The sequence below is a fragment of the Streptomyces sp. AN091965 genome (assembly GCF_022698285.1).
GTDB lineage: Bacteria > Actinomycetota > Actinomycetes > Streptomycetales > Streptomycetaceae > Streptomyces.
In genome coordinates, this window is the sequence record NZ_JALDMY010000003.1 from 1 (window position 1) to 50,510 (window position 50,510).

Below are 50,510 nucleotides of genomic sequence, written 5' to 3' on the forward strand. Positions count from 1 at the left end.
CCAGCCAGCAACCACCCACACCCACCAGCCCGCCAGATCCCCCCACACCCGCCCAACAGCCCCCGCCCACCAGCCCACAAGGCCCCGGCCCCTGCGAAGCCGCCTCGCGGACACCGCCACCAACCCCGGACACAGAGAGCAGCGGCCCGAGACGAACTGCCGCCACCACCGGACGGATTCCACCGCACGCCCCCTCCCGCCAACACAGGAGACAAAGCAAACACCGACCGCAGACAGCGAGAGCACACACCGGCCGCAGCAACCCAGCACACCCAACGCCCCCGAGCGGCCAGGGCCAACGACCGGCCGAGCACCGGGGACAGCAGCAGTACGCCGGCTTGCGGGCACCGCCCCGGGCAGCCGCACGCCCCCCACGGCGAGAGGGCACCCAGCCCCGCCTCACGCACGGGCCAACAGCACAGCCAGCACCACAGCGTGGGCCACCACAAGCCCCTCCCGAGGGCCGCGAATTCCCGGACAGGCCCCACCCGCCAGCCCGGCCCCCGGCCTGGCCCGAAGACACCTCCAGTCCCCCCAGGCCACCCCTATGTCCAGCCCGCAGCCGGACCCGGCAACAACATCCCCCACGCTCCGCGCCCGCCCACCCGGCTTTCGGGTACAGCATCAGCAGCAGTGCCGGGATCGCCGCCCGCCCGCACCACACCACAGACCTGCGGGCGGCACACCGGCGTCCGCCGCCGGTCAGCCCCCCCACGGCGCTCTGCCTTGCCGGTCAGGCCGTTCAACGCGCTCTACCTCGTCATCGGCCGCACCGGGACACGAGGACCTTCTGGGCAGGGGCCGCAGACGGGCGACCCGGCTGCACGCCCCCCAAGGCATTCGCTGTCATACCGGTGTTGACCGCTTGTTGAGCGGCGGACGGTCTACTGCGTGCACCCATCCACATTTCCGAGACCCGGGAGGACTCTCATGATCAAGCACGTGGCAACAGGCGTGGCAGCGGCCGCCCTGTGCGCCCTGGGCGCCAGCACAGCCCTCGCCGACACCGGCACCCACCACACCGCGCGCCCGGCCGCTCCCCTCCCCGCACCCCCGGCAGTCGCGTCCGCACACGGCCTTGCCACCGACTCCGCCCTCACCCTCCACGCGGGTGAAAACCGCCTGGACACCCACCGCGTGACCGCCTCCAGCTGGCTCGACAAGCCCCGCCCCGGCGAGATGTAACCCACCCCTCACGCACATGCCCCGCCGGACCCATCCCCTCGGCGGGGCACGCGCCCCCCCCTGCCGGCCGACAACACATCCCCCGCGCGGACAGCAGAACCACGCCCGCCAGCGAACCGCAGGGCCACAGCGCCAGGGCGGGCCGCAGCGCAGTACCCAAGAGGCACGCACCGCTTACGGACCCCCGCCTGCACCAGCAGCTGGCCCCGGCACCCCAGCCCGACCGGCACCGGCACCGGCACCGAAGGACCCGCCGGTACCGACAAGTTCAGCCCCCGCCCCCGGCATCCGTCATGACCTGCCTACGCGTCCCGCAACCCCGCTCGCCACGCCCCGCCCTCCGCGCGATCCCGGCACAGGAGCGTGCGCGGGCCCACAGCCCGCCCGCGCACATCACACCCGGGCCGCCCGCGGCCGGGCCAAAGGAAGAACGGCCAGCCCGCAGCAGACCGGCGAAGGCACGCATGACACGACAGCACACTCCCGCCCACCACACCCACACCCACACCCACGGCGCACACCGTCGGCGCACACCTCGGCAGGGCAGGCACCGGACACCCGGCCCCGTCCGCGCTCACCCCGCTCCTGCCTGCCCGCCGGCCAGGAACGGCCGCAACAGCGCGAGCAGAGCACGGGGGCGGTGCAACGGGATGATGTGGCCGCAGTCCTCGATGAGGTGCCCGCTCAGATCGTCGGTGACGGGGCGGAGTTGGTGTTCCAGCGCCCTGCCGACCGGCCGGGCGCCGATCGCCATGGTGGGCACCCTCAGGCGGGTTGCGGCCAGAGCCTGCTCGATCTGCACCGCGCTCTGCGGCAGCGCCCGATAGTAGCAGAACGCGCGGCTCAGCGCCTGACGGCCGGTATAGGCGCGCACGAACGCATCCCGCACCGCAGGACGCACCCCCTCACCAAGCGTGCCGGTATGCAGGAACCAGCCCACATAGGCAGCCTCCCGGCCCTCCAGCACAGTCTCGGCCAGGCCAGAGGCAGCACAGTGGAAACCGAACCACCACGGCGGCCCCCCGGCCAGGAAGTCCCCCGCCCCGGGCAGCGTGCCCAGCACAGACTCCATGACCACCAGACGCCGGACAAGCCCGGGACGGCGCAGCGCCAGAAGGACAGCCGGCGCGACCCCCGCATCGATACCCACCACCGCCGCGGACGGCACACCCAGCGCGGCAAGAAGCCCCGCGGCGTCCTCGGCCAGGGTCCCCGCATCGAACCCCGAGGAGACCGGGCTGCTCGCACCCAGGCCGCGCAGGTCCGGCGCGATGACACGGTACCGGCCCGACAGGCCGGCCATGACCTCCCGCCACACCTCCCAGGTATGCGGAAAGCCATGCAGCAGCAGCACCGCCGGACCGGATCCGGACAGAGCCACGTTCAGTTCGACACCGTTGACGGAAACACGCCGCAGCTCAGGCATGGAGACACTCCAGAACAAGGTGAACAAGGGTGACCAGGTCACGCTAGGGAACTATCCTGGGCCGCCCAAGACGGCACTTCCCCTACAGGTGGTGAGCCCCAGGTGACCACACCAAGACCCAGCGGACCCGGCCCGCGGCCCGGCGAACGGGGAGATGTGCTGGACCCGCTGTGCCCCACCCGCCAGCTGCTCGACCGCATCGGCACCAAGTGGACATCGATGACCGTCAAAGTACTGGCCCAACAGGCACCCGGTGAGCTGCGCTTCGCCGAACTGCGCCGCCGCATCCCCGGCATCTCCCAGAAGATGCTGTCCCACACCCTGCACAGCCTGGTCCGCGACGGCCTGGCCGCACGCCGCGTAGAACCCACCGTGCCGCCCGCCGTCCACTACCAGCTCACCGCACTCGGCCTGTCCCTCGAAAAACCACTCTCCGCCCTGCGGACCTGGGCCGAAACCCACATGCCACAGATCGACCACAACAACCATCTCGCCGACAACCCACCCCCCGGCTAAAACACCCACCCCACACCCCACACCACCACCCGCTGACCACCACCCATTGACCGCTGCTCCACGAACGCCCCACCCCGCAGCGGACCGCTGACCCGCCCCACCGCACACCTCGATGCCGTCCCGCAACCGGGGAGATGATTGGCGCGCCGGCCGGGCACGGTCGGGGTGATCACAGCGGAAGATCCGAAATGGACCGAGCCGTCCTTCCGGGCCGACCAAGCCACCGTTCACCAAGCCGACGGCGCTGGCATGGCACCGAGGCGGCGACGTCCAGCACGGCCACCCCTGGCAACGGCCGCCGGAGACCCGGGCGTTGCTGGCGGCGACATACCGGCGCACGGACCTGACGTCGCGGCAGGCGGCGCCGATATCCCGGGGACTTGATAAGTCTGCAGGACCGCACCCTCGATCACCTGGCGCCCCCGCCGACCATCACTGCGGCCCGCCAACCGCGCAAGGACACCGCCTCCATCGCTGACGACACCCTCACACCCGCCCACGACCGCAGCACCCCCGCCCCCGGCAAGAACTACCGGTACCCGACGAACCCGCAGGTCATCACCGCCGCCAACAGCCGCCCGGCCGCGGTGATCGGCCGTCCGCCGCCCGGCAGCCGCAACGACTGCCGGGCATTCACACAGCCCGGCGCCAATCAGGCCTGCCACAGACCACCAACCAGCGCCGACGGCAGCCACCAAGACACCGGCCCACCCATCACGCACCGCAAACGGCAAGACCAGACACACCTGGAGCCCACACAACCTCGCCCTCACCGGATAACCCACACCCCATACGGAACAACCTCTAAAGGCTGTTGCAGAAGGCTGTGAACTGGGGTTTTCTCCTGTATGGGTGGGGTGCTGCGGGCTGAGTTGCTGTGGGTGGAGACGTTCACCGGGCTGCGGTTTGGTACGTTCCAGCGGCTGCTGAAGGTGGTGCGCGAGCGGGACGGCAACGGCACCATGAGGGGGCGGCCGTGGTGTCTGCCGCTGGCCGAGCGGGTGCTGCTGGTGGCGGTGTACTACCGCACGAACCTGACCATGCGGCAGCTGGCGCCGCTGTTCGGGGTCTCGCCGGCCACCGTGTGCCGGGTGATCCAGAAACTGGGGCCGCTGCTGACGCTGGAGCCTGTGACGCCTCCGGCCGACGCCATGGAGCGGTTGTGGATCGTGGATGGCACCTTGGTCCCGGTCCGGGACCGCACCGTTGCCGCCTCCTCACGCAACTACCGTTTCTCGGCGAACGAGCAGGTCATCATCGATGCCGACACACGCCTGGTGGCGGCCACCGCCCGGCCGGCCCCGGGCAACAAGGCCGACGCCCACGTCTGGCGGGAACTCCGGCCTGGCCCAGCACTGCGAAGGCGTCACCGTGCTGGGGGACGGCGCGCACTTCAACACCGGCCTGGTAGTACCGCACCGCAAACCAGCGGCGGGCCCTGCTGCCCGGCGAGCAAGCGGACAACGCAGAGCACCGACGCGTGCGGGCCCGGGTGGAGCACACCCTCGCCGCGCTGAAGAACTACAAGATCCTGCGCGACTGCCAGCAGCGCGGCGATGGCCTCCACCACGCTGTCCGCGCCGTCGCCCACATGCACAACCTCGCCTTGGCATCAGAAGCAGCCTTGAACCAGGCCCTGACCTGCCCAAACACGGCCTTCTGCAACAGCCTTTAGAGCCGGTGGCGCATTCAGCAAGGACAGCCACAAGCAGCAGCACGCGCCAACGACAGCTACAAACAGCAGCACGCCGTCAAGTGCGGGGGCCAGCCACCTCAAACGCCACCGGGCTGCAGCCACGCGGTATGACACACCCGCCACCCGCGACGAGACGGCCCTACTAGCCGCCGCCCTCAACCAGTGGCCACGACCGGCACTTTCACCCCAGACCCCAGACCCCGGCACCCCGCCAGGCAGCCAGCCCCGCACCCGCCCGCGCACCACCCGCGGCACCCCCCAGCCGGACACCGACAGCCGACCCGAGACACAGGACGAAGGACGGAAAGCGGAGGACGGAGGGCGGGGACGGAGGACGGCGGCGGGGGCAAGGGCGGGAAGCAGCCAACCGCCCCCGGGACGGATGACGACCTTCCACTTTCAGCCACCCAATGCCCTCCACGCCCCGCCCCACAGCCCCAACTCGCTGCCCCGGGCGAACAGTTCCGGTCAACTCCACCACCACCCCCACCCCCGCCGCACCCCGCCCCGGCACTCACCGCGCCCCTGGGTGCACCCGCCCGACAAGCCCCCCTTTCCCCGCCACCCCGCACTCCGGCCCCCCGCCACGGCACCCCGTGCCACGGACAGGAACCAGACACCCCTCGACAACAAAAAGAACACTCGTTATGTTGCTGAACGGCGAGACAGCGCCAACCGAGCACAAGTGCAAGCGGTCACTCGCAACCACTCAACGGGGGCTCACCATGCCTGTCACCCAGCACCTCACCCACACACCCGCACAACCCACCAACACCCCCGCACAACCCACCCTCGCACCCCACCACGTGCACAAACACAACCCCGCCGAAGTCCTCCTCACCGGCTACGACACCCTGCGCCCCGACACCTACACCGTCACCGCCCAATGGCCGACACACCACCCCTTCTACACCCCCACACCCCACCTCAACGACCCCCTCCTCTTCATCGAAACCATCCGCCAATGCTTCCCCCTCCTCGCCCACAACGCCTACCACCTCCCCCACGGCCACCACCTCATCTGGCAATACCTCACCGCCGACATCAACCCCCACGCCATGCACCACACCCCCCACCACCCCACCCACCTCACCCTCTACATCACCTGCTCCGACATCCGCCGCCGCCAAAACGGCCACCTCACCGCCCTCACCCTCCACGCCATCGCCCTACGCAACGGCACCCACCTCGGCACCGCCCAAACCCGCTTCTCCGCCCACTCCCCCACCATCTACCAGCGCATCCGCGGCAACCACCCCCAAACACCCACCACACCCCCACCCCCCACCCACCCCACCCACGTAGGCCGCCACCACCCCCACGACGTCGTCCTCTCCCCCACCCCCCACCCCCACCACTGGACCCTCCGCAACGACACCACCCACCCCACCCTCTTCGACCACCCCGTCGACCACACCCCCGGCATGCTCCTCCTCGAAGCCGCCCGCCAAGCCACCCACGCCACCCACCACCACAACAACCACAACCACAACCACAACACCGCACTGAACACCGGCACCAGCCCGCGACCAACCACAGCCACGGCCACGGGAACAGCCACAGCCACCCTCACCCGCACCCCGACCCGCACCCCCCGCCTCACCACCCCACCCCCCTACCCCACCCACATCCACGCCACCTTCCTCCAGTTCCTCGAATACACCACCCCCACCCACATCACCACCACCACACAACCCGGACCTGACACCGGACCAAGCGCAACCACCACCGGAACCACCACCCACATCACCGCCACCCAGAACAACCAAACCGCCTTCACCAGCACCATCACCACCACACCCCACCCCTAACCCACCACACCCCAGACAGACAGCAGGTACGGCCTCGGACACAACCAGCCCCCGCGACGGTCCTAGGCACAACCGTCCAAGTGCCCAACCGTCCGGCAAGGGCATCAGGAGTTCCGCTGCGCACGGCAGTGAGGATCTCGCGGGCACGGGGCCCAGGCAGCTGTTACCGCCTTCAGGGGCATTCCGTCATGCCCGTGTTGATCGGTTGTTGATTGGTAGCCGGTTAACTACACGGGATGTCCCTTTCGGGGTAGCCCTTATACAACAGAGGATCAGTAACATCACCGTGAGTACAGCCGACCTCTCCTCTGCCGTTTGCCTTCCGCCCGTCGCTCGTGTCGTGCGCGAGGGCACCGCGCTCGCGCTGCGGGAGTTCGTCTCGTCCGATGCCTATGCGTTGGCAGAGATCCTTGGCGACCCTCATGTCATGCGCCACACCTCGACCGGCGCGATGTCGTACGAGGCCACCGTCGACCTGATGGGTGTGGCCGAGGCGGACCAAGCGGATCCCGGTCGAACCCGGCACCGGCTCGCGATCGTCCAGCGTGAGGGCGGCGCCCTCGTCGGCACGGTGACCGTGGAACGCGAGCAGTACTCAAGTGTCTACTGCCACTCGATCATCCTGCGGCCCCACCTGGCGGACCTCTCGGCGGGTTACGAGACGAGCCAGCTCGTTGCGAGCCTCGCCTTCGATGTACTCGGCGTCCACCGGCTGTGGTTCATGACAGCGGTCGACAACCTCGCCGCCCAGCGGCTCTTCCTCGCCTCCGGGAGCACACGGGATGGGAAGGTCCGGGAGCTCTACTTCCGTGACGGACGCTGGTGGGACTGCTACATGTTCACCATCCTCGAACACGAGTGGCGGGCCCGGGCGCACCTGACTCTGCGCGAGGCCCTCACTCTCCTTCGGCGAAAGGAACAGGAGCCGCAGACCTTCGAGCCTGCCCTGGGCTGACCTGGCGGCCGATCACCGGCCTCTGCCCGAGCGACGTGAGGACGGACACGACGGACGCATTCACCGTCGGCGTCGGCACCGACGCCGACGCCGACGCCGACCGAGCGATGCTGCACTCACTACACACCGCTCGCCCCACACCCTGGCTGACCACTGGGTGGCAGGCCAGCCGCCTGTGACCAGGTTCCTGGCGTTCAGGCTCGCAGGCTGTCGGCCAGGTGGTCGCCGAGCTGCGGCAGCCATTCAGCCCGTGCGTTGCCGAGCAAGTGGTCGCCGTGCGGGACCGACAGGTAGGTGCCGCGCGGTGCAAGGCGGGCCAGGGGCTCGCCGTTGGTCACGCCGGGGATGACGTCCTGACCGCCGTCGACGACCAGGAGCGGTACCGCGATGCGGGGCGCCAGTGGGGTGAGGTCCACGTGGCGTACGAACGCGTGGGCGGCGTCGGCCCCTCCGGCGCGCTGAGCCATGAGGTCGCGTACGGGCGGGGGGAGTTCCTGCCAGTCGAGGCGGAAAGGGCCGCTGACGGTGGCGACGGCCGCCACGCGCGGCTCCAGTGCCGCGGTCCGGGCGGCGAAGTAGCCGCCCAGGCTGAGACCGACGAGACCGATGCGGGTGACGCCGAGGGCGTCGACGACTCGGCCCACGACCCGCTCGTAGTCCGGCACGAACGTCGTCGTGGCCGCGAGTACGCCCTGGCCGGGGCCGTCCATCGCGAACACCGCGAGCCCCCTGGCCAGCAGCGCAAACACCAGGTCCAGGAACTCCTCCTTGGCGGAGTCCAGGCCGGGGACGACGACCACGGTGCCGGGCGCGTCGGCGGGGCCGCGCAGCCAGCCGGTGAAGCCCTCACCGCTCACCCGCCGTGCGCTGGGCTCCAGCAGCGTGAGTGCTCGGCCCAGGGCGCGATCCGCTTCGACGGCTGCCCGGTGCGCTTGCGCGTACGGCGCGAGGGTGGCCAGGTGGAACCACCGGGCCGCGGTCAGCAGGTGCTCCCCCGCCGAGAAGGGCGACCCGGCGTCGGCCGCGCGCTGGAGGTAGGCGTGCCCGGTGCGCAGGAAGGCAGGTCCCCAGTCGGTGACGGAGGTGAGGTCCTCGGTGACGCGCCGGTACTCGTGCGGGTCCACACCCGCGCCGGTGGCGCGGGTCCACTGGGCGGCGGCGAACTCGGCGGCGCTCATCGTGCTCCTCCGATCAGCAGGACGGCCTTGCCGCGTATCCGACGTTCTCGCAGGTCGACGAGGGTCTCGGCGGTGTGTGCCCAGTCGGCGGTGCGGCCGATCTCCGGGTGCAGTCGGCCCTGTTCCACGAGGCGTACCAGTGCGGCGAGATCGGAGTCGTACGGGGCGCCTGCGTAGTGGAAGTGCTGAATCGTGGCACGCTCGGGCCCTCCGAAGAGCTGGAAGAAGTCGAGGGTCACCGGGGTGCGGCTCACCTGGCCGAACCAGACGAGGGTGCCGCCCGGGCGCGTCTTCGACAGGGCCAGCGGCAGGTCGGGACCGCCCGTGGACTCCAGCACGATGTCGAACGGGCCCCGCGCCGCGGCGACCTCGTGCACCACCTGCGCGCCGAGCTCCGCGAGCCGCTCGCCGCGCGCTGGCGTGGCCGTCACCGCGGTCAGCTCTGCTCCGGCCCCGGTGGCCAACTCGGTGACGTAGTGGCCGACGCCACCGGAGGCACCGGTCAGCAGCACCCTTCGACCGGCCAGGGAACCGGCCGTACGCAGCAGCCGCAGGGCGGTGATCCCGGCCAGGGGAAGGGCCGCGGCCCGTGCGCTGTCGATGCTGTCAGGGAGCACCGCGAGCGAGTGCGTGGGCACAGCGGCGTACTCGGCCCAGCCGCCCTGGGCCGGATGCCCGACCACGCGGGTGCCGATGCCGGGTCCGGAGCCGTCGGCCGCCGCCTGGACGACGAGCCCCGCGACGTCCTTGCCGGGCAGCAGGTCCGCCTTGGGGCGTTCGAGGAGGAAGGTCTCGCCCCGGTTGGGCGCGAACGCCTCGACCTTGACCAGTGCCTCACCGGGCTCCGGCACGGGCTGGGGGACCTCGGCGAAGGCGACGGGGCGCGCCGCTTGCCCCGTGGGAATCAGTCTTTGCATGCCGACGATGCAACCCCCGCGGCCCCAGCGGGATCCAACAACGACCGGGCGAGACCGACAACCATCGGTTGTCACCTATGGTGAGAGCCATGGATCTCGACGTGGCGCAGGTACGTGCCTTCGTGCGCGCCGCCGACGAACTGCACTTCGGGCGGGCGGCCGGGACGCTCGCCCTCTCCCAGCAGGCCCTGTCCAAGAGGATCGCGCGCCTTGAATCCCTGCTCGGCACCGAGTTGTTCCACCGCGGCGGCAGCGGCGTACGCCTCACCGAGGCCGGGCAGCGCTTCCTCCCGCCGGCCCGGCAGGCCGTCGCCGCGGCCGACGCCGCCGTCACGGCGGTGGTCGGCGAGGACCGTCCGCTGCGCGTGGACGTCTGGGGGCACCTCTACGCGCCGATGCGGTCGCTGGCCCAGGTTGCCGGGCGAGCCGGGGAACTGGCGTTGGGACACGGGCGTGACCTGCCGTCGGTGACGGCGTCACTGCTGCACGGCGACACCGACGCGGCCTTCGGCCGCGTCCACCCCCCGTTGCCCGGCGGCCTCGCTCACCGCCTCGTCCGCCTCGAACCGGTGGACGCCGTCCTCGGCGCGGACCACCCCCTCGCGGCCGAACCGGCCCTGCGTCCGGACCAGTTGCGCGACAGCGTGCTGTGGGCGCCCGGCGCCCTGGACCGGCTCGACTTCCTCCACCAGTTCGCCGTCCGGTTCGGCATCCGGGACGCGGCCGCGAGCGTCAACCTGGGGCTCGCGCACTTCCTCGCCGAAGTGGCGCAAGAGCCACGACGCTTCTCACTGGTCCCCGCGGACGTACCCCTGCCGAAGGTCCCCGGACTGCGCTCGGTCCCTCTCATCGAACCCACGCCGCTGTACGCCTGGTCGCTGCTGTGGCGCACCGGCGACGGACACCCGGGCCTCGACGGGCTCGCCACCGCCTGCGCGGAGGAAGCGAAGCGGAGCCGGTGGCTGGAGTACGACCCGACTCGGGACTGGCTGCCCGAGCCTCCTCTTCGCTCCACCGGGTGAGGGACACGGGTGAGGGTCAGTCGCAGAATGCCTCGTCGAGGAGCGCCTCGACGGCGTCGTCCGGATCGCCGCGGAAGTCGGGCGTGAGCGCGACGGTGACCTGGCGGCGCCGGTCCTCGGTGGTGAACGACCAGGCCTGATAAGCCAGGGCGTCACCGTCGTTGCCGTACACACGGACCCCGCACGAGGTGTCCTGCCAGCGCAGCCCCAGCCCGTACGTCCTGTCCTTGACGCCGGGTGTCCGCATGGCGTCGAGCAGGTGGCCCGGCAGGAGGCGCCCACCGAGCAGCGCGGCCATGAACCGGTTGAGGTCACTCGTCGTGGAGATCATCTCGCCGCCCGCGCCCAGCAGCGACGGATTCATCACGGTGAGGTCGACGAGCTGCCTCCCCGTGGCCCGCTGTATCGGTACGTAGCCGTGCGGGTGCGGCCCTCGAAGGCGCGGGGACGTCCCCGGCACCGAGGTGCCGCGCAACCGCAGGGGGCGGATGATCCGGCGCTCGATCTCCTCGCCGTACGAACGGCCGGTCACCTTCTCGATGATCTGGCCGAGCAGCAGGTAGCCGGTGTTGGAGTACGCGTAGCCGGAGCCCGGGGGTTCGAACGTCGGCGGATTGAGCACCGCCCGCTGAATCAGCTCGGTCGCGGACCAGGTCCGCAGGCGGTTGTCCAGGAACTCCGGCGCCGGTGGCATCGGCAGCGCGCGGCGGTAGTCCGGCACCCCACTCGTGTGGTTGAGCAGCTGCCGCACGGTGATCCGATGACCGTTGGGGACGACACCGGGCAGCCACGTGCCGACCTTGTCGTCCAACCGCAGGCGGCCCTCGGCCACGAGCTGCAGGACGACGGTGGCCAGGAACGTCTTCGTGATGCTGCCCATCCGGAAGCGTCCGTGTGCCGGGACCGGCCGCGCCGTGCCCAGCTCGGAGACCCCGCTGGTGCCCCGCCACACGCCGTCTTCGTCACGCACCTCCATCAGGGCGCCCACGGCGCTCTCCGCGGTGATCCCGTCCAGGCCTCTCTGCAACCCGGTGCGCTCCGCTTCCCCCGACACGGCTTCTCCCGATACGGCGAGGGCGGCGGTCGGCGCCGCGAGCACCGCGACCGCCGTCGTCACCGTCACCAGCGCCCTGCGTACGCGCTTCATCCCGGCCTCCCTGTCATCGGCAGGACTGACGACTCGCATCCGTCCTCGTCGCAGGGCCACCTTGCGGTCGGCCCCGTGGGAAATGAGCTTGCTGGAGCGGCCGTTCAGCCGCGATGGGGCTCGTCGCCGGATCCGGCCGGGGGCTACCCCCACCTCACTGCTGCTGCGCCCTCTGTGCCGGGTTCACCACGATCGTCCACACCGGTCGACGACGCGGGACGCGGCCCGACCCGGCCTTCCTGGCGAGCCCGCCTCCACCAAGCCCGGCGCAGCCGTACCGTTGCCCTCATGTGCTGGAGCGCAACAGCCGACCTCGTCGCGGGTACGGGCATCACGGCCGTAGGAGTCGCCACCGTGGCCCGGGCGGCCCGACGCCCCCGTGACCTGCCCCTGGCCGCACTTCCCGTCCTCCTGGGGGCCCATCAGCTGATCGAAGCCGTCGTCTGGCACCACAACGGCGGCACCGGGCCCGCCATCACCGCGTGGGCCGTCATCGCCCTGCCCCTGCTCCCGCTGTGGGTGCCCGCAGCCGTCCTGTGTGCCGCGCCGCCCCGCGCCCACCGCCGTCTGCTGATCCCCCTCGCCGTGGGCGTCGCGACAGCGGCAGCGCTCGCGTACGCGCTGGTCACTCGTACCGTGAGCGCCGAGATCCGCGGGCACACGGTCGGCTACACCCTCGGGCTGTCCCACACGGGGTTGACCGTCACGGGCTATCTGCTCGCGACCATCGGCTCCCTGCTCGTCTCCGGCGACCGCGTCCTCAGCCTCCTCGGCGTCCTGACCGCCATCGGGGCCGCGGTGTCCGTCGTCCTGTGGCGGCAGGAGTTCATCTCCACCTGGTGCGCTGCCGCCGCGGTGGCTTCGGTGCTGCTGTACCACTGGGCCGGGCGACGCCGCTCCGCCGCCCCAGGGGGACAGCGGCTCCGCAGGCCTTGAAGTTCCGCTGACCGGAACCGCGATGGCAGCCTTCGAAGCCGTGGGGCAAGGTGAGGGCGCCTCGGTGAACCGGAGGTCCAGGGAGGCCTGGTGCCGGGGTGAGCCTTTGGAATCCCGTCCTGCGGGCGCTGGTGCGCGTGATCCGTGATGGCGGGGCCCGGCGGAGCGAAGGAGTCACCCATGGACCTGAGACAGCCCAAGCCGGGGTCGCCGCGGGAAAGCGGCGACACCGAGAACCCGGACCGGCGCGCCATGCTCATCACCGTGCTCAAGGCGACCGCGGGCGCGGCGGGCGCCACCGCCATGGCCGGGGCCTTCGCCGGGCCCGCCGCGGCGGCAGGACCGCGACGGAGCCCCGCTTCGGCCCGCGCGAGCCAGGCGGACTGGCGGTTCTGCGTGAAGTGCTACGGCCTGTTCTTCCGCGGCTACCCGTCGGACGGCGCGTGTCCGGCGGGCGGCGGCCACGACTCGGCCGGGTTCAACTTCAATCTGCCGCACGACGTACCGGAGACGCCGACCGCGCAGCGCAACTGGCGCTTCTGCGACAAGTGCTACGGCCAGTTCTTCTACGGCTACCCGACCAACGGCCGCTGCCCCACCGGCGGCGGGCACCGCAAGGCCACCGGGGACTACGACTTCGTCCTGCCGCACGACATCCCCGAGAACGGCAAGTCCCAGCGCAACTGGCGCTTCTGCGACAAGTGCTACGGCCTCTTCTTCTACGGTTACCCCACCGACGGCGTCTGCCCCGCCGGGGCCGCCCACCGCAAGGCCGGCTTCGACTTCGTCCTGCCCTATCTGTAGAAGGGCGTTGCTGGCGAGCCGTCCTGGTGCGGGCGCCGCGGGGCGAACAACTCACGCAGAGGCGCTCACGGCAGACGCGGTTGCCGCACGAGGCCCGGTGCCCCCTCAAGCTCGCCTGTCACCGCCTTGCCACAGCCCTCGTGGTGCGTCCCGGCAACCCATCAGGAGAAGGATGGCGGCGGCTGTCACACATTCACCCGATTACTGTGTGTGATCTTCGCTCGAAGGCCAGGATGGCATCGACGGGGAGTTGGCTGGTTTCTTACCGGCCGATGGGTCGTGGAGGTGCCGGGTGGATCCGTTGGTGATGGCGGCGGGGACGGCGTTGGTGACGGCGATCGCCACCGACGCGTGGCAGCAGGCGCGGGCCGGGGCGGTCACCCTGTGGCAGCGGGTGCACCCGGAGCGGGTCGTGGCGATCGAGGCGGAACTGGAACACGCACGGGCCGCGTTGCTGGCCGCCCGGCGGGACGGTGACGTGCGGACCGAGGACGCCCTGGCCGACGAGTGGAGGGGGAGGCTGGCTCAGCTGGTGGCCGCCGACCCGGACGTCCTGGCCGAGATCCGACGGGTCCTGGAGCAGGTCTGGACACCGCTGCTGCCTCCGTCCGAACGGCCCGCGGTGCGGCACATCACGATGCACGCCACCGCGACCGGTTCCGGGCGGGTGTATCAGGCAGGCGGCGACCAGCAGATCACTGGGCCATGACCGGGCCGGACAAGCCGGCCCTCGGTGGCGAGCGGACGGTGCTGCGCGCCCTGGCCTCCCGTCGAGCCCGCATCTACCAGGCCGGACGGGACCTGCACATCGCGGAGCGCGATCTGCACCTGCACTACGAGGACGGCGTACGCCGGGCCCGGCAGTCCACGTCGGACACCCGCGGTGGCGAGTGCCCCTACCCGGGCCTGGCAGCATTCGCAGAGAGGCAGGCCGGGTGGTTCTTCGGCCGGGACCGGCTGACCGCCGAACTGCTCGTGCGCCTTGACGAACGGGTGCGCGCCGGAGGAGCGCTCGCCGTGGTCGCTCCGTCCGGCGCCGGCAAATCCTCGCTGTTGCAGGCCGGTCTGCTGCCCGCGCTGGCTCGTGGAGCCCTGCCCGGGTCGGCTGGCTGGCCGCGTCTGCGGCTCACCCCCACCGCGCGTCCTCTGGGCGCCCTGGCCGCTCAGCTGGCGCGCGCCTCGGGCGTGAGCCCCGAGGCCGCGGCCGAGGCGGTGGCGGACGGCCCCCGGGCGTGTGTGGCGCTGGCGTGCGGCACCGCACCACCGGCTGCTGTGCGGGAGGGACAGGACGGTGCCGACGGCGGCGCGGACGACGAAGACCGCGGCCCGGGCACCGGCCGCGTACGACTCGTCGTCGTGGTCGACCAGTTGGAAGAACTCTTCACCGAGTGCGGCAGCCCGCAGGACCGGCAAGCCTTCCTCGACGTACTCAAAGGCCTGGCGCAGGCGGACTCCGACGGCACAGGCCCGGCAGGGCTGGTCGTGCTCGGGCTGCGGTCGGACTTCTACACGCCGTGCGCGAGTGACCCCTGGCTGCGGTCCGTGCTGCAGAGCGGCCAGCTCGTAGTGGCGCCCATGACGGAACCCGAGCTGCGCCAGGCCATCGTCCTGCCGTCCCGGGAGGCAGGCCTGGACGTCGAACCAGGCCTGGCGGAAATACTGTTGCGCGATCTCGGCATGGCCGCGCCCGCCCTCGCCGGTCCCGCAGCCCGCGCTGTCGACCCGGGCCCCGCCGCCCTCCCCGAAGGACACAGCCCTGTGCCCCCGGCCGTCGCCCGTTACGAGACGGGCCGACTTCCCCTGCTGGCCCATGCGTTGCGTGCCACCTGGCAGCAACGGCACGGCCATCTCCTCACCGTGGAGGGTTATCGGGCCACCGGCGGCATCGACCGCGCCGTCGCCACCGCGGCCGACCGCGCCCTGGCCACGCTGGACGAGTCCGGGCAAGCCACCGCGCGGCAGCTGCTGCTGCGCCTGGTGCACATCGGCGACGGCACCGAGGACACCCGGCGCAGGACGCACCGCGACCGGTTGCTCGCCGAGCTGCCGGATCCCGAGCTGGCCGCCCGGGTCCTGGCCGTGTTCTCCGCTGACGACGCCCGGCTGGTCACCGTCAGCCAGGACGGCGTCGAGATCACCCATGAAGCCCTGCTGCGCGCGTGGCCCCGGCTGCGCTCATGGATCGACACCGACCGTGCCGGTCTCCTCGTCCACCAGCAGCTGACGCAGACCGCGTACACGTGGAAGAGCGACGGACACGACCCGGCCTGTCTGTACACGGGCAGCCGCCTCGCTCTGGCCCGCGACTGGGCCCAGCGCGACGAGCACCGGGCCGGGCTCGGCCCGCTCGCCCGGGACTTCCTCGACGCCAGCGTCCAGCAGCACACCGCGGAACTGCGCGCCGCCCGCCGCCGTGCTCTCCGGCGCACCCAGCTCACCGTCCTGCTGGTCGTCCTGCTCGCCATGACTCTGATCGGCGGGGGCCTCGCCTTCCAGCAGTGGCAGGAGGCGCGGGGCCAGCGGCGTGACGCGGCCGCCCGGAACCTGCTGTTCCAGGCCGAGTCGCTCCGCAACGAGCAGGCGGGTGACTCATTGCTCCTCGGTATCGCCGCGGCACGCACCGCCACGGGCCCACGCACACGGGCCAGCCTGGTGAAGACGCTGATGGGAACCCACTACCGGGGCACCCTCCCCCCGCACCACGGCGGGGTCACCGGTGTGGCGTACAACCCCCGGCAGCACGACGTCATGGCCACCAGCGCCGACCGGACCGCCCAGCTGTGGAACATCGCCGACCCGGCCAGACCGCACCACCTCGCCACGCTCACCGGACACAGCGCGGGGGTCAACGCCCTCGCCTTCAGCCGCGACGGGGCCCTCCTGGCCCTGGGCAGCTGGGACGGGACCGCGTCCCTGTGGGACGTCACCGACCCCGAACGGCCCCGGCTGCTGACCGTACTGCGCGGACACAGCGAGCCGGTGTTCGCGGTGGCCTTCAGCCCCGACAGCCGCACCCTGGCCGTCGGGAGCTGGGACAAGACGGTGTCCCTGTGGGACGTCACCGACCGGGCCAGTCCGCGCCGCCTGATCCTCCTCCCCCACCGCGACACCGTCTCCGCGGTCGCCTTCAGCACGGACGGGCACACTCTGGCCACCGGGGGCGAGAGCCGTCAGACGACCCTGTGGGACGTCCGCCGACCCGCCCGCACACGCCGTTCGGCCACGCTCACCGGCCACACCAGCACCGTGTGGGCGGTGGCGTTCAACCCCGACGGGCACATCCTCGCCACCGCCGGTGCGGACAGAACCGTGATCCTTTGGGACGTCCGCGCACCCGGGCATCCACGCGAACTGGGCACGCTCGCCGGTCACGGCAACTCGGTCAGGGCGGTGGCGTTCAGCCCGGACGGACACACCGTGGCCACGGGCAGCTGGGACAGTACCGCCGCGCTGTGGGACGTCACCGACGCGGCGCACCCGGTCCGCCTCGACGTCCTCACCGGACATTCCCGCGCGGTGGAGGCCGTCGCGTTCCGTCCCGACGGGCAGAGCCTGGCCACCGGAGGCGCGGACCGCTCGGTGATCCAGTGGGATGCCGTGGCGGCGGCTCCTCCGCGTCGACTGGCTTCCCTGCCCGGTCCCGCCGGGGCCGGGCGAGGCGTGGCGCTGAGCTCGGACGGACGCACCGCCGTCACGACCGACGGCAGCGCCGGCAGCAGAGCCACTCTGTGGGACCTCACCGACCGGGCACGCCCCCGGCGACTGGCTTCCCTGGCCGGGCACACGGCCGGTGTCGGCTCGGTCGTGATGAGTCGAGACGGCCGGACGGTGCTGACCGGCAGCACCGACGACACCGCGATCCTGTGGGACATCCACCACCGCCGTCGCCCCCGTCAACTGGCGTCCTTGAGGGGTCACACCAACGACGTGTACGCGGTGGCTCTGAGCCCCGACGGTCACACCGCGCTCACCGGCAGCACGGACTCCACAGCCCTGCTGTGGGACCTCAGCGATCCGCTGCACCCCCGTCAGCTCGCCACGCTCAGCGCCCACGGCAACTGGGTGAACGGGGTGGCGTTCAGCCCCGACGGCCATCTCGCGGTCACCGCAGGCGGCGACGGCAGGGCGATCCTGTGGGATGTCACCCGCCCGGCGCGGCCACGGCGCCTGGGAGCGGCGGCCCACCCCAGCGGCGCGCTGTACCAGGCGGTCTTCAGCCCGGACGGCCGCAAGCTCGCCACAGCCGGCGACAACTCCACCGCGGTGCTGTGGGACATCGCCGACCCCGGCCGGGTCCGCCGTCTCGCGACGCTGAGGGCTCACGCCAGTTCCGTGTTCACTGTGGCGTTCAGCCCCGACGGACGCGTCCTGGCCACCGGCAGCTGGGACAAGACCACGAGTCTGTGGGACATCAGCAACCCCGCCGCGCCCGAGCAACTGACCGTGCTGACAGGCCAGTCCAAGGGCATCGGCGCGCTGGCGTGGAGCCGGGGACGCCACCTCCTTGCGGCGGCCAGCCACGACGGGTCCACCCTGGTGTGGGACGTCACCGAACTGACCGATGTCGTCGCGGACCCCGTCCGGCGCGCTTGCGCGATCACCGACCGCGGCCTCAGCCGCGAGGAATGGACCGTCCGCGCCAAGGGCCTTCCCTACCGGCGCACGTGTGGCTGACCCGGAGCACCACGAGTGGGGGCGGGCCCCGGTGGGCCGGGCTTCAGGTGGAGGAGTCCTTCAGGAGGTCGAAGGCGAGGCCGCTGGAGCGTTCGCCGTGGCCGGTGGTGCGTTGGGCCGAGAGCCAGACGACGACGCGGCCGTCGCGCCACCGGGTCCTGTTGAAGGCGACGGTGAGCCGGGTTCCGGTGCGCGTGACCTCCTCCTCGTTGATGAAGTACGGCCGCTGCGCGTCAAGGCCCTCCCGCAGCAGGGTCGTGCGCGGCCGGACCGGTACGCCGTCCACCTCGCTGGGCATCGCGGCACGCTGGAGTTGCACGCTCCGGCTGTCCCCCGGCACGTGTACGGGAATGAAGGGGATCCAGTTCTCGGGGACCGGGCTCGCGATCTCGTAGGTGAGGTCGGCGCGCGGGTCGTCGGCCGGTGACGGCGGGTGGAGCCTGCGGCGGTGGGCGAGGCTCTCGGCCGCGGTCTCGTCGCCGTTGCGGCCTCCGCCGTTGGCCGACTGGACCGTCTCCTCGATGCCCCAGACGAGGTTGGCGCTCTCGTCCCGTACGAGTACCACGGCCTCCAGCGGGGGGCCGGTGGCGACCTTCGGGGTGCCCGGCGGCAGGAGCAGGCCTGTCTTGCCGTCGGTGCCGAGCGTGAACATCGACCAGCGCTGCCAGTCGTGGCGCTCGCCCGTGCCCGCCGGGGTGATCCACCGGCGCTGCCCGAAGACGTCGGTGACCGCGAGTCCCTGGATGGTGGCCAGGGTCCCCGCGGGTACGTCGCAGGGAAGCTGGTACCAGTCGTTGCTGAAGACGAGTGCGAACTCCAGGAAGATGAGCCGGGCCAGGTCGGTGCTGTCCGGGGTGACGGCGGCGAAGTTCGTGGTGCCGTCCTCCAGCGCCCACCAGCGCGGCAGGGGCATCCCCGCGAAGCTGACCGGTGCCGGGAACACGGTGCGTGCGGCCGGTACGGGCGCCGGGTCCGTGCCGCCGAGCGAGCCGCCGGGGTCGGCGGAGAAGGCGTGCCAGTCGAGGGGGCCGCCCGGGTACTCGGCGGCCGTGAGGACGCGCTCCCCGCCGCCGGGGGCGGGTGCGGAGACGGCGAAGGAGTGTTCGAGACGCCGGGCGTCCCAGGTGGCGTTGCCTTCGGGCCGCTCCGCGGTCACACCGGTCGGGACGTCGATCAACTGGTCGAACCAGGAGGTCAGTCGGGGTCCGAGCGCATCGAGGGTCGCGCGGTGGGGGCGGGGCAGGTCGATGCCGTCCGAGGGGTGTCCGCCCGCCTTCAGGTGCTGATGGAGCAGGTGTCCGTCCATGCGTCGGCCTGCGAGCGCCTGCATGGTCGCCCAGACCTCCGGGTGCGCGACCAGCGCGCTGTCGGCTTCGTCCGCGGGGTCGGGCAGCGCGACGGGGTAGCGCGCGGTGAACTGCTCGGGCACGTCGTGCGCGCGCAGCACCGGCACGCCGGAGACCAGCTTGAGCCAGCGGCGGCCGAGCGCGAGGCGCAGGTCGAAGGAGATCCGGTCGGCGCCGAGGGCGAAGGGCAAGGGCCTGCGTTCGGCGACCGTCTCCAGCGGCCTGTCGGTGGGCAGCGCTTCGGCCGGTCCGTCCCCCGGGCGGAACCGGCTGGGCGTGCTGGTGGTCACGGCGTACCTGGCGGTCACGGGTGAACCCGCGTCGGCGCCCCGGAACTCGCCCAGCTGCCATTGCCGGGTCAGCAGCCACAGCGCGTCCCGCACCTCCGCGCGCAGCGCGCGGTCGAAGTCGGTGGTGCGCGGCCTGCCTTCGAGCCGGTTCCAGACGCCGACGGCGGGGTGCGCGCGGTCCCGGAGCGCTCCGGCGAGATCCGCGATGCGTGGCTCAGTCATGGTCGGCCTTCCAGCGGACGTTCGCGATCGACAGATCGGTGCTGATGGTGATCGGTTGCGCGGTCGCCGACATGAGCGTGGCGGGCAGCAGGTGCGCGTAGGCGCTGTCCTCCAGGTGTACGGGTTCCACGGCGCGGGTCCTGGCCATCTCGAAGGTCTCGTGGACCGCGGCCACCAGGTCGGAGGTGTCCCAGGTGCCGGTGCGTACGGGCGGTGCGACGAGGAGCATGGCCTGGGGCGGCTCGGAGTCGGGACGGTCCACGTCGGCGGTGATCCCGGTGGTCTGCCGCTCGGCGGGGATGACCTCGGTCCACTCGTCGAGGAGCAGTCCGCAGTGCGGCTCGTCCTCGTCCGCGCCGTCGGCGTAGTGCGCAGTGAACAGCAGCCGGTCCTCGGTGAGCGCGGCGCCGGGGGCGAACTCCATGCCGAGCCAGTGGTCGTTCTGGCGGTACGGGAGCTGGACGGGGGCCAGCTCGGGCTCCTCGTCGTCGTCACGCAAGGCTGAGCTGAGCAGCACGGCGCGCTCCCAGAGGCGGGGCATCTCGCGGACCCGCGCGAGCCCGTGGATCCAGTCGTCGAGCGGGAAGTCCCTGTTCACCGGGGGCCGGGTCAGGTGGTCCAGGAGCTTGGCGCTGTCCCTGCGGGCCTTCGTCCACTCGGCGGTGAGCGCGGCGGGCGGCGCGAACTCCGGTACGACGACGGTCTCGGGGCCGAGCATCGCCCGGAGTGCCTCGACGCCCGCCGCGACCCGGTCGGGGTCGGTCACCGCCTGGTCGTACGCGGTGAGTGCGGTGTCCGCCGAGGCCCGTCGGTCGGCGATGTCGGCGCGCAGCGCGCGTGCCCGGTCGAGGAGTTCGCTGCCGAAGGCGACGACCCGGTCCTCGACGGGGGTGAGGTCGAGCCCGGCGGGGTCGATGTCGGTGAGCGGCAGCAGGTCGGCCACCTCGGCTAGCAGGCCGCTGAGCGTGCTCTTCGTCGTCTGTGCCTGCCGGTTCAGGGCCTGGAGGCGGTTGCGGAAGGCGGTGCGGCGACTGCCGACGATCCCGCGCAGTTGCGCGGGCCTGTTGGGGAGAGGGGTCGTCGGGCGGGTGGTGAGGAGGCGCTCGGCCTGCTGGAGCACGCGGAAGCGCTCGCTGTCGGCGGTGGCGGGAGGCAGCGCGTCGTACCGCGCCAGGAGCGCGTCGGCGTCGGCCAGCGCCCGGGTCATGCGTGACGCGGTGGTGGCGACCGCGGCGAGCACGTCGGCGTAGACGCCCCTGCGCCATTGGGTGAGCTCGCCCCAGCCGCTGCGTACCATCCCGAACCCGGACGCTGTGGTGGCGAGCCCGGCGTACCGGGTGAGGAAGCCGTCGATGGCGGTGAGCACCGCGGCCCGCGACGGTGGTGCGGGCGGGTCGGGGTAGAGCGGTGCGAGGTCGTGAACGTAGTCGGCGGCCTGCTCGTCGAGTGCGGCGAGGGAGTCGCGGACGGCGGCGGGGCGTGCGCGGGGCAGGGACACGGCGTCGTCGGCGGCGCGGTCGACGGGCGTGGTGCCCGCGGCGGGCGCGAGGTCGCTGGTGCGCAGGGGCCGCGAGGTGGTGAGCAGAGTGCGCAAGGCCCCGATGAGCGGGGAGAGTTCGAAGAAGGTGACCTTGCGGGAGACGCGTTCGGTGTGGCGGATGGTCAGGGTCGCGTCCGGTCGCGGGTGGTCCCGGTCGATCACGGCGCCGGTGATCCGGTCCTCCAGGTCGGTCATCGCCTCGGCGCCCGCGGAGCGGACCGTCCACAGCAGGTCGATCGGGTCGAGCCCGAGGTCGTCGAGGGCGACGTTCCGGCTTCGGTCCTGTCCGCTCACCGGGTCGGTCCAGGTGACGCGGGCGACCACGTCGTCCGCGTCCGGCAGCATCCCCTCCAGCCAGTCGTTGACGGCGGGTTCGGCCTGTGCCCTGGGGGTCGCGTGGCTGTCCGGGCGCAGGCCGGGGCGCAGCCGCAGGGCGAGGCGGTGGGTGAGGGTGGTGCCGCTGCGCGGGGTCTCGACCACGGAGGGCCGGGGCGGGAAGCCCGCCTTGGCGTAGGCGTCGAGGGTCGCGGAGGCGCGCTCGGTGTTCCCGGCGAGGGCCTGGTGGGCGCTTTCGGCCACGGCGAGGTCGGCGAGCGCGTCGTGCACGTCGAGGAGCGCGCGGACCTCGGCGGTCAGGGCCGCGGCCTGGCCCGGGGTGGCGGGGGGCAGTACGCCTTCCAGGCCGAACGGGTAGGTGTCCGGCACACCGGTACGGGTCACGTGCCGGACCAGGGCGAGGCCGTCCACGACGTTGCGCGCCTCGACCTGCTCGATCGGGACGCCGTCGGCGGGGTCGGGCGCCGTCTGCGGGATCTTGCCGGCGCGCAGCGGGAACCGGGCGCGCAGCGCGGTGATGAAGCGATCGACCTCCGCCTCCTCGTGCCGGTCGTGCAGGCCGCGCTCGAACCGGTAGCCGAGCAGCGCGCCGAGCGGCTGGCCCTGCCGCAGTCCTTCGAGCAGGCCGAGCGCGGTCCGCACCCGCTCCGAGCTGAGGTTCACGGCGAAGGTGTCGGGGTGGTCGGGGCTGGAGTTGGCCGTGTATCCGGCGCGCAGGACGGCGGCGGTCCTGGCGTGTCCTGGCGAGGGCGCGTGGACGAAGCCCGCGTTCCGCGGGTCGTGCAGGAGCGGCTCGCCGTCCGCGAAGATCTCCGCGAGTTCGCCGGTCAGCTCGACCGGGGTGAGCTGTGTCGCCCGGGGCCGGACGTCCTCCAGCCAGCCGTAGGCGCCGAGGTGCAGGCCGGGGCGGGGCACCGCGCCGCCGTTCGTGCCGAACCGCAGCTCCTCCAGGCGTGCGGTGGCCAGGCCGAGGCGCCAGGCGTCGAGCCGGTAGGTGGCGAGGTCGAGGTGTTCGGTGAGGAGCCGCTCCAGGCGGGCCGTGGGCAGGTCGGCGAGGATGCCGAGGGCCTTGATCTGCTCGGCGAGTTCGGCGGTGGCGGGCGTCTTGCCGAGCACGCCCGGGACGAAGTCGGCCAGGAGCTGGTCGGGGCTTCCCGTCACTGCGCGCTCCGGCGAGTACAGCCTGCGGAAGCGGCTCTCGCTCGGCAGCATCCGGCCGGGGTCCGGGATCCGTACGTGCACGAACGGCGGGTCGGCCGCGAGTTCGTCGGGCGTGGCCGCACCGGCGGCGACGGCGAGGTTGCGGGCGGCGTCGGCCCAGCCGAGCAGCACCGCGTGCCGCAGCAGCAGATACAGCAGCGCGGCGGGCGGCGCGTCGTCGGTGAAGCCGCGTTCGAGCCGGACCGCGTCGAGGCTGACGCCCGCTTCGTCGGCGAGCAGGCGCAGGTAGTTGCGGCCGTCGGGGGTGTAGGCGCGTACGGGGTCGGTCTCCGACAGGGGCCGGTCGTCGACCAGGGGTGCGAGGAGCGGCTGCTGGGCGTCGGTGAACAGCTTGCGCAGCAGGTCGGGGTCGTGGTCCGGGCCGCCGTCGGGGTGCCCGAGGCGGGCGAGGAGTGCGCGCAGCGGTCCGGGCATGTTCAGCCGGTCGAGCGCGGGGAGTACGTCGGCACCCCGGCCGCCGAGGTTCTCGCGGTTGAAGAGGTCCTCGACGCTGTGTGCGTACCGCTGGTGGTACTCGGCCGAGGTGGGGTGCAGGGCGAGGATGTCCAGGAGGAGCTGGTGGGGGTCGTCGGTGTCCGCGCCGGATCGGGGGGCTTCGCCGAGGTGGGCGACCTTGTCCGCGGCGACCTGCCAGTCCTGGGCCGCCGCGCTCAGCAGTCGGTCCAGGCCGCGCAGGTGCACGGCCGAGTCGGGCCAGGTGAGGCGGGAGAACGCGGTGGTGGGCAGGATGCCGTACGGCTGCCTTCCGATCCGGACGGCCGGGACCGGGCCCCGCCCGGAGACGTGGCGCAGGAAGAAGTCCCTGGTCTTGCGGACGGTCTCGACGTCGAGGACGGGGTGCAGGGCGGTCTGGAGGTAGGAGCCCCACGTCACCGGCCACAGCGCGGTGTTGGCGGCGCGGGCCTCGCGCTGGTCGGTGCCGTCCGCGTGCGGCATGCCGTCGAGGACGGCGGTCGGCAGGCCGAGGAGTTCGGCGAAGCGCAGGCCGTCGGTCTTGGCGGTCCAGTCGGTGGCCTCGGCGGCCGGGGCGGCGGCCGGGCGCAGGGCCGACTCCGCCTCGTCGGCGTCGTCGTGTCCCGCGGGCAGCCGCTCGGTGTTGTTGGTCGGGGTGCCCTGCGGCAGCAGCGCGTAGCCGTCGGGGCCGCGCAGCTGCCGGGTGATCAGGTCGGTGAGCTGCTGTGCCGACGTGAGCGGGTCGGTCTCCTTGCGCAGGCCGAACACGAGCAGCCGGTCGAGGCCGCCGCGCGTACGGTCGTCCAGCGGGACGCGCAGGCCCATGCCGAGGGCGACGGCACGGTCGAAGTCGATGAGCCAGCGCAGTTCGTCGGGGACGTGCAGGGCCCCGGTCGCCGGGTCCACGGAGATCTGGTCGGCGGCGGTGGGGTCGGGGCTCACGGGCAGTGTGTCGGGCACGGGCGCGCCGGTCGCGGACAGGACCTGCTGTCCATCGACGTAGCCCAGCGCCTGGAAGCGCTCGGGCAGCAGCCGGGCGCGCGCGGCGCGGGTCCATGAATCGAGTGCGGTGGAGCCCGTCGCAGGGGGCGGCAGCACCAGGAAGGCCACCTGTACGGCGTCGCCCGTACGGGCGGGCGCTCCTTCGACGCCTGCGGGGCGCAGACCCCTGATGGCGGCGGCCCGGGTGGCGCCGACCGCGGTGAGCAGCGCGGTGTCGGCCTGCCGCAGCAGGCGGCGGTCGCCGTGCGCGCGCCAGACCGCGGTCCAGTAGGCGGATGTCGGCTGCCGGTCCGCGGCGGCCACCGGCTTGGGGCCCACGACCACGAGCACCGTCGTGCCGGCGGGGACGGCGGTCGGCTCCTCGCCGGGGTTGGCCGGGAGCCGCCCGCTGAGGAGCCAGGCGGCGCGTCCGGGGGCGATCCGTCCGGCCAGCTCCAGCTGGGCGGCGCGCAGCGCGGCGGGCTCGCGTGCGGCGGCCCAGCGCGCGGTCCAGTACGCGTCGAGGGCGGCGATCTCGGCCGGTGTGGGCCGGGGCTCGAACTTGTCGACCGACCACTCGTCGGGGAACACCCGGATCAGGAGCTCGGACGGGGTGAAGCGGGTCTCGATCCGTACGGGGCCGAGGAGGACGGGGAAGTCGTCGCTGAGCTGAGTCGTGGTCGCCGCCGAAGGCGTGGCCGGGGGTGGCGTCGAGTGCGTCATCGGGGCAGCATTTCCTGTGCGTGGACGGCCACCAGGACCGGCACCTGGAAGAGGATGTAGGCGAGGTCGGCGGAGCTGAGGCCGGCGTGCCAGAGCGGCAGGTTCTCGTCCTCGGCACGCTGTTCGCGCTTCTCCTGGTCGTCCTCGGAGCCGTCGAAGGCGGCCAGGGGGACGGTGACCTGAAGGTCGAGTTCGAGGAAGCCGCGCCCGCGCGGGTCGACGTCGGCCCACGACAGGTCGTTCCAGACCTCCACCGGGGTCGGTTCGGCGTCGTCGACTCCGAACCTGGGGTCCCCCGGGCGCTCCTTGAGGAGGAAGAACCAGCCCGCGTCGGCGGGTGGGGCACCGCGTGCCTCGTCGGCGTCCAGGTCGAACCCGAGGAGGGTGATGTCGGGCTCGATCCTCGCCTCGTACAGCGGGAACCGCACCAGTGAGGGGGGCGGCCTGTCCTCGTCGGGCAGGAGCACGGGCACCCGCTCCTGCGTCAGGTCGGGCAGGCCGTCCGGGCCGAGCGGCCACTCGGCCCGCTGGGCGTAGACGGCGGCCGTCGGGTACCTCTTCAGCAGCTCTCCCCGCACGACCAGGACGAGGTCTTCCTTCTGGGGTCCGGTGCCGACGCGGTCGTTCACGTTCTGGCCGAGCCGTCCGGTGGTCGGCCAGGTGTGGACGGGCGGGATGTCGTAGCACCGCTCGCGCCGCTGCTCGGCGCTCTCCCCCGGCCTGAGCTGTGCCGTGCGGGGGTCCCAGAACTGCCGGAAGGGGGTGCCCCGTTGGTCGGTGGGGTACTCCCGCCAGAGCAGTTCGCGGGCCATCTCGTGGTTGAGTCCGACGAGGTAGGACTCGATGAACTCGCGGTTGTTGGCGAGCAGGGTGATCGAGTTCTGCGGGAGCAGGTCGAGGCGCGGGACGAACGCGTCGGCCGACTGGTCGAGGAGGTCCCGGTAGGTGGGCAGGTCGAAGACCGGGTACGCCATCGCCTCGATGAAGTCGTCGGCGAACGGGCGGAGCCGCTTGGGCAGGCCGACGGACCCGAGGAGCGTCCTGGGTACGGTCGTGTCGGCGCGCAGTCCGGACAGCACCGCGCCGGTGGCGGCGGCGACTTCGAGCCGCGCCCGCGGAGCGGCCCTGCCGACCGAGGTGGCGACGTTCAGGGCCTGGTGCAGCTCGCGCAGTGCGCCCTTGAAGCGGGCCGCCTCCGGGCTGTCGGTGGTGCCCGTCCTGGGTACCACGGGGTCGCCGACCTCGCGGAGCCGGAAGTCGGGGCTGTGCGGGAGGCTGTCGACCGGGTCCGTCGGTGGCGGCCCGGGGTGCAGTGCGGCGGCGAGCCGTTCGGCCGTGACGAGCCCGGCCGGGGTGGTCTTCGCGGGCGCGGCCGTCACCGCCCCGGAGGGGGCGTCCATGCGGGGCACGAGCGCGTCCGGCGGGCGGTCGGGGGTGAAGGGCAGCATCCGCATCAGGCGCGACCCGGGCCGGGTGATCCGCCGCATCGCCGGGGACAGCGGCGCGCCCGCGACCTGGCTGGCAGCCACCCGGAATCCGACCGCGACCTTCTCCGCCTGCCCGTTGGGCGCCACGGCCGCCGCGGCTGTGCCGGTGGCGGCGGACGTCACCCGCGCGTGCGCGGGCGCGGTCAGGCGCAGCGAGCGCCCCGACGGGGCGGCGGACAGTTCCACCGCCGTAGTGCCTCCCACCGGGTCCAGGTGCTTGGTCTGGAGTACGTGCCCGACCTCGCGGGCCAGCTGCGCGGCGCGGATCCGGGCGTTGGCGGCCAGGACGTCCCCGACCTGTGCCCAGGCGGCGGCCATCAGCTCTTCCTGGCGTGCCTGGACAACCCGCGTGCCCAACTGTGCGGCGGCGCGGAAGCGCGGGTCGAGGTTGAGCCGGTGGACCCAGTTGCGGTTCTCGGGCGGCGGGACGGGGGTGCCGTCCTGGCGGGTGAGGACCCGGGAGGTGAGCGCGTGCCACCTGCCGTACAGCGAGGGGGTGAGGAGGGGGTCGGACTCCGCCGCGGGCGGCGGCGCGTCGAGCGGCGTCGCTTCGAGCGCGGCGTGCGCGGCGGCCGGGGCGTGGCGCTGGTAGTCGTCGGCGAGGTTGAGCAGCGCGGCCAGGGCGCTCTGGAAGGGGTGCGGGTACGGGGCCGCGGGGGGCGGCCAGTCGTGGAAGTTGTCCCAGTTCTCCGCCGCGTCGGGCTCGGTGCCCGGCGGCTGCGGCACCTTGAGCGCGCCGCCCATCGGCAGGACGCCGCCGAGCGCTGCCGGTGTCTGGATTCCGGGCAGGCCGAGGCCGGGCGAACGGTGGACGTCGATGTCCCGGCGCCCCACGCGTGGGTCGGGCCTCTGGGGGCGGAGGAGCCGGACGAGGGATTCGAAGTCGCCGGTGCTGCCGGTGGTGAACGGCCAGCGATGGTAGTACGGCAGGTGCCCCGACACGGGCCGGCCCGCGTACGGCGGCCCCCACGCCAGGTGGACGGCGCCGGGCGAGCCCGCGGGGTCGAGGCCGAGCCCGGCCAGGCGACCGGTCTCGAACGCCGGTACCAGGAACGCCTCGTAGGCCGTGTCCGGGCGCAGCCTGCGCGGGCACAGCAGCCGCGAGCAGGCGTCGTCGGCGTGGGTGCGGAGCACCTCGGCGAGCGCGGCGAGGGCGGCTGCCGAGCTGTCGGAGGCGACGGGGCCCGGCAGTGAGCCGTTGACGTGCACGTGGGCCCAGGCGCCGAGCTGGTCGGGCCGGGGCAGGGTGGCGGCGGTGTCCCGTACGGCGATCACGGGCAGCGGCCCGCTCCCCTGCGGCCTCTCGGTGAACTCCGGTGCCGTGCCGTCCGCCGGGGCCCGGACGGCGAGGACGACGAGGGCGAGCCAGGGGGCGAGGCGCTTGGTGGCGTCGTCGGGCGGTGCGGGGCTGTAGCGCCAGGGGAAGTCCTCGTCGGCGAACTCGATGTGGGCGAGGTAGTTCGGCTCGTAGTTGGTGGTCCCGGGCCGCGGCTCCCTGCGGGAGATCGCGCGGGGGTCGACGCCGATCACGTCCCCCGGACCGTAGAGCTGGACGCTCCGCTCGATCTCCTGCACCAGCGGCCCGCCCGTGAGGGGCTCGCCGGAGATCCGCAGCCGGACCGGGATGCGGGCGCGCGCCGAGGTCCCGGGGTCGCCCGCGATGCGGGTGGCGATCCCGGCGCGCAGCCAGGGCAGGAAGGAGTACGCGTTCGTGGTCACGAGGCGCCCCCGCCGGTGAAGATCTCTGTGCTCGCCGTCAGTTCGGGCAGGTCGGGGTCGGCGGCGGCCGTCCCGGTGCGGGTCGTGCCGCCGGTGACCAGGACCTTCCCGCCGGGCAGCGGCGCGGCGGCGAACGCCCACCGGCCGTCGGCGAGGCCCACCGCCGGGGACCAGGTGTCCGCGACGGAGTCGTAGAGGACGGCGCTGCGGTAGCCGGCTTCGTCCTTGTCGTCGGCAGCACCCCCGATGACGAGGACCCCGTTCGGGCCGAACGGGAGCGCGCGGTGCAGTGCGCGTCCCGAGGGCATGTCAGCCGCGGGCTTCCACGTCCCGGCGGTCAGGTCGTACAGCTCGGCGGTGCGCTGGCTGAACGGGTCGAACGCGCCGCCGCCGGGCGCTCCGGGCGCGAGGCCGCCGGTGACCAGGACCGTGGTGTCCGAGAGCCTGGTGGCCTGATGGTGGCTGCGGGGCGCGCGCAGGCTTCCGGTCGGCGCCCACTTCTTCGAGGGGGAGTCGTACAGCTCGCAGAAGGCGAGGGCGGGCTCGTCGGCGCTGCCGACCGGCGCGGTGCCGCCGCAGACCAGGACGGCTCCGTCCGCGAGCGGGAGGGCGGTGTGTCCCGTGCGGGCCTCCGTCATGTCGCCGACCGCCGACCAGGTGCCCGCCGCGGGGTCGTAGAGCTCGGCCGTGCGCAGGGCCTTGACGCTCTGGGGCGACCGGAACGTGGTGCCTCCGGCGACGAGCACCTTGCCGTCGGCGAGCAGGACCGCGCTGTGGCCCGCGCGGGGACCCGCCATGGCGCCGCTGGTGGTCCAGGCACGGGTCGCCGGGTCGTACAGCTCGGTCGTCGCGAGGGCGGGGGCGCCCGGCGCCGGGCCGCTGGTGCCGCCGGTGGCGAGGACCTTCCCGTCGGGCAGAAGGGTCAGGGTGTGCAGTCGACGGGGCGTGTTCAGGGCTCCGACCGGGAGCCAGGCTCCTGCGGCGGCTTCGTAGACGGCGGCGTGGCTGACGGCCGCCGCGGTGCTGTCGGCGCCGCCCGCGACCAGGACGGCGCTTCCGCCCGCGATCGGCACGGCGTTGTCGTGCTGCCCGTACCAGGTGGCGGCCCGGGGCAGGGCGGGAGCGGACGTCCAGGACCCGCTGGCCTGGGCGGAGGTGGTGGTCATCGAAGCTCCTCGGGTGCGCCGTCCGTACGGGTGGGGGACCGGTCCGTGGGCCGGGAGCCGGTCCGGGACGTGGTCAGGGGATCAGTGCCTCCGCCGTGGCGGCGAGCTGGAGTGGTTCGGGTCCCGGGGCGGCGGCGCCGGCCGCCGCGATGCCTCCGGTCACCAGTACGCGGTCGTCGGCGAGTTCGGCCGCGGCCGTGGACCACCTGCCCTGGGCGAGGCCCGCGAGCCGCGTCCAGGTACCCGCTGCCGGGGCGTACGCGAGCACGCTCCGGAAGCCCGCGGTGAAGCCTGGACCCCTGGTACCGCCGATGATCAGGACGTCCCCCGCGCGGGTGAGCAGCGCGCGGTGCCGGGCGCGGCCGCCGGGCAGGGGGGCCGCGGGGGTCCAGGCGCCGGTGACCGGATCGTAGAGCTCGGCAGAGGCCAGGGCGCGCGGGCTGAACGTGCCGTCCGCCGCGACGACGGGCTCGCCGCCCGTGACGAGGACCCGGCCGTCGGGCAGCAGGGTCGCCTGGTGCCCCTTGCGGGGCGTGTGGAGACTGCCGGTCGGGGTCCAGGTGCCGTCGGCCGGGTCGTACAGCTCGCAGTGTGCGAGGGCCGCTTCGCCCGTGCCGCCCGTGGGCAGCGCTCCGCCCGCGACAAGGACCCGGCCGTCGTGCAGGAGCACGGCCCGGTGGCCCGTGCGGGCGTCGTTCATCGGCGCCGTGGCGGCCCAGACCCGGGTCACGGGGTCGAACAGCTCGGCGGAGCGCAGCGCGCCGAAGCCGTGCCCGCCCCGGGCGGCGCTGCCTCCGGCGGCAAGGACCCGGCCGTCGGGCAGCAGGGTCGCGGAGTGCGCGCACCTGGCTGCGGCCATCGGGCCGGACGCGGCCCACCTCGCGGCGGCCGGGTCGTACACCTCGGCGGAGGCCAGGGGCACGGCGTCCGTACCCCGCCCTCCGGCGGCGAGGACCCTGCCGTCGGTGAGCCGCGTGGTGGTGTGCAGGCGGCGGGGTGCCGCCAGCGGGGCCGCAGCCGACCAGGCGTTGGCGGTCGGGTCGAAGAGCGCCGTCGCACCGAGTGCCGTGCCCGTGGGGCCGGCCCCCCCGGCGATCAGCGCCTTGCCGGTGGCGAGGACCACGGTGTCCGCCTGGCCCACGGGGGCGGGCAGGGTGCCCGCGGGCGCCCAGGTGCCGGGCACGAAGGCCGGCACGGCCGCCTCGGACGCAGGGATGACGTGCAGCTGGCCGTCGAGCGTCGTGTCGGCGGCGACGAAGTCGGCGAGCGCGTCGGCCGCCGTGGCCTGGCTGCGGAAGTCCGCCGGAGCACCCGCGGACCTGCGGCCGAGCGCGCGCGGCGGCAGCGCGGGCACGTTGCTGCGCACGTACGCGACGACGAACCGCTGGTCGGCGACGCGCACGGTGTCGGCCGCCGCGAACGGCTGGCGCAGCAGCGCCTCGCGCCGGGACAGCGGCGACCTGCTGGTGCTGCTCCCCTGGAGCAGCCCGTCGAACACGGCGGTGCTGACGCTGTGGAACCGCTTGGTGCGCGCGGCGGACAGCCGCGCGGGCGGCTCGGTGCGCGGGCCGTCGGTGCCGGCCGCGCCGCGCACGCCGTTCGTGGAGGGTGCGCTGTCGATGATGTGCAGCTCGTAGCGCGCGCTGCGGCGCACGACGCGTGCGGATGCCAGGGCGCCCGTGGCGGCGGTGAGCTCCAGACCGGTGTCCTGCGTTTCGTACGCGGGGCTCGACAGCTTCGCCGCGTCGGTCATGTCCTGGTACTGGGCCATGGCGAACTTGTCGCCGGTGTCGGAGATCCGTACGAGCCCGCTGTCCGGGGCGGGCGCGACGGTGAAGCGCCTGCCGTCGGCCGCGCGCTGTGGGCCGACCTTGTCGAGGCGCACGTTGAGCGGCAGTGCGCGCTGCTGTACGGACAGCGTGCCCAGCGGATGCAGCACCAGGTCGTCGGACGGGGGGAGCCTGCGGAGGCTGACCAGTGGCTTGCCGCTGCCGGTGGGCAGGCGGGTCTGCCAGCCCTCGGTCTTGCGCAGCTCGGCGGCGAGCAGCGGGAGGACCTGGAGGGGCGGCAGCGTGGTGACGGCGTTCTCGCCCCAGGTGATGTCGAAGTTGGCGGAGATGGAGAAGAACAGGAACCCGATGGATCCCTTCCCGCGCGCCCGCCAGGGCGCGGGGCCCTCCAGCTGGAAACGCAGGTCGATGCTGAACACACCGACCCCGAACGCCTTGAGCGAGACCTCCGCGCTGATGGCGATGGCGAACCGGAACGGGTTGAACTGGAACAGCGCGTCGAAGCTGAGATGCCCCTCGACGCCGAACCCGCCGAAGCCGAGCCGGAGTTCCGCCTCCGCGCCGAACTGGGCGGTGTTGCTGGTGAGGGCGAAGTAGCCGGAGACGCGGATCAGTTGCCTGTCACGGTGCAGGATGTCGATCGACACCCGCTCGGGCACGGCGAAGGGCAGTGCCGGTGCCTTGTACGAGGGGTGGAAGCCGCCGACCGTGAGCACCAGGTCGGGGTTGTCGCCCCAGGCGACCAGGACTCCCATGCCGCCGTCGAGGGGCATGGTCAGCACGTGCGAGTCCACGAGGCGGGCCTCGAACCACAGCCGGTTCTTGCCGGGTTCCAGTGCCCCGAAGAAGTCGACGCGCAGGTCGAGGAGGGGCAGCTTCGCGTTCGGCAGCGTGGCGCGCAGGGTGCCGAGGACGGAGACGTTGCCGGGGATCTCGATGATCAGCCCGAGGGAGATGCTCACCAGCGTCGGGGTGGCCCAGCCGATCTTGGCCATCGGTCCGATGAGGAACGTGCCGTCCTCCGGCGGGAAGAACGCGTTCAGGTCGGACAGGACGCGCGGTGCGTTGGCGATCACGTCGCGCGGGAACATCACGGACTCGATCGAGCCCGTGCGGATGCCCTCGGCGAGCGCCTGGAGGTTCATGCCGCGGTTCAGCCCGATCAGGCCGCCGACCGCGAGCAGGGTGAAGCCGTAGCCGAGCTGGATGCCCTCGCCGAAGTCGGCGGTGACCACGATCAGCAGCGAGAACCCCTTCGAGCCGTCCGGCGTCCGGGTGCTGACGAGGCCGACGGCCTTGAGCTCCAGGAAGTCGGCGAACTCCAGCTCCATCGCCCCGGCGTATTCGCCGCGCGCGGGGTCGAAGGCGAGGAAGCCGCCCCCGCGCACCACGCCCGTGTCGATCGAAAGGCCCGCGCCGCCGGGCGGCTTGAAGCCGAGGGAGACGTCGAGCGGGCCGAGGTTCCCGTCCTGCTCGGGGCGCCCGTCGAACAGCGCGGTGAGGCCGACCCTGTCCACCACCACGGTGACGGGGCCCAGTGCGGCCGTGAACGTCGCGCCGACGCTGACCGGCACGGACCCGCCCGAGGGCGTCACGGAGACGGTCAGGCTCTGGACCTCGACCGGCCCGAGCCGCCGGCCCACGGGGATCCGGAGGTCCAGGTTCGAGGTGCCGCGGAAGTACGGGCCGTCGCGGTGCGAGACCCCGAGGGACAGGTCGCCGCCGACGGCGAACCCGTCGGCCGGAACGACCGCGGCGAGGAATCCGTCGGCGTCCTCCCCCGGCCGGAACACGAACTCCAGGCCCGTGAGGTCGAATTCGGCGAAGACGTCCACGTCGTCGCCGTCGACCCGGACGCCGCCCGTGCCCGCGAGCGCGCGGAACTGGAGCCGGGTGCCGTCCGGCGTTCCGAGGAGCAGCACCGGCGCCCGGTCCGCGACCATGCTCTCGGCCGTGACCTCGAGGGCGCCCTTGGCGTGCACGGGGGCGCCGCCCGACTCGAAGCCGGTGAGCACGTCCACGCCCTCGCCGGGCCGGGCGAGGAGCGCCACCCCGCCTTGGAGGTCGAGGCCGCTGCGCACCGTGAGGGCGATGCCGCACGCCAGCTCGAACCGGACCCCGAGCGAGCCGGTCAGCGAGGGCAGCAGCGCGAGGCCCGGCGCCCCGCCCGGGGCGGCCGGCGGCACCCGGACGAGCCGCACCGCGCCGCGCGCCCGCGCCTCCTCCCCCACGGCCTGGTCGAAGGCGACGAAGGTGACCGCGGTCGCCGTCGGGCCCAGCGGGTCCGTGCGCGGACCCTGCACAGCGGTCTCCGCGCCTTCGGACAGCTGCGCGATGCGCACGTCGAAGCCCATGCCCAGGAAGAGGTTGTCGAGCTGGGAGGCCAGCTCCGCGAAGTCGAGGTCGGGCCCGCCCCAGCCGTACGCGTTCTTCAGCACGAGCGACGGGTCGTCGAGCACCTTGGGGACGTCGGTCACGTCCAGTGTCATGCGGGTGTGGGAGGGGCGGCTGCCCGTGGGCGGCACGTAGGCCGCCTTGATGACGCCGAGCGCGCGCAGTCCGAACCCGACGGACGGATGGAAGCGTTGCAGGTACGTGATGACCAGGTGGTCGAGGAGCTGCCGGGGGAACTGCTCGCGGAAGCCGTCGGCCCTCAAGTGGGGCGGGATGGCCGAGTCGGGTGCGTCGGCGATGGCCCGGATCGCGGTCACGAGGCCTTGTACGGCGGCGAGTACGCGGGCCGCCTCATCGGCGGAGGCAGTGGCGGCGCTCGCCCTCTCGGGCTTTCCGGGGGCCGGGATGCGGAGCCCGGGGGCGCCCTCGTTGAGGCCGCCGTCGCCCAGCAGGCGACGCAGGCTGTCGTACAGCGTGTCCGTGGTGGTGCCGAGCGCGCGCAGCGGGGCCGGGGGGTCGTCGACCGTCCAGCCGAGTTGGTGCAGGAGGCCGATGCATGCCTGAGGGGAGGCGACGGCCTCCCGCAGGGGCAGCAGTGCCTGCCCGATCCCGGCGAGGAGCTTGTCGAAGGTGCCCTGGTCAGCCATGTCACGCCCTCGGGTACTGGTGCACGTCGAGCGCGGCGTGCTGGGCCGGGTCGATGAGGTTGACGATCAGCCATTTGCAGAGGAAGCAGAACACGCCCCGTAGGTCGGCGTCGTTCGTCGCGCCTTTGTCCTGGCCGCGCATTTTGCATTCACCCGACGCCCGGTAGAAACCGCCCGCGAAGTGGTTGCCGCCTTCGAAGATCCCCACCATCCGGTAGGCGAACTTCGGTGGCACGAAGCCCGGCACGTTGATGGGGAGATCCGTTTCCTCTTCCCTTTTCCCGAAGGGCTTCGTCGTGTCGCGGTTCCGGTTCAGCGGGCCGTGGCTGCGCTGGTTCGCGGGACTGGGATCGGCGACGAAGTCCCGTACCGCCTTGTCCACCACGAAGACCGGTAGCCCCGAGGTGTCCGTCCGCTGGGCGAACACCACCGAGCCCTTCTTGAAGACCGGGATCGCCGCGACGGCCCCCGGGGTCTGGAGGAAGAGGGTGCCCTGCTTCTCATCGGGCCTGGATGCGATGGTCAGATTGGTCAGCATGTCGCCGGGTGTGGCCGACAGTGGCAGCTGCCGGTTGTCCGCACCGGTCGTGAAGTTGCGCACCGTCACCTTGGCGTTGTCCGTGAACGCCTGGACCCACTTCCCCATGTCGGCGGTGCCGACCGTGACTTCGAATATGTCGGGCAGCAGTGTCTGGGACGGCTTGAGCAGCCTTCCGGATGTCCGCACCCGGGGAACCTCGAACCATTTAATTCTGCCGGGGTTGAGCTTTCGGTCCTGCGGTGGTGCTCCCTGGTGCAGGAAGCTGAGCTTCGCCAGATTGTCGAATATCACGTCGCGGAACGGGTCGTTGTCCCCCTTCTGGTCGCCGCCGAAGTCCTCGTACTCGTCTCCCAGGTTGAAGGAGTGGGCGAACTCATGGGCCACCTTGTTGACGAGGTGGTCGATGTCGGTGACCCCCAGGGGCTCCTTCGCCACGACGGGTGGCGGAGGAGTCCTCGTCATCACCGGTCTGGTCCCCGACGCCGTGGTGAACTCGACTTTCCCCTGCCTGCCGACTGTCGAGGCCGTCATCGTGCCCTTATTGAAGGCCGTGCCGCCCAGGAGTGATTCGTACGCGATGATCGCGACCATCCCCCGGCTCTTGCGGAAACGAGTGTCGTCGGGAACCCAGTTCTGCCCGATGGGGAGGTTCGGTGAATCGGAGAGACGAAGCCCTGTCAGATAGCCGAGAACCGAATTTCCCGGGTTCGCCGTATTGCTGTTCGCATATACCTCGGGGGCGTGCCGCCGCGGATCGAGTTCCAGCGTCTGATGTCCCGAGACCCGGTAGAACTCGTAGACCCGGTCGATGAACTCCTTCAGACGCGGGGCGTTCGGTGTGTCACCGGCGGGCGGCTGGACCGCGGGTTCCCCTCCACCGTGGAACCTGCCGCCGTCGGCCCACCGGCGGCCGAGGTACAGGCCGTAGAACGTGTCCGACGCCTGGAGGAACCCCTCCGACTGGTGCGCCTTCCACGTCTCGACCACCAGGTCGCCGGCCCTGCCTTCGACGAAGTCCGTCAGACTCTGCCCCTTCCACAGGTCCCTCAACTGCTGCGGAGACCGGTCCTCGCCGCGCCGGGGCAGACCCACGCGCTCGACCAGCTCCTGCACGCTGTAACTGTTCTCCGGAAGGCCCCGCGGGTCCGACTCGGGAATGCGGCGGCCGGTGAGGTCGACTCCCTTTCCCGCCGCGCTCACGACGCGCGGGCCGCAGGTGACGAGTTGCTGCTCGGAAGGTTCGAACGAAGAGAAGACGTTGAAACTCTTGCTCAGGAGCGCGTAGGGCTGGTGTCTCGGCTTTTCGAACATGTCGCGCACGGTGCGCTGGACGATGCGGTCGAACAACTGGGCGTCCTGGGCCCGGAACCCCTCCGCGACGAAGACCATGTTGCACTGGTCCTCATGGTTCGCCACGTCCGCGGCCCTGACCCGAGTGAGCGTCGACCGGGACTTCGCGTAGTCGACCACCCGCACCGGAAGGACGTCGACCTTGTCGGTGCCTTTGAGTTTTCCCGTGATGATCACCGGGGCCGTCGTCTCCGCCGCTCCCCGTAGCCTTCCCCTCGGAGCGACCACCACGTCCGAACTCGGGGACTCCAGCTCGATGTAGTCATGCCCTGTGATATCTCCGACCGCGTCCGTACCGGCTGCACGATGCTCGCTGAACCTGGCGTAGAGCGACGGCTGGGCGTGCGCGAACTTGCCGTCCTTCGCTGTGGCCATGGATGTGTTCCCGAACCACCATTCCTCGATCTTCTCGTGCACCTGGAGCCTGCCCACCACCACGCCGAACCCGCCGCCGACGGTGATCTGGAAGAGATAGACCCCGGGCTCCTTGGCCGTCACGACTCCCTGACTGTTCACCGAAGGGAGTCTGTTGAGCCTGTCTCCCACCGAACGGTGCGGAGCGAAGAAGTGGAATGTGCTGCCCTGCGTCTGTTCGGTCAGCACGAATGGCTGGGGCGCGGCCTCGGTAAAAGTGCGGCTGAACACCTGGATCTTGAGCGGGAGGTCGCCGGTGAGTACAAGATGCAGATCGAGGTGTGGAAAGACGGGAAGATCCGCGGTGATAGGAACCGTGCTGGCCATGGTCACTCCCACCGGTCGATCTCCAGGCAGCGAAGGGATCCGATCGTCCCACCGCCCCCAGGCCGAAGGAAGAGGGAATGCGACATGGCCTGAAGAATGCGGTGGTCGGACCGAAAATCAACGCTGCCGGAAGTTATCGCTCCAGTCGGAAGAGAACACTCGCCCGACTTGCCGCGAGGTGATGCCCGGTGCGTACTGGACCGCTCGCTCTTCTCCATGCTGACACCGGTGTGATGGCACGGGTGTCCTCCTGCGGAGCCGCTCCGTTCCCGTGGTGCGGAACAACTGCCGGAAGTGGTTGACCGACGGGTGTGTGACGGTGGCGGCTGAGATCGACCTACCGGTCCTCACGAACAGAGGACTCCGGCGGTTGGGCCCGAGTCCTCTGCCGTGAACGTGCGGGTACGGGGGTCAGTGGTGGGTCAGTTCACCGGTGAGCTTGCCGTGGAGGTGGGCGCTCGGGTCGTTCAGACCGGTGATCTCGACGGCCTTGCCGCGCTGGGCGTACTTGGTCTCGATGGCGTCGAGGGCGGCGACGGAGGACGCGTCCCAGATGTGGGCCGCGCTCAAGTCGATGACGACCTTCTTCGGGTCGGTGGCGTAGTTGAACCGGCCGACGAGGTCGTTGGAAGAGGCGAAGAACAGCTCACCGGTGACCCGGTAGACGACCGTACTGCCGTCGGGGGCCGTGACGGCGGTGACCTCGGCGAGGTGGGCGACGCGCTGGGCGAAGACGACCATGGCGGTGACGGAACCGACGACGACGCCGACGGCCAGGTTGTGGGTGGCGACCACGCAGGCGACGGTGATCACCATGACGACGATCTCCCCGGCGGGCATCCGCTTGAGGGTCTTCGGCGCGACGGAGTGCCAGTCGAAGGTCGCGCACGACACCATGACCATGACGGCGACGAGTGCGGCCATGGGGATGTCGGAGACGACGGGGCCGAAGACGATGCACAGCACCATCAGGAACGCGCCCGCCAGGAAGGTCGACAACCGGGTACGGGCGCCGGACACCTTCACGTTGATCATTGTCTGGCCGATCATGGCGCAGCCCCCCATGCCGCCAAAGAAGCCGGTGACGACGTTGGCGATGCCCTGGCCGATGGACTCACGGGTCTTGTCGGAGTGGGTGTCGGTGATCTCGTCGACGAGCTTCGCGGTCATCAACGACTCCATCAGCCCGACCAGGGCCATGGCGAACGCGTACGGCGCGACGGTGGTCAACGTGTCAAGGGTGAGCGGCACGTCGGGCAGACCCGGCACCGGCAGGGAGGCCGGCAGTTCGCCCTTGTCGCCCACGGTCGGCACCGCGAGGCCTGCCGCCACCGTGATGACGGTGAGGATGCCGATCGAGACCAGCGGGGCGGGGACCGCGGTGGTGATCTTCGGGAAGAACACCATGAGTGCGAGGCCACTGACGATCAGCGGGTAGACCGGCCAGGGAACGTTCCGCATCTCCGGTACCTGGGCCATGAAGACCAGGATGGCGAGGGAGTTGACGAAGCCGACCATCACCGAGCGGGGAATGAACCGCATCAGCTTCGCCACGCCCAGCGCGCCCAGGACGACCTGGAGGAAACCGGCGAGGATGACGGCGGCCACGAGGTAGCCGAAGCCGTGCTCCCGGTTCAGCGGTGCGATCACCAGCGCCACCGCGCCGGTCGCGGCGGAGATCATCGCCCGGCGCCCGCCCACGATCGAGATGGTCACGGCCATGGTGAAGGAGGCGAACAGACCGATGACCGGGTCGACACCGGCGATGATCGAGAAGGAGATCGCCTCGGGTATCAGCGCGAGGGCCACGACCAGGCCCGCGAGGACCTCGGTGCGCCAGACCTTCGGGTCGGAGATCCAGTCGGGCTTCAGGCCGCGCAGGCGCGCGGCCGGTGACACAGCGGCAGCAGGGGACAAGGGAGACGGAACCTGTCGTACTCGGGCACGCCCCTTTGCGGCAGCCCGGGGCGTGCGGGAAGGACGCGCGGGGGCCGGGCCGACACCCCGCAGGGCGGCTCCGCGAGGTGCGGAGCCGGAAGTCGAGAAGGGGGCACGGAGCGGGGCCCGCGCAGCAGCGCGGCCGGGCTCACGTCCGAGGGTGGAGCGTCACGGCGGACAGGCGGCGGCGCCGGGCGTCATGGGCTCGCGCACGCTTGGCTCCTGCGGGAATCGGGTCTTCGCCGGGGCTTCTTCGGACCCGACACGGCAACGGCGAGGCGGCGGCCGACCGCCCCCACCCTCAGCAACTCTACCCTAACGTTAGAGTAGGGATGGGTGGCTCCCTCCCGGGCCGGGCCTGCCGACGACGAGAAAGCCAGAGGACCACGGGCGTGGACGGAAAGCACATGCAGATCGGCGAGGTCGCCGCGCGCACGGAGCTGTCGCTGCGCACCATCCGGCACTACGAGGAGACCGGACTGGTCGCCCCCTCCGCCCGCTCCCAGGGCGGCTTCCGCCTCTACACCGAAGCCGACGTAGCCCGGCTCATGGTCATCCGCCGCATGAAGCCCCTCGGCTTCCCCCTGGACCAGATGCGGGACCTGCTCGACGCGACCGATCGCCTCGACGCCGGCACCACGCTCGACGCTGTCGAGCGCGAAGCCCTGCTGGAACGCGTACGGACCTACGAGCGGGCCGCCGCCGAGCAGGTGGAGAAGCTGCGGGTCCAGCTGGCCCGCGCCGAGGACTTCGCCCTCACCCTCCGCGCCCGCCTGGAGCGGAACGCTCCGGCCACCCCCGTGCAGGACCGCGGCACCCCCGGCCCGACGCGACCCGGGCGAGGGCGGTAGCGGCAGCCGGACGGTCGGGGAGCTTTCGGGAGTGCGTGCGACGCGGCAGGATCCGCTCAGAGCCGGCGGTGAACACGATGGAGCGGAGGGCATTCCATGGGTGAGCACATCGAAGCCAACGGGACCACGATCTGGACCGAGCGCCGCGGTCACGGGCCCGACGTCCTGCTGATCGCGGGGTTGGGCGACCCCGCGGAGGCGTGGCAGTCCCAGCTCGACGGGCTGTCGGACCGCTACCAGGTCACCGCCTTCGACAACCGAGGGGCCGGGCGGACGCCGTTGCCCGAGGGGCCCCTGTCCGTGGCCTCGATGGCCGCCGACACCGCGGAACTACTGCGCGTGCTCCACGTCGGCAGGGCGCACGTCGTCGGCTTCTCGGGCGGCAGCGCGATCGCACAGGAGCTGGCGCTGCGTCACCCTGCGGCCGTGCACAGCCTCGTCCTGGTCAGCACCTGGGCGCGGGCTGATCCCTACGTCACCTCCATGACCCGCTTCTGGCACTGGCTGGTCACGGAAGCGCCCGACGAACGCGCCATGCTGGAGGCGTTCTTCCTGTGGATCTACTCGCCGCGCGCCCACGCCGACGGCACGGTGCAGCGGATCATCGACGAAACGCTCGCCTTCTCCCACCCGCAGTCCGCCGAGGCCTTCCAGCATCAACTCGAGGCGTTCATGCAGCACGACACGCTCGATCGACTGCCCGGGATCACGACGCCGACCCTTGTTCTGGCGGGTGAACGGGACATCGCCACGCCACCGCGGCTGGGGCGGATCGTGGCGGATGCCATCCCGGGTGCCCGCTTCGAGGTCCTGCCGCGCGAGGCTCACCAGCCGTTCCAGGAGTCCCCGAAAGCGTTCAACGCCCGGGTTGATGCCTTCTGGCGCGAGGTCGACGGCAGCACGCCGGTCTCCTGAAGGTCCGACTGCCCGGCCCTCGGTCCTTCTCCCGCGCTGGGAGCAGACCGGGAGCGGGAGGCGGAGAGGGCGTCCCTGAACGCCAGTACTGCAAAGTTCACGTATTTTCGCGGCCAAGATCAACAGTTACAGCAACCGGACCGTAGCCTTCCGCAACACTGCTCGGCCGCTTGCCCGTTGAGCACCCGCGCCACGCCGCGCCGGGCACTCCCGGCAGCCCGTACGCAGGGATTCCCAGGCATTTCTCCGTGCAGACGGCAGGTTTCCACCGGTTAGGGTGATCTTTTCCCAAGGGCGCCCTCCTTCCTCATTGCCCTCGAATAGATACATAAGGTTCTTCACGCATGCACGGCACGATCGACGGCTTCCACTACGGCCTGATCACCCCCATATCCGGTTACATCATGGCGTTCCTGGGCGCCGCTCTGGGGCTGCGCTGCACCGTCCGCTCCTTGCGGACCGACCGCTCGTGGAAACCGGCCTGGCTGTCGCTGGGCGCGGCATCCATCGGCTGTGGCATCTGGACCATGCACTTCATCGCGATGCTCGGCTTCCGGGTCCAGCAGGTCTCCATCAGCTACGACACAACGCTGACTGTCCTCAGCCTCGTGGTGGCCGTCCTGGTCGTGGCGATCGGCGTCTTCACCGTCGGCTACCGCGGCACCGCACCGCGCGTGCTCCTGAGCGCGGGTGTGCTCACCGGGGTCGGTGTCGCCGCCATGCACTACCTGGGCATGGCCGCGATGCGGATGCGCGCCGCCATCGACTACGACCCCGTCATCGTGGCGCTGTCCGTCCTCATCGCCATCGTCGCCGCGACCGCCGCACTGTGGGCCGCCGTCTCCATCCGCGGATTCCGCGCCAGCCTCGGCGCCAGCGCCATCATGGGCCTGGCCGTCACCGGCATGCACTACACCGGCATGGCCGCCGTCAGCGTCAACGTCCACGCGCACACCACCAGCACGTCCCACCGCGGCTCACCCGCCCTGGACATGCTGCCCATGCTCATCGGCCCCTTGAGCTTCCTGGTCATCGCGGGCGCCATCGTCATGTTCGACCCGCTGCTCATCATGGGCGACGACGAACCACGCCCCGGTGCCCATCGGCGGACGACCGCCCCCGGCGGCACGCGCACGGCACCCTTGCCCCCTCCTCCCGGCTCCCGCTACTGAGGCCGTCCCCGGCGAGCCGTCATCCGATGGGCCAGGGGTGCCTCGCCCTCCACGGAAGTCGGCAGACTGGGCACCGAGGGGCCGGCTCACGCTCCTCTCCCGGGCCTCGCGCGGCCGACCACCATGAACCGTGTCCCGCGCGGAGCCCGGAGCCCACGTACGACCCTCACGTCGCGCGGGGCCCGGGCGGTAGGTTGGGGCAGGTTGAGGACCCGCCAGGCAACACCGCGTCAGCAAGGCATCGCGTCCCGCTGGTCGCGGCCCTAGTGAATGAGTGTGCTGACCCGATGATGACCACCGCGCAGTACGAGGCGCTCCACCACTTCCTCGCCGACCGGATAGCCGACGTCGGCCCTGCGGCTGCGGGCGACCCGTTCACTGGTGGTGTCAACGCCCAGCTCATCATCCACAGCGACCTCCTCCTGCGCCGCGACCACAGCGCGCTCTCCGCGCGGGACGCCGCCTTCATCGACGGGCTCGGCCTGGCCCTGCAGCACGCCGCGGCCCGCTTCCACCACCATCCCGACTACCGGCAGGTCTGGACCCCGCCCCGCGTCGAGGCCCGCCACCTCCTGGACGGCGACTACAGCTGAGCCCCACCGGACCGCGGCTGCCGTCGGCCGTGTCATCAGGTCCCAAGGCAGCCATGACGGCGGGGCGCAGCACCCGGCCATGAGCGGACCACCACCCGGCCCGTCATCGCACGCGCTTGAGCGGACCAGTGGAAGCCGGGCCGACGCCGCCGCCCCCGCGAGCGGTCTTCATGACGGCGTCCCGCTCATCATGTGACCGGACGATGACAACGCCTCTCGTCCGTGATCCGCGCTGGTTGCCTGGTGCCATGCACACCGAGACCACCACCTCCCCCCGTCGGGCCCGGCGCACGCGCCGTCGGCACCCTCTTCTCCTCGCCTCCCTGCTCACCACCGCGACGGCCGTGGCCCTGACGGGCTGCGGCGCGGGCAGCGACAGCGCCGACACCTCCGGGCAGGGCACACCCGCCAAGACCGGCAAGAGGGTCCTGTGGATGGGCGACTCCATCGCCGGGAGCGAGGCCCCGGCCCTGGGCGCGGCCCTCAAGGCGAGCGGCGTGGCGTTCAAGGACGCGTCCTCCACGGGTGGCGGCACGGTCGTCACCGGGGACAGGATGGCGGGCCAGATCGCCCGGACGACGTGGAAGGACCTCGCCGAGAACATCACCTCCTTCCGGCCGAACGTCATCGCCTACCAGATCACCACCTACGACTGGGGCACCTCCGCTCAGCAGCGCGCCTCGTACGTGAAGCTGGCGAAGACCGCGCACCGGGCCGGTGCCGAGCTCGTCCTGGTCTCCGCCCCGCCCTTCAAGATCGATGACTTCTACCGGAAGTACGAGGGCGCGATCAGGTCCGCGCCGAAGGCGGCGAAGCAGGTCGCCGCGGCCGCCGACGGCAAGGTGCGCTTCCTCGACGCCGACGCCCTGTGGGGCACGGACGCCACCGCCGACAAGGCGCAGCGCTCCGCGGACGGCGTCCACTCCTGCCAGCAGGGGTCGGCCGCCTTCGCCCGCTGGTTCACCGACCAGCTCGGCAAGGAGCTCTCGTTCGAGCCCGCCGCCCCGGAGAAGTGGGCGAAGGGCCGGTGGACCGCCGACAAGCGGTTCGGCAAGCTCGGCTGCGGCTGAGCGGCCCGGAGACCGACATGCGACCGCTTCTGCCCGGGCCCGGGTTGCGCCGCCGTGCCCACCGTGCCGCACCACCCGCCCGTGGCCGGGCGCGGCACATCGCCCCGCTGGACGGTCTGCGGGGGTGTGCCGTCCTCGCCGTCCTGCTGTTCCACGCGGGGCACTTGGGAGGCGGCTTCCTCGGCGTCGACCTCTTCTTCGTCCTGTCCGGCTTCCTGATCACCGGTCTGCTGCTCGGCGAGACCGCGCGCCGGGGGCGCGTCGACCTGGCCGCGTTCTGGGGGCGGCGGGCCCGGCGGCTGCTGCCCGCGCTGACCGTCATGGGCACCACGACCCTGCTGCTCACGTGGACCCTCGGGACACCGGCGCTCCTGGGCTTCGCGCTCGACGACGCGCCGTGGGTGGCCGCCCAGGCCGTGAACTGGCACTTCGTCACCGAGCAGATCGGGTACTGGAACGCCTCCGGCACCCGCGTCTTCGCCCATCTGTGGAGCATCGCCGTCGAGTGGCAGTTCTACGCCGCCTGGCCGCTGGTGGTCGCTCTCGCCGGGCGCGGCCGGGGAGGGGAGCGGCGCGTCGCCGTGCTCGCCTCAGCGGGCGCGCTGGTGTCGCTCCTCCTCATGCTCCGCCTCGGCGACGCCGTGGACACCACCCGGGCGTACGAGGGCACCGACACCCGCGCCTTCGCGCTGCTGCTCGGCGCGCTCGCGGCCACCTCACCGGTGCGTGGCCTGATCGCCCGCGTCCCGGGGCGTCTCGCGGGCGCCGCGTCCGCCGTGCTGGTCTGCGGACTCGCGGCAGCGTGGGCGCTGACCGAGGGGCAGCACGCGCCGGGCCTCTTCCAGGGCGGCCTCTTCGCGCATTCACTGGCCTGTGCGCTGCTGATCGCGCTGCTCGCAACCGCACCCGACAGGCGCGCGGGCCGAATACTCGGCAGCACGCTCCCCCGCCGCCTGGGTGAACTGTCCTACAGCCTCTACCTCTGGCACTGGCCGGTGTATCTGCTGCTGCCCGCCGAGGTGCTCGGCGTCGGCGGCTGGGGCCGTACGGCGCTGGCCATCGCCGTGTCGCTGGGGGCGGCGGTCCTCTCGAAGATCCTGGTCGAGGACCCGGTGCGGTTCCGGGCTCCGTGGGCCGCGGGGCGGCAAGGCCTGGTCGCGCTCACGGCGGCGGTCGCCGTGGCGGTGGGAGCGTGGGCCCTCGTACCGCAGCCTGATCCGGGCGCCGGGACGGTGGACGTGGAGCGCCTCAAGACCTCGTAGGCACACCGGCCCGGCAATCGGCCGGACGGCACGAAGGCAGACACAATGGGAAAAATATCGGCAATGCATCAACTGGGATGGCGTTTCCAGGACGGGGACCACGTGCTCCTGAGGGTGACCGCGTGCGGATGACGCGTGAGGCGCCGCAGCGCGCGGGGCGTCCGGTACGCGCAGGCGTGCGCCTTTCGGTGCGCGTCTGCTCACTGCCGCTCGCCGCGCTCGCTCTCACGCTCACCGGCTGCGGGATCTCGGACTCCGGGCCCGCGCACGCCGGTGCTCCCGCGCGTGGGGAGCGGGCGGGCACAGCCGACCGCACCCTGCGGATCACGCTCGTCGCCCCGCACGGGTCCTGGGCCGTGATCCGTTCCGCGCCCGCCCACGCCGGGCCGCAGCAGGCCCTCGACGCCCTCCTGGCAGGTCCCACCGCGTCGGAGCGGGCGCGCGGCATCACCACCGCGCTGCCGCAGGGGAGTCACCGGGTGCGCGCCGTGGCCGCCCCGGGAACCGTCGATCTGTATCTGCCGTGGCTGGTGTCGGAGCTGCCGCGGGCGGCCGTCAACCAGTTGGTGTGCACGGCTGCCGCCGCGCCCGGAGTGCCGGGCGGAAAGCGTCCCCCGGACGTGGTCGTACGGGTCCACGAGTCCGGCCTGTCCGGCGAGCCGTGGCGCGTCCGGTGCGACGAGACCGGCTCCACGGCGCCCCTCGGCACGAACGACCCCTGAGCCGCCCGCGCGGCGGTTCCTCCCCCGACGGCGAACGAGTAGAAAGCGAAGGTCCTTCATGACCCGCGTCCTGCTGATCGAGGACGACCCCGGCGTGCGCCGGGGCGTCACCCTGGGCCTGCGCCGCCGGGGGCACGAGACCGAGGCCGTCGGCACCGGCGAGGACGGCCTGGAGTCGCTCGCCGCCTTCGCCCCGGACATCGTCCTGCTCGATCTGATGCTGCCCGGCATGAGCGGCCTGGAGGTGTGCCGCCGCATCCGCGAGGTCAGCCAGCTGCCCATCGTGATCCTCTCCGCGCGCGGCGACGACGTCGACGTCGTCGTGGGCCTCGAGGCGGGCGCCGACGACTACATCGTCAAACCCGCCAGCGACGAGGTCATCGAAGCCCGCATGCGCGCGGTCCTGCGCCGCCTCGCCCCGCCCCCGCACACCGCCGCGGCCCACGGGCAGCCCGAGACGCACGGCGGCCTGGAGATCGACCGGAGCGCGCTGCGCGTGGCCAGGCACGGCACCGAACTCGCCCTTGCCCCCTCCGAACTCAAGCTCCTGCTCTTCCTCTCCGCTTCGCCGGAGGCCACCTTCAGCCGTCAGCAACTCCTGGAACAGGTCTGGGAGCACAGCTACTACGCGGACGCCCGCCTCGTCGACGCGTGCGTGAAGCGGCTGCGCGCCAAGATCGAGGACGATCCCCGGCAGCCGCGCTACGTCCAGACAGTGCGCGGGTTCGGCTACCGGTTCGGCCCGCTGTGAGGCGTCGGCTCCTCCCCCGGGGGCTGCGCACCCGGCTCGTGGTCGCGTTCGTCCTCGTGTCCGCGCTCAGCGCCCTGACCACCGCCGCCCTCACCTTCCGGCAAGCGCGGGCCGCGATCCTGGACCGGGCCCAGGACAGCGCCGTGCACGACCTGCGCACCCAGGTCGACTCCCTGGCCCCGGACCTGCCGGCCTCCCCCACGGGCGCGGACCTGCGCGCCCTCGTGCTGCAGCTCGACCGGGCCAACGGCGCGCGCGGCTGGCGCACCGCAGCCGCCTTCGACGGCCGCGCCCCCGTCACCGTGACGGGTCCCGCACCCGCGCTGCCCGCCCGGCTGCGCGCCGCGGGCGGAGCCGCCCGCGGCGCCGTCGTCCAGCGCTTCCACCACGACGGGACCCCCTGGCTCGCCATCGCCCTGCCGGTGACCCTCGGCGAAGAGCCCTCGCGCCCTTCCGGGCTCGTCGTGTACGCGTCCTTCTCCCTGGCGTCGCAGCGCCGGGACGTCGACGCGCTCGTCTCCGCGGCCCGCGCGGGCGTCGTACCGGTGGTGATCCTCTCCGCCGTGCCCGCGCTGCTCGCCGCCCGCCGCGTCCTGCGCCCGGTGCGCCGACTGCGCTCGGCCGCCGAGGGCATGGCCGCGGGCGCCCTGGACACCCGCATCACCGTCGTCGGCGACGACGAACTCGCCGACCTGGGCGCCACCTTCAACACCATGGCCGCGACCCTCCAGGCCGACGCCGCCACGCTGCGGAGCATGGAGGCGAAGGCGCGCAGGTTCGCCGCCGACGTGTCCCACGAACTGCGCACACCGCTCGCCGCGATGACCGCCGTGACCGGCGTGCTCGACGCGGACGCCGCCGCCGGGGACCTGCGCCCGGAGACCGCCGAGGCCCTCGCCCTGGTCGCCGACGAGATCCGCAGGCTCGGCCGCATGGTCGAGGACCTGATGGAGATCTCCCGGTTCGACGCGGGCGCCGCCGCCCTGCACCTCGACGAGATCGACGTCGGCGAACTCGTCCGCAAGACCCTCGGCCTGCGGCACTGGCAGGACCAGGTCGCCGTGGACGTGCCCACGGGCCTGCGAGCCCGCCTCGACCCGCGCCGCGTCGACGTGGTCCTCGCCAACCTCGTCGGCAACGCCCTGCGCCACGGCGGCCCCTCCGTCCCCGCGCGCGTGCGGGCCAGGGCCGTCGGGGACACGCTCGTCCTCACGGTCACCGACGCAGGCCCCGGCATCCCCGAGAACGTCCTGCCGCACGTCTTCGACCGCTTCACCAAGGGCGACGCCGCCCGCGCCCGGAGCGAGGGAAGCGGCCTCGGCCTGGCCATCGCCGCCGAGAACGCGCGCCTGCACGGCGGCACCCTCACGGCCGCCAACGCCCCCGGTGGCGGGGCGGTGTTCACTCTCACCCTGCCCCGGGATCCCGCATGAGGCACCCCGCGGCCCTGGCCCCACTGCTCGCCGTGACCCTGGCCCTCGCGCCCCTGACCGCCTGCGGCGTCGACGACACCGGCCCGGCCCCGGCAGGACCCGCGGCATCCGGCATGCCGCGGGTACACGAGCGCCCCTCACCCGCCGTGCACGTGTACTTCTACTCCGCCACCGGTCTCGAACGCGTCTCCCGGCTCCATCGGGGCCCCGACGCGCGGCAGCGGGCCATCGAGCAGCTGGTGCGGGGCCCCGACGCGGCCGAGCGGGGCCGCGGTCTGATCAGCTTCGTTCCCTCCGGCCCGGGCGAACCCACCCTGAACGTCAGCGCGCGGGGCACCGTCGACCTCTTCCTACCGCCCGACTGGGAACTCGGCCGCACCGCCCTGCGCCAACTCGTGTGCACCGCCACCGACGGGGCCCAGGACGCCGAGGTCCGGCTCCACCAGGCGGACGGCGGCCCCCCGACCATCGAGAGGTGTACGCGCTAGGCAGTGAGCCGCCCCGCGCACCCCAAGCACGGCGCCCCCTCCGTCCGCGAGCCAGGACGCGCCCCCGTCGGCGCGGCCGGGTCTGCGGTCATGTGGCCAAGTCCAGCCACTCCCCGACGGCCAGCACGCGTGCGCGCCGTCCGGCGTGAGTGCGGAACTCCCCCTCCGGGTCGGAGACCTCGACATAGCCCGCGATCTTGTCCGGCTGCTCCGGCTCGTAGTGCATCGGCACCGCGTACCGGGCGTCGAGGATCTCCGCGGCCGCGGCGGCCTGCCTCGGGTCGAGCGCGGCGGGCAGCGGGCTCGGCGGCTGCAGGTGCGGTGCGTCGACCACCGCGCCGTTGGCGGGCAGGAACACCGCGTCGAACGGGCTGAACCGGCGCGCGATCAGCCACCAGTAGCCGTGGAACATCGTGTCGCCGCCGTGGAAGACCCGCTGCCCGTCGGCCTCCACCACCCAGTTCAGCTGCGGGTCGCCAAGGCCGTCGACGGCGGGGACCGCGGTGACGCGGAACGGCCCGACTTCGCGGGTGGCCCAGGCGTCCACGATGTCGGGGGCCAATTCGTGCAGGACCAGCTCCCGCTCGGCCAACAGCGTCGTCACGTTGTCCACGTCGTCGCCATGACCGGGCGCCGGTCGCAGCAGCGGCGCGCCCGGCGTCAGTACGTCCGCGAGCGCGGCCGCGTCGGTGTGGTCCCGGTGCAGGTGGGTGACCAGCGCGGCGGTGGCCTTCCCGCTCGGCACCGCCAGCCCCTCGCCGGGCTTCCACCCCGTGAACAGCGGTGACAGGTCCCGCACGTAGTCGAGCACCAGGCGCTCGCCGCCTGCCTCGATCTCCAGTCCGGCCCAGCCCAGTCGGCGCACCCGCATCTCGCACTCCTTCGTCCGTTCCGGTGGCTGCCGCGAACGTTAGCGTACGAGCGTTCGCCAAATCAATAGCGAACGCCCGTACGCTACCCTCGGCGCATGTCACCACGACGTTCAGCGGCCGAAGCGCAGGCCACCAGGGGCCGGATCCTCGACCGTGCCGCCGCGATCGCCTCCGCGGAGGGCCTTGACGGCATCACCATCGGTCGGCTCGCCGAGGAGCTGGAGATGAGCAAGTCCGGGGTCCACAAGCACTTCGGCACCAAGGAGACGCTCCAGATCTCCACGCTGGACAAGGCGTTCGTGGACTTCTGGCACCGGGTGGTCGAGCCCGCCCTCACCGAACCGCCGGGCCTGCGGCGGCTGCGCGCGGTGTGCGCCAACTCCGTGGGTTACCTGGAAGCGCCCCTGCTGCCCGGCGGCTGCCTCATGACCGCGGCGCTCAGCGAGTACGACGGCCGCCCCGGCCGCGTCCGCGACGCGGTGGCCGAGGTGTGGTCGCGCTGGCGGAACCAGCTGCGGTCGGACCTGACCGCGGCGGTGGACAACGGCGAGCTGCCTGCCGGGTTCGACATCGACCAGGCACTGTTCGAGATCGTCGCCGCCGGCCTCGCGCTGAACGCGGCCATGCAGCTCCAGCACGACCGGGCGGCCGCCGCCCGGGCCCGCCGCGCGATCGAACGGGCCCTCGACCAGTCGTGACCACACGTTGCATCTGATTCTCAGGAGGTCCGGAAATGGCTGAGCTGTATCCGCCGATCGAGCCGTACGAGAAGGGGATGCTCGACGTCGGTGACGGCAACCTCGTGTACTGGGAGGTCTGCGGCAACCCGGACGGCGAGCCCGCGCTCGTCGTTCACGGTGGGCCGGGGTCCGGGTGCGGGACCGGGGTGCGCCGGTACTTCGACCCGGACCGGTACCGGGTGGTCCTGTTCGACCAGCGTGGCTGCGGCCGCAGCACGCCGCACGCGAGCGACCCCACCACCGACATGTGGCACAACACCACCCAGCACCTGATCGCCGACATGGAGCGCCTGCGGGAGCACCTGGGCATCGACCACTGGCTGCTGTACGGCGGCTCGTGGGGCTCCACGCTGATCCTGGCGTACGCCGAGACGCACCCGGAGCGGGTGTCGCAGATCGTCATCGCCGCCGTCACCACCACCCGGCGCTCCGAGATCGACTGGCTCTACCGAGGGGTCGGCCGGTACTTCCCCGAGCAGTGGGAACGCT

Annotated in this window: 33 protein-coding genes and 1 pseudogene; 22 read left to right on the forward strand and 12 right to left on the reverse strand. The window is 72.4% G+C overall.

Features of this window, described 5'->3' with window-relative positions; translation table 11 throughout:
- The first annotated feature begins 930 nt into the window (after positions 1 to 930).
- Positions 931 to 1,185: a hypothetical protein gene (locus tag MQV74_RS40275; protein WP_242729405.1), complete on the forward strand. Its 255-nt coding sequence runs from the start codon at positions 931 to 933 to the stop codon at positions 1,183 to 1,185.
- 574 nt (positions 1,186 to 1,759) lie between these two features.
- On the opposite strand, the gene MQV74_RS40280 is transcribed toward MQV74_RS40275, so the two are convergent.
- The gene (locus MQV74_RS40280) at positions 1,760 to 2,611 is read right to left on the reverse strand and encodes an alpha/beta fold hydrolase (RefSeq protein ID WP_242729435.1); all 852 of its coding nucleotides are present in this window, start codon (positions 2,609 to 2,611) and stop codon (positions 1,760 to 1,762) included.
- A gap of 102 nt (positions 2,612 to 2,713) precedes the next feature.
- On the opposite strand from MQV74_RS40280, the gene MQV74_RS40285 reads away from it, so the two are divergent.
- The 4 genes and pseudogenes from MQV74_RS40285 to MQV74_RS40305 all read left to right on the forward strand — a co-directional run bounded on the left by MQV74_RS40285 (position 2,714) and on the right by MQV74_RS40305 (position 7,589).
- Positions 2,714 to 3,127, forward strand: coding sequence for a winged helix-turn-helix transcriptional regulator (locus MQV74_RS40285; protein ID WP_242729406.1), 414 nt, complete (start codon positions 2,714 to 2,716; stop codon positions 3,125 to 3,127).
- A gap of 848 nt (positions 3,128 to 3,975) precedes the next feature.
- Positions 3,976 to 4,739 (forward strand): annotated as a pseudogene (locus MQV74_RS40290) (transposase family protein); the annotation flags it as partial.
- A gap of 809 nt (positions 4,740 to 5,548) precedes the next feature.
- Complete coding sequence (locus tag MQV74_RS41030; RefSeq protein WP_278195513.1) at positions 5,549 to 6,634, forward strand: ScbA/BarX family gamma-butyrolactone biosynthesis protein; 1,086 nt, start codon at positions 5,549 to 5,551, stop codon at positions 6,632 to 6,634.
- A 340-nt stretch (positions 6,635 to 6,974) separates the two neighbouring features.
- A complete protein-coding gene (locus tag MQV74_RS40305) occupies positions 6,975 to 7,589 on the forward strand; it encodes a GNAT family N-acetyltransferase (RefSeq protein WP_242729407.1) in 615 nt (204 codons plus the stop codon).
- A gap of 194 nt (positions 7,590 to 7,783) precedes the next feature.
- Here the strand turns inward: MQV74_RS40305 and MQV74_RS40310 are convergent, their stop codons facing one another.
- Both MQV74_RS40310 and MQV74_RS40315 read right to left on the reverse strand, forming a co-directional pair.
- The gene (locus MQV74_RS40310) at positions 7,784 to 8,767 is read right to left on the reverse strand and encodes an alpha/beta hydrolase family protein (protein WP_242729408.1); all 984 of its coding nucleotides are present in this window, start codon (positions 8,765 to 8,767) and stop codon (positions 7,784 to 7,786) included.
- Positions 8,764 to 9,684 (reverse strand): zinc-binding dehydrogenase, encoded by a 921-nt coding sequence (locus tag MQV74_RS40315; protein WP_242729409.1) that lies wholly within the window; start codon positions 9,682 to 9,684, stop codon positions 8,764 to 8,766. Before MQV74_RS40315 ends, MQV74_RS40310 begins: the two co-directional genes overlap by 4 nt.
- An 89-nt stretch (positions 9,685 to 9,773) precedes the next feature.
- Here MQV74_RS40315 and MQV74_RS40320 point away from each other — a divergent pair, with 89 nt between their 5' ends.
- Entirely contained in the window at positions 9,774 to 10,706 is a 933-nt protein-coding gene (locus MQV74_RS40320) for a LysR family transcriptional regulator (RefSeq protein WP_242729410.1), read from the forward strand.
- Positions 10,707 to 10,722: 16 nt separating this feature from the next.
- Here MQV74_RS40320 and MQV74_RS40325 read toward each other — a convergent pair whose 3' ends face one another.
- Positions 10,723 to 11,853 (reverse strand): serine hydrolase domain-containing protein, encoded by a 1,131-nt coding sequence (locus MQV74_RS40325; protein ID WP_242729411.1) that lies wholly within the window; start codon positions 11,851 to 11,853, stop codon positions 10,723 to 10,725.
- Positions 11,854 to 12,141: 288 nt separating this feature from the next.
- Here MQV74_RS40325 and MQV74_RS40330 point away from each other — a divergent pair, with 288 nt between their 5' ends.
- From MQV74_RS40330 to MQV74_RS40345, 4 genes are all read left to right on the forward strand, one after another.
- A complete protein-coding gene (locus MQV74_RS40330; protein WP_242729412.1) occupies positions 12,142 to 12,789 on the forward strand; it encodes a DUF6629 family protein in 648 nt (215 codons plus the stop codon).
- Positions 12,790 to 12,969: 180 nt separating this feature from the next.
- Positions 12,970 to 13,593 (forward strand): hypothetical protein, encoded by a 624-nt coding sequence (locus MQV74_RS40335; protein WP_242729413.1) that lies wholly within the window; start codon positions 12,970 to 12,972, stop codon positions 13,591 to 13,593.
- Positions 13,594 to 13,885: 292 nt separating this feature from the next.
- Positions 13,886 to 14,302 (forward strand): hypothetical protein, encoded by a 417-nt coding sequence (locus MQV74_RS40340; RefSeq protein ID WP_242729414.1) that lies wholly within the window; start codon positions 13,886 to 13,888, stop codon positions 14,300 to 14,302.
- The gene (locus MQV74_RS40345) at positions 14,299 to 18,267 is read left to right on the forward strand and encodes a WD40 repeat domain-containing protein (RefSeq protein ID WP_242729415.1); all 3,969 of its coding nucleotides are present in this window, start codon (positions 14,299 to 14,301) and stop codon (positions 18,265 to 18,267) included. Before MQV74_RS40340 ends, MQV74_RS40345 begins: the two co-directional genes overlap by 4 nt.
- A 43-nt stretch (positions 18,268 to 18,310) precedes the next feature.
- Here MQV74_RS40345 and MQV74_RS40350 read toward each other — a convergent pair whose 3' ends face one another.
- From MQV74_RS40350 to MQV74_RS40380, 7 genes are all read right to left on the reverse strand, one after another.
- Entirely contained in the window at positions 18,311 to 20,125 is a 1,815-nt protein-coding gene (locus tag MQV74_RS40350) for a hypothetical protein (RefSeq protein WP_242729416.1), read from the reverse strand.
- Complete coding sequence (locus MQV74_RS40355) at positions 20,118 to 25,379, reverse strand: hypothetical protein (RefSeq protein WP_242729417.1); 5,262 nt, start codon at positions 25,377 to 25,379, stop codon at positions 20,118 to 20,120. The genes MQV74_RS40350 and MQV74_RS40355 overlap by 8 nt, the downstream gene beginning before the upstream one ends.
- The gene (locus MQV74_RS40360; protein ID WP_242729418.1) at positions 25,376 to 28,585 is read right to left on the reverse strand and encodes a hypothetical protein; all 3,210 of its coding nucleotides are present in this window, start codon (positions 28,583 to 28,585) and stop codon (positions 25,376 to 25,378) included. The genes MQV74_RS40355 and MQV74_RS40360 overlap by 4 nt, the downstream gene beginning before the upstream one ends.
- A complete protein-coding gene (locus tag MQV74_RS40365) occupies positions 28,582 to 29,751 on the reverse strand; it encodes a Kelch repeat-containing protein (protein WP_242729419.1) in 1,170 nt (389 codons plus the stop codon). Before MQV74_RS40365 ends, MQV74_RS40360 begins: the two co-directional genes overlap by 4 nt.
- A 73-nt stretch (positions 29,752 to 29,824) precedes the next feature.
- A complete protein-coding gene (locus MQV74_RS40370) occupies positions 29,825 to 34,582 on the reverse strand; it encodes a kelch repeat-containing protein (protein ID WP_242729420.1) in 4,758 nt (1,585 codons plus the stop codon).
- Between the two features lies 1 nt (position 34,583).
- Positions 34,584 to 37,214, reverse strand: coding sequence for a hypothetical protein (locus tag MQV74_RS40375; RefSeq protein ID WP_242729421.1), 2,631 nt, complete (start codon positions 37,212 to 37,214; stop codon positions 34,584 to 34,586).
- 411 nt (positions 37,215 to 37,625) lie between these two features.
- Positions 37,626 to 39,113: a SulP family inorganic anion transporter gene (locus tag MQV74_RS40380; protein WP_242729422.1), complete on the reverse strand. Its 1,488-nt coding sequence runs from the start codon at positions 39,111 to 39,113 to the stop codon at positions 37,626 to 37,628.
- Between the two features lie 431 nt (positions 39,114 to 39,544).
- Between MQV74_RS40380 and MQV74_RS40385 the strand changes: the two genes are divergently transcribed.
- The 10 genes from MQV74_RS40385 to MQV74_RS40430 all read left to right on the forward strand — a co-directional run bounded on the left by MQV74_RS40385 (position 39,545) and on the right by MQV74_RS40430 (position 48,409).
- On the forward strand, positions 39,545 to 40,003 hold the full coding sequence (locus MQV74_RS40385; RefSeq protein ID WP_242729423.1) for a MerR family transcriptional regulator: 459 nt from the start codon (positions 39,545 to 39,547) through the stop codon (positions 40,001 to 40,003).
- A 96-nt stretch (positions 40,004 to 40,099) separates the two neighbouring features.
- Positions 40,100 to 40,918 (forward strand): alpha/beta fold hydrolase, encoded by an 819-nt coding sequence (locus tag MQV74_RS40390; protein ID WP_242729424.1) that lies wholly within the window; start codon positions 40,100 to 40,102, stop codon positions 40,916 to 40,918.
- A gap of 344 nt (positions 40,919 to 41,262) precedes the next feature.
- Positions 41,263 to 42,090 (forward strand): MHYT domain-containing protein, encoded by an 828-nt coding sequence (locus tag MQV74_RS40395; protein ID WP_242729425.1) that lies wholly within the window; start codon positions 41,263 to 41,265, stop codon positions 42,088 to 42,090.
- A gap of 287 nt (positions 42,091 to 42,377) precedes the next feature.
- Complete coding sequence (locus MQV74_RS40400) at positions 42,378 to 42,683, forward strand: hypothetical protein (RefSeq protein WP_242729426.1); 306 nt, start codon at positions 42,378 to 42,380, stop codon at positions 42,681 to 42,683.
- 248 nt (positions 42,684 to 42,931) lie between these two features.
- Positions 42,932 to 43,753: an SGNH/GDSL hydrolase family protein gene (locus MQV74_RS40405; protein WP_242729427.1), complete on the forward strand. Its 822-nt coding sequence runs from the start codon at positions 42,932 to 42,934 to the stop codon at positions 43,751 to 43,753.
- A 17-nt stretch (positions 43,754 to 43,770) separates the two neighbouring features.
- Positions 43,771 to 45,015 carry an acyltransferase family protein gene (locus MQV74_RS40410; RefSeq protein WP_242729428.1) on the forward strand — a complete coding sequence of 415 codons (1,245 nt, stop codon included), beginning with the start codon at positions 43,771 to 43,773 and terminating at the stop codon, positions 45,013 to 45,015.
- Between the two features lie 128 nt (positions 45,016 to 45,143).
- Positions 45,144 to 45,737, forward strand: coding sequence for a GerMN domain-containing protein (locus MQV74_RS40415; protein ID WP_242729436.1), 594 nt, complete (start codon positions 45,144 to 45,146; stop codon positions 45,735 to 45,737).
- A gap of 58 nt (positions 45,738 to 45,795) precedes the next feature.
- Positions 45,796 to 46,488, forward strand: a complete 693-nt coding sequence (locus MQV74_RS40420) for a response regulator transcription factor (protein ID WP_242729429.1) — start codon at positions 45,796 to 45,798, stop codon at positions 46,486 to 46,488.
- Positions 46,485 to 47,921 carry a sensor histidine kinase gene (locus MQV74_RS40425; RefSeq protein ID WP_242729430.1) on the forward strand — a complete coding sequence of 479 codons (1,437 nt, stop codon included), beginning with the start codon at positions 46,485 to 46,487 and terminating at the stop codon, positions 47,919 to 47,921. Before MQV74_RS40420 ends, MQV74_RS40425 begins: the two co-directional genes overlap by 4 nt.
- On the forward strand, positions 47,918 to 48,409 hold the full coding sequence (locus MQV74_RS40430) for a GerMN domain-containing protein (RefSeq protein WP_242729431.1): 492 nt from the start codon (positions 47,918 to 47,920) through the stop codon (positions 48,407 to 48,409). Before MQV74_RS40425 ends, MQV74_RS40430 begins: the two co-directional genes overlap by 4 nt.
- 88 nt (positions 48,410 to 48,497) lie before the next feature.
- Here MQV74_RS40430 and MQV74_RS40435 read toward each other — a convergent pair whose 3' ends face one another.
- Positions 48,498 to 49,280: an MBL fold metallo-hydrolase gene (locus tag MQV74_RS40435; protein ID WP_242729432.1), complete on the reverse strand. Its 783-nt coding sequence runs from the start codon at positions 49,278 to 49,280 to the stop codon at positions 48,498 to 48,500.
- Positions 49,281 to 49,376: 96 nt separating this feature from the next.
- Between MQV74_RS40435 and MQV74_RS40440 the strand changes: the two genes are divergently transcribed.
- Positions 49,377 to 49,979, forward strand: coding sequence for a TetR/AcrR family transcriptional regulator (locus MQV74_RS40440; RefSeq protein WP_242729433.1), 603 nt, complete (start codon positions 49,377 to 49,379; stop codon positions 49,977 to 49,979).
- 35 nt (positions 49,980 to 50,014) lie between these two features.
- A partial coding sequence (locus MQV74_RS40445) for an alpha/beta fold hydrolase (RefSeq protein WP_242729434.1) occupies positions 50,015 to 50,510 on the forward strand: 496 nt, incomplete at its 3' end.

What these genes read in the sequence shown, in the direction of transcription:
- MQV74_RS40395 (WP_242729425.1), top strand. Translation starts at nt 41,263, where the DNA reads ATGCACGGCACGATCGACGGCTTCCACTACGGCCTGATCACCCCCATA.
- MQV74_RS40430 (WP_242729431.1), top strand. Translation starts at nt 47,918, where the DNA reads ATGAGGCACCCCGCGGCCCTGGCCCCACTGCTCGCCGTGACCCTGGCC.
- MQV74_RS40330 (WP_242729412.1), top strand. Translation starts at nt 12,142, where the DNA reads ATGTGCTGGAGCGCAACAGCCGACCTCGTCGCGGGTACGGGCATCACG.
- MQV74_RS40420 (WP_242729429.1), top strand. Translation starts at nt 45,796, where the DNA reads ATGACCCGCGTCCTGCTGATCGAGGACGACCCCGGCGTGCGCCGGGGC.
- MQV74_RS41030 (WP_278195513.1), top strand. Translation starts at nt 5,549, where the DNA reads ATGCCTGTCACCCAGCACCTCACCCACACACCCGCACAACCCACCAAC.
- MQV74_RS40440 (WP_242729433.1), top strand. Translation starts at nt 49,377, where the DNA reads ATGTCACCACGACGTTCAGCGGCCGAAGCGCAGGCCACCAGGGGCCGG.
- MQV74_RS40275 (WP_242729405.1), top strand. Translation starts at nt 931, where the DNA reads ATGATCAAGCACGTGGCAACAGGCGTGGCAGCGGCCGCCCTGTGCGCC.
- MQV74_RS40375 (WP_242729421.1), bottom strand. Translation starts at nt 37,214, where the DNA reads ATGGCCAGCACGGTTCCTATCACCGCGGATCTTCCCGTCTTTCCACAC.
- MQV74_RS40390 (WP_242729424.1), top strand. Translation starts at nt 40,100, where the DNA reads ATGGGTGAGCACATCGAAGCCAACGGGACCACGATCTGGACCGAGCGC.
- MQV74_RS40410 (WP_242729428.1), top strand. Translation starts at nt 43,771, where the DNA reads ATGCGACCGCTTCTGCCCGGGCCCGGGTTGCGCCGCCGTGCCCACCGT.
- MQV74_RS40310 (WP_242729408.1), bottom strand. Translation starts at nt 8,767, where the DNA reads ATGAGCGCCGCCGAGTTCGCCGCCGCCCAGTGGACCCGCGCCACCGGC.
- MQV74_RS40355 (WP_242729417.1), bottom strand. Translation starts at nt 25,379, where the DNA reads ATGACGCACTCGACGCCACCCCCGGCCACGCCTTCGGCGGCGACCACG.
- MQV74_RS40320 (WP_242729410.1), top strand. Translation starts at nt 9,774, where the DNA reads ATGGATCTCGACGTGGCGCAGGTACGTGCCTTCGTGCGCGCCGCCGAC.
- MQV74_RS40350 (WP_242729416.1), bottom strand. Translation starts at nt 20,125, where the DNA reads ATGACTGAGCCACGCATCGCGGATCTCGCCGGAGCGCTCCGGGACCGC.
- MQV74_RS40335 (WP_242729413.1), top strand. Translation starts at nt 12,970, where the DNA reads ATGGACCTGAGACAGCCCAAGCCGGGGTCGCCGCGGGAAAGCGGCGAC.
- MQV74_RS40280 (WP_242729435.1), bottom strand. Translation starts at nt 2,611, where the DNA reads ATGCCTGAGCTGCGGCGTGTTTCCGTCAACGGTGTCGAACTGAACGTG.
- MQV74_RS40400 (WP_242729426.1), top strand. Translation starts at nt 42,378, where the DNA reads ATGATGACCACCGCGCAGTACGAGGCGCTCCACCACTTCCTCGCCGAC.
- MQV74_RS40325 (WP_242729411.1), bottom strand. Translation starts at nt 11,853, where the DNA reads ATGAAGCGCGTACGCAGGGCGCTGGTGACGGTGACGACGGCGGTCGCG.
- MQV74_RS40435 (WP_242729432.1), bottom strand. Translation starts at nt 49,280, where the DNA reads ATGCGGGTGCGCCGACTGGGCTGGGCCGGACTGGAGATCGAGGCAGGC.
- MQV74_RS40370 (WP_242729420.1), bottom strand. Translation starts at nt 34,582, where the DNA reads ATGGCTGACCAGGGCACCTTCGACAAGCTCCTCGCCGGGATCGGGCAG.
- MQV74_RS40365 (WP_242729419.1), bottom strand. Translation starts at nt 29,751, where the DNA reads ATGACCACCACCTCCGCCCAGGCCAGCGGGTCCTGGACGTCCGCTCCC.
- MQV74_RS40405 (WP_242729427.1), top strand. Translation starts at nt 42,932, where the DNA reads ATGCACACCGAGACCACCACCTCCCCCCGTCGGGCCCGGCGCACGCGC.
- MQV74_RS40415 (WP_242729436.1), top strand. Translation starts at nt 45,144, where the DNA reads ATGACGCGTGAGGCGCCGCAGCGCGCGGGGCGTCCGGTACGCGCAGGC.
- MQV74_RS40315 (WP_242729409.1), bottom strand. Translation starts at nt 9,684, where the DNA reads ATGCAAAGACTGATTCCCACGGGGCAAGCGGCGCGCCCCGTCGCCTTC.
- MQV74_RS40345 (WP_242729415.1), top strand. Translation starts at nt 14,299, where the DNA reads ATGACCGGGCCGGACAAGCCGGCCCTCGGTGGCGAGCGGACGGTGCTG.